This is a genomic window from Lachnospira sp. CLA-JM-H23, from assembly GCF_040096425.1.
GTDB classification, from domain to species: Bacteria; Bacillota; Clostridia; order Lachnospirales; family Lachnospiraceae; genus Lachnospira; species Lachnospira rogosae.
Genome location: NZ_JBBMET010000003.1, coordinates 1 through 57,671, shown reverse-complemented (window position 1 = coordinate 57,671; position 57,671 = coordinate 1). Strand labels below are relative to the sequence as shown.

General features: G+C 35.4%; 59 protein-coding genes, 1 tRNA gene and 5 pseudogenes (1 of these 65 running past the window's edge). 12 read left to right on the top strand and 53 right to left on the bottom strand.

Features of this window, described 5'->3' with window-relative positions; all coding sequences use genetic code 11:
• The 5 genes from ftsX to WMO42_RS04760 all read right to left on the bottom strand — a co-directional run.
• Positions 1-802: the 5' portion of a permease-like cell division protein FtsX gene (gene ftsX, locus WMO42_RS04780; RefSeq protein WP_022501244.1), read on the bottom strand. Its footprint begins 107 nt before the window's first position; the window shows 802 of its 909 coding nt (coding positions 1-802); it begins with the start codon at positions 800-802; its stop codon lies off the left edge, out of view.
• Complete coding sequence (gene ftsE, locus WMO42_RS04775; protein ID WP_022501243.1) at positions 792-1,478, bottom strand: cell division ATP-binding protein FtsE; 687 nt, start codon at positions 1,476-1,478, stop codon at positions 792-794. The genes ftsX and ftsE overlap by 11 nt, the downstream gene beginning before the upstream one ends.
• Positions 1,479-1,496: 18 nt before the next feature.
• A complete protein-coding gene (locus WMO42_RS04770) occupies positions 1,497-2,588 on the bottom strand; it encodes a helix-turn-helix domain-containing protein (protein ID WP_022501242.1) in 1,092 nt (363 codons plus the stop codon).
• Between the two features lie 160 nt (positions 2,589-2,748).
• Positions 2,749-3,864 (bottom strand): sn-glycerol-3-phosphate ABC transporter ATP-binding protein UgpC, encoded by a 1,116-nt coding sequence (gene ugpC, locus WMO42_RS04765; protein WP_022501241.1) that lies wholly within the window; start codon positions 3,862-3,864, stop codon positions 2,749-2,751.
• Between the two features lie 173 nt (positions 3,865-4,037).
• Complete coding sequence (locus tag WMO42_RS04760; RefSeq protein WP_349191667.1) at positions 4,038-4,712, bottom strand: YitT family protein; 675 nt, start codon at positions 4,710-4,712, stop codon at positions 4,038-4,040.
• 181 nt (positions 4,713-4,893) lie between these two features.
• Between WMO42_RS04760 and WMO42_RS04755 the strand changes: the two genes are divergently transcribed.
• On the top strand, positions 4,894-5,070 hold the full coding sequence (locus WMO42_RS04755) for a YjfB family protein (protein ID WP_022501239.1): 177 nt from the start codon (positions 4,894-4,896) through the stop codon (positions 5,068-5,070).
• 140 nt (positions 5,071-5,210) lie between these two features.
• Here the strand turns inward: WMO42_RS04755 and WMO42_RS04750 are convergent, their stop codons facing one another.
• The 7 genes from WMO42_RS04750 to WMO42_RS04720 all read right to left on the bottom strand — a co-directional run bounded on the left by WMO42_RS04750 (position 5,211) and on the right by WMO42_RS04720 (position 9,806).
• On the bottom strand, positions 5,211-6,179 hold the full coding sequence (locus WMO42_RS04750) for a type II CAAX endopeptidase family protein (RefSeq protein WP_055173930.1): 969 nt from the start codon (positions 6,177-6,179) through the stop codon (positions 5,211-5,213).
• On the bottom strand, positions 6,170-6,547 hold the full coding sequence (locus WMO42_RS04745; protein WP_022501237.1) for a RidA family protein: 378 nt from the start codon (positions 6,545-6,547) through the stop codon (positions 6,170-6,172). Before WMO42_RS04745 ends, WMO42_RS04750 begins: the two co-directional genes overlap by 10 nt.
• Positions 6,548-6,696: 149 nt before the next feature.
• Complete coding sequence (locus WMO42_RS04740) at positions 6,697-7,521, bottom strand: S1-like domain-containing RNA-binding protein (RefSeq protein WP_349191666.1); 825 nt, start codon at positions 7,519-7,521, stop codon at positions 6,697-6,699.
• 146 nt (positions 7,522-7,667) lie between these two features.
• Positions 7,668-7,740, bottom strand: a tRNA-Gln gene (locus WMO42_RS04735).
• 132 nt (positions 7,741-7,872) lie between these two features.
• A complete protein-coding gene (locus WMO42_RS04730) occupies positions 7,873-8,295 on the bottom strand; it encodes a hypothetical protein (RefSeq protein WP_055173928.1) in 423 nt (140 codons plus the stop codon).
• A gap of 68 nt (positions 8,296-8,363) precedes the next feature.
• A complete protein-coding gene (locus WMO42_RS04725) occupies positions 8,364-8,861 on the bottom strand; it encodes a hypothetical protein (protein WP_055173927.1) in 498 nt (165 codons plus the stop codon).
• A gap of 48 nt (positions 8,862-8,909) precedes the next feature.
• A complete protein-coding gene (locus WMO42_RS04720; RefSeq protein WP_349191665.1) occupies positions 8,910-9,806 on the bottom strand; it encodes a phosphatidylglycerol lysyltransferase domain-containing protein in 897 nt (298 codons plus the stop codon).
• A gap of 406 nt (positions 9,807-10,212) precedes the next feature.
• Between WMO42_RS04720 and WMO42_RS04715 the strand changes: the two genes are divergently transcribed.
• The gene (locus WMO42_RS04715; protein ID WP_090141072.1) at positions 10,213-10,755 is read left to right on the top strand and encodes a hypothetical protein; all 543 of its coding nucleotides are present in this window, start codon (positions 10,213-10,215) and stop codon (positions 10,753-10,755) included.
• A gap of 75 nt (positions 10,756-10,830) precedes the next feature.
• Complete coding sequence (locus WMO42_RS04710) at positions 10,831-11,169, top strand: P-II family nitrogen regulator (RefSeq protein ID WP_022501231.1); 339 nt, start codon at positions 10,831-10,833, stop codon at positions 11,167-11,169.
• Positions 11,170-11,276: 107 nt separating this feature from the next.
• Here the strand turns inward: WMO42_RS04710 and WMO42_RS04705 are convergent, their stop codons facing one another.
• The 5 genes from WMO42_RS04705 to WMO42_RS04685 form a co-directional block, all read right to left on the bottom strand.
• A complete protein-coding gene (locus WMO42_RS04705) occupies positions 11,277-11,933 on the bottom strand; it encodes a hypothetical protein (protein WP_349191664.1) in 657 nt (218 codons plus the stop codon).
• A 141-nt stretch (positions 11,934-12,074) separates the two neighbouring features.
• Positions 12,075-13,322 (bottom strand): GHKL domain-containing protein, encoded by a 1,248-nt coding sequence (locus WMO42_RS04700; protein WP_349172754.1) that lies wholly within the window; start codon positions 13,320-13,322, stop codon positions 12,075-12,077.
• A 49-nt stretch (positions 13,323-13,371) separates the two neighbouring features.
• Positions 13,372-14,085, bottom strand: coding sequence for a LytTR family DNA-binding domain-containing protein (locus tag WMO42_RS04695; protein WP_349191663.1), 714 nt, complete (start codon positions 14,083-14,085; stop codon positions 13,372-13,374).
• Positions 14,060-14,377, bottom strand: a complete 318-nt coding sequence (locus tag WMO42_RS04690; RefSeq protein ID WP_349191662.1) for an accessory gene regulator B family protein — start codon at positions 14,375-14,377, stop codon at positions 14,060-14,062. Before WMO42_RS04690 ends, WMO42_RS04695 begins: the two co-directional genes overlap by 26 nt.
• A gap of 24 nt (positions 14,378-14,401) precedes the next feature.
• Positions 14,402-15,103: a hypothetical protein gene (locus tag WMO42_RS04685; RefSeq protein ID WP_022501226.1), complete on the bottom strand. Its 702-nt coding sequence runs from the start codon at positions 15,101-15,103 to the stop codon at positions 14,402-14,404.
• 235 nt (positions 15,104-15,338) lie between these two features.
• On the opposite strand from WMO42_RS04685, the gene WMO42_RS04680 reads away from it, so the two are divergent.
• The gene (locus WMO42_RS04680) at positions 15,339-16,088 is read left to right on the top strand and encodes a YesL family protein (RefSeq protein WP_349191660.1); all 750 of its coding nucleotides are present in this window, start codon (positions 15,339-15,341) and stop codon (positions 16,086-16,088) included.
• Here WMO42_RS04680 and WMO42_RS04675 read toward each other — a convergent pair.
• Positions 16,085-16,894, bottom strand: a complete 810-nt coding sequence (locus tag WMO42_RS04675) for a GNAT family N-acetyltransferase (protein ID WP_349191659.1) — start codon at positions 16,892-16,894, stop codon at positions 16,085-16,087. The genes WMO42_RS04680 and WMO42_RS04675 overlap by 4 nt on opposite strands.
• Positions 16,895-17,201: 307 nt before the next feature.
• On the opposite strand from WMO42_RS04675, the gene WMO42_RS04670 reads away from it, so the two are divergent.
• Positions 17,202-17,726 (top strand): peptidylprolyl isomerase, encoded by a 525-nt coding sequence (locus tag WMO42_RS04670; RefSeq protein ID WP_022501223.1) that lies wholly within the window; start codon positions 17,202-17,204, stop codon positions 17,724-17,726.
• 152 nt (positions 17,727-17,878) lie between these two features.
• Here the strand turns inward: WMO42_RS04670 and WMO42_RS04665 are convergent, their stop codons facing one another.
• The 3 genes from WMO42_RS04665 to WMO42_RS04655 form a co-directional block, all read right to left on the bottom strand.
• Positions 17,879-18,676: a TPM domain-containing protein gene (locus tag WMO42_RS04665; protein ID WP_116444137.1), complete on the bottom strand. Its 798-nt coding sequence runs from the start codon at positions 18,674-18,676 to the stop codon at positions 17,879-17,881.
• Positions 18,673-19,758 carry a hypothetical protein gene (locus tag WMO42_RS04660; protein ID WP_349191657.1) on the bottom strand — a complete coding sequence of 362 codons (1,086 nt, stop codon included), beginning with the start codon at positions 19,756-19,758 and terminating at the stop codon, positions 18,673-18,675. The genes WMO42_RS04665 and WMO42_RS04660 overlap by 4 nt, the downstream gene beginning before the upstream one ends.
• 395 nt (positions 19,759-20,153) lie before the next feature.
• Positions 20,154-20,456, bottom strand: a complete 303-nt coding sequence (locus WMO42_RS04655; protein WP_022501220.1) for a hypothetical protein — start codon at positions 20,454-20,456, stop codon at positions 20,154-20,156.
• A gap of 213 nt (positions 20,457-20,669) precedes the next feature.
• Here WMO42_RS04655 and fba point away from each other — a divergent pair, with 213 nt between their 5' ends.
• The 3 genes from fba (at position 20,670) to WMO42_RS04640 (ending at position 24,929) form a co-directional block, all read left to right on the top strand.
• A complete protein-coding gene (gene fba, locus WMO42_RS04650; protein WP_022501219.1) occupies positions 20,670-21,533 on the top strand; it encodes a class II fructose-1,6-bisphosphate aldolase in 864 nt (287 codons plus the stop codon).
• A 36-nt stretch (positions 21,534-21,569) separates the two neighbouring features.
• On the top strand, positions 21,570-22,577 hold the full coding sequence (gene srtB, locus WMO42_RS04645) for a class B sortase (protein WP_022501218.1): 1,008 nt from the start codon (positions 21,570-21,572) through the stop codon (positions 22,575-22,577).
• Positions 22,578-22,817: 240 nt separating this feature from the next.
• Entirely contained in the window at positions 22,818-24,929 is a 2,112-nt protein-coding gene (locus WMO42_RS04640; protein WP_022501217.1) for a glutamine synthetase III, read from the top strand.
• Between the two features lie 271 nt (positions 24,930-25,200).
• On the opposite strand, the gene WMO42_RS04635 is transcribed toward WMO42_RS04640, so the two are convergent.
• The 9 genes and pseudogenes from WMO42_RS04635 to WMO42_RS04595 all read right to left on the bottom strand — a co-directional run bounded on the left by WMO42_RS04635 (position 25,201) and on the right by WMO42_RS04595 (position 32,388).
• Positions 25,201-25,794 (bottom strand): hypothetical protein, encoded by a 594-nt coding sequence (locus WMO42_RS04635; protein ID WP_022501216.1) that lies wholly within the window; start codon positions 25,792-25,794, stop codon positions 25,201-25,203.
• Between the two features lie 116 nt (positions 25,795-25,910).
• Positions 25,911-26,777 carry an SDR family oxidoreductase gene (locus WMO42_RS04630; protein WP_349153359.1) on the bottom strand — a complete coding sequence of 289 codons (867 nt, stop codon included), beginning with the start codon at positions 26,775-26,777 and terminating at the stop codon, positions 25,911-25,913.
• A 110-nt stretch (positions 26,778-26,887) separates the two neighbouring features.
• On the bottom strand, positions 26,888-27,436 hold the full coding sequence (locus WMO42_RS04625; RefSeq protein WP_070101522.1) for a SprT family zinc-dependent metalloprotease: 549 nt from the start codon (positions 27,434-27,436) through the stop codon (positions 26,888-26,890).
• Between the two features lie 63 nt (positions 27,437-27,499).
• Positions 27,500-27,979: an S-ribosylhomocysteine lyase gene (locus WMO42_RS04620; RefSeq protein ID WP_022501213.1), complete on the bottom strand. Its 480-nt coding sequence runs from the start codon at positions 27,977-27,979 to the stop codon at positions 27,500-27,502.
• A gap of 35 nt (positions 27,980-28,014) precedes the next feature.
• Entirely contained in the window at positions 28,015-28,956 is a 942-nt protein-coding gene (locus WMO42_RS04615) for an NYN domain-containing protein (RefSeq protein WP_022501212.1), read from the bottom strand.
• Between the two features lie 79 nt (positions 28,957-29,035).
• A complete protein-coding gene (locus WMO42_RS04610) occupies positions 29,036-29,221 on the bottom strand; it encodes a DUF6472 family protein (RefSeq protein WP_022501211.1) in 186 nt (61 codons plus the stop codon).
• Positions 29,202-30,017, bottom strand: a pseudogene (gene larE / locus WMO42_RS04605) (ATP-dependent sacrificial sulfur transferase LarE); the annotation flags it as partial. The gene WMO42_RS04610 and the pseudogene larE, both read right to left, overlap by 20 nt.
• Before the next feature lie 225 nt (positions 30,018-30,242).
• A pseudogene (locus WMO42_RS04600) lies at positions 30,243-31,415 on the bottom strand (ATP-binding protein); the annotation flags it as partial.
• A 286-nt stretch (positions 31,416-31,701) separates the two neighbouring features.
• A complete protein-coding gene (locus tag WMO42_RS04595; protein ID WP_055173904.1) occupies positions 31,702-32,388 on the bottom strand; it encodes a helix-turn-helix transcriptional regulator in 687 nt (228 codons plus the stop codon).
• A gap of 311 nt (positions 32,389-32,699) precedes the next feature.
• Between WMO42_RS04595 and WMO42_RS04590 the strand changes: the two genes are divergently transcribed.
• Positions 32,700-33,485, top strand: a complete 786-nt coding sequence (locus WMO42_RS04590; RefSeq protein ID WP_055173902.1) for a PocR ligand-binding domain-containing protein — start codon at positions 32,700-32,702, stop codon at positions 33,483-33,485.
• Positions 33,486-33,613: 128 nt separating this feature from the next.
• Here WMO42_RS04590 and bioB read toward each other — a convergent pair whose 3' ends face one another.
• The 7 genes from bioB to WMO42_RS04555 form a co-directional block, all read right to left on the bottom strand.
• Positions 33,614-34,621 (bottom strand): biotin synthase BioB, encoded by a 1,008-nt coding sequence (bioB, locus tag WMO42_RS04585; RefSeq protein WP_055174297.1) that lies wholly within the window; start codon positions 34,619-34,621, stop codon positions 33,614-33,616.
• Between the two features lie 321 nt (positions 34,622-34,942).
• Positions 34,943-35,383, bottom strand: coding sequence for a CBS domain-containing protein (locus tag WMO42_RS04580; RefSeq protein WP_055173901.1), 441 nt, complete (start codon positions 35,381-35,383; stop codon positions 34,943-34,945).
• Between the two features lie 58 nt (positions 35,384-35,441).
• Complete coding sequence (locus WMO42_RS04575) at positions 35,442-35,573, bottom strand: hypothetical protein (RefSeq protein ID WP_349153459.1); 132 nt, start codon at positions 35,571-35,573, stop codon at positions 35,442-35,444.
• A 294-nt stretch (positions 35,574-35,867) separates the two neighbouring features.
• Positions 35,868-37,169 (bottom strand): TRAP transporter large permease, encoded by a 1,302-nt coding sequence (locus WMO42_RS04570; RefSeq protein WP_090141105.1) that lies wholly within the window; start codon positions 37,167-37,169, stop codon positions 35,868-35,870.
• 9 nt (positions 37,170-37,178) lie between these two features.
• On the bottom strand, positions 37,179-37,667 hold the full coding sequence (locus WMO42_RS04565; protein ID WP_055173897.1) for a TRAP transporter small permease: 489 nt from the start codon (positions 37,665-37,667) through the stop codon (positions 37,179-37,181).
• Between the two features lie 2 nt (positions 37,668-37,669).
• Positions 37,670-38,701, bottom strand: coding sequence for a TRAP transporter substrate-binding protein (locus tag WMO42_RS04560; RefSeq protein ID WP_090141135.1), 1,032 nt, complete (start codon positions 38,699-38,701; stop codon positions 37,670-37,672).
• A 136-nt stretch (positions 38,702-38,837) separates the two neighbouring features.
• Positions 38,838-41,351, bottom strand: coding sequence for a TIM-barrel domain-containing protein (locus tag WMO42_RS04555; RefSeq protein ID WP_349191656.1), 2,514 nt, complete (start codon positions 41,349-41,351; stop codon positions 38,838-38,840).
• A gap of 263 nt (positions 41,352-41,614) precedes the next feature.
• On the opposite strand from WMO42_RS04555, the gene WMO42_RS04550 reads away from it, so the two are divergent.
• Positions 41,615-42,430: an AraC family transcriptional regulator gene (locus tag WMO42_RS04550; protein WP_318295661.1), complete on the top strand. Its 816-nt coding sequence runs from the start codon at positions 41,615-41,617 to the stop codon at positions 42,428-42,430.
• A gap of 342 nt (positions 42,431-42,772) precedes the next feature.
• Here WMO42_RS04550 and WMO42_RS04545 read toward each other — a convergent pair whose 3' ends face one another.
• From WMO42_RS04545 to WMO42_RS04500, 10 genes and pseudogenes are all read right to left on the bottom strand, one after another.
• Positions 42,773-43,408, bottom strand: coding sequence for a hypothetical protein (locus WMO42_RS04545; protein WP_349191655.1), 636 nt, complete (start codon positions 43,406-43,408; stop codon positions 42,773-42,775).
• Positions 43,333-46,155 carry an alpha-amylase family glycosyl hydrolase gene (locus tag WMO42_RS04540; RefSeq protein ID WP_349191654.1) on the bottom strand — a complete coding sequence of 941 codons (2,823 nt, stop codon included), beginning with the start codon at positions 46,153-46,155 and terminating at the stop codon, positions 43,333-43,335. Before WMO42_RS04540 ends, WMO42_RS04545 begins: the two co-directional genes overlap by 76 nt.
• 406 nt (positions 46,156-46,561) lie before the next feature.
• Positions 46,562-47,968 (bottom strand): MATE family efflux transporter, encoded by a 1,407-nt coding sequence (locus tag WMO42_RS04535; RefSeq protein ID WP_349191653.1) that lies wholly within the window; start codon positions 47,966-47,968, stop codon positions 46,562-46,564.
• 193 nt (positions 47,969-48,161) lie between these two features.
• Positions 48,162-48,398, bottom strand: a pseudogene (locus WMO42_RS04530) (cytidylate kinase family protein); the annotation flags it as partial.
• On the bottom strand, positions 48,340-48,708 hold the full coding sequence (locus WMO42_RS04525) for a winged helix-turn-helix domain-containing protein (protein ID WP_349191652.1): 369 nt from the start codon (positions 48,706-48,708) through the stop codon (positions 48,340-48,342). The pseudogene WMO42_RS04530 and the gene WMO42_RS04525, both read right to left, overlap by 59 nt.
• Before the next feature lie 133 nt (positions 48,709-48,841).
• Positions 48,842-49,564, bottom strand: coding sequence for a M15 family metallopeptidase (locus WMO42_RS04520; protein WP_349191651.1), 723 nt, complete (start codon positions 49,562-49,564; stop codon positions 48,842-48,844).
• Positions 49,565-50,782, bottom strand: coding sequence for an ABC transporter permease (locus tag WMO42_RS04515; protein WP_349191787.1), 1,218 nt, complete (start codon positions 50,780-50,782; stop codon positions 49,565-49,567). It lies immediately after the preceding gene.
• A complete protein-coding gene (locus tag WMO42_RS04510; protein WP_349191650.1) occupies positions 50,763-51,650 on the bottom strand; it encodes an ABC transporter ATP-binding protein in 888 nt (295 codons plus the stop codon). Before WMO42_RS04510 ends, WMO42_RS04515 begins: the two co-directional genes overlap by 20 nt.
• Entirely contained in the window at positions 51,634-52,368 is a 735-nt protein-coding gene (locus WMO42_RS04505; RefSeq protein ID WP_178544386.1) for a hypothetical protein, read from the bottom strand. The genes WMO42_RS04510 and WMO42_RS04505 overlap by 17 nt, the downstream gene beginning before the upstream one ends.
• Positions 52,346-52,897, bottom strand: coding sequence for a sigma-70 family RNA polymerase sigma factor (locus WMO42_RS04500; RefSeq protein WP_178544387.1), 552 nt, complete (start codon positions 52,895-52,897; stop codon positions 52,346-52,348). The genes WMO42_RS04505 and WMO42_RS04500 overlap by 23 nt, the downstream gene beginning before the upstream one ends.
• 458 nt (positions 52,898-53,355) lie before the next feature.
• Between WMO42_RS04500 and mobC the strand changes: the two are divergent.
• Positions 53,356-53,702: pseudogene (gene mobC, locus WMO42_RS04495) on the top strand (plasmid mobilization relaxosome protein MobC).
• A pseudogene (locus WMO42_RS04490) lies at positions 53,651-54,273 on the top strand (relaxase/mobilization nuclease domain-containing protein); the annotation flags it as partial. The pseudogenes mobC and WMO42_RS04490, both read left to right, overlap by 52 nt.
• A 1-nt stretch (position 54,274) precedes the next feature.
• On the opposite strand, the gene WMO42_RS04485 reads toward WMO42_RS04490, so the two are convergent.
• From WMO42_RS04485 to WMO42_RS04460, 6 genes are all read right to left on the bottom strand, one after another.
• Entirely contained in the window at positions 54,275-54,472 is a 198-nt protein-coding gene (locus WMO42_RS04485) for a hypothetical protein (protein WP_349191794.1), read from the bottom strand.
• Between the two features lie 89 nt (positions 54,473-54,561).
• On the bottom strand, positions 54,562-54,858 hold the full coding sequence (locus WMO42_RS04480) for a hypothetical protein (protein WP_308800768.1): 297 nt from the start codon (positions 54,856-54,858) through the stop codon (positions 54,562-54,564).
• Between the two features lie 116 nt (positions 54,859-54,974).
• On the bottom strand, positions 54,975-55,883 hold the full coding sequence (locus tag WMO42_RS04475) for a radical SAM mobile pair protein B (RefSeq protein WP_055173883.1): 909 nt from the start codon (positions 55,881-55,883) through the stop codon (positions 54,975-54,977).
• Positions 55,871-56,560 carry a radical SAM mobile pair protein A gene (locus tag WMO42_RS04470; RefSeq protein ID WP_349191649.1) on the bottom strand — a complete coding sequence of 230 codons (690 nt, stop codon included), beginning with the start codon at positions 56,558-56,560 and terminating at the stop codon, positions 55,871-55,873. The genes WMO42_RS04475 and WMO42_RS04470 overlap by 13 nt, the downstream gene beginning before the upstream one ends.
• A complete protein-coding gene (locus WMO42_RS04465) occupies positions 56,557-56,994 on the bottom strand; it encodes a radical SAM mobile pair system MarR family transcriptional regulator (protein ID WP_349191648.1) in 438 nt (145 codons plus the stop codon). Before WMO42_RS04465 ends, WMO42_RS04470 begins: the two co-directional genes overlap by 4 nt.
• A 150-nt stretch (positions 56,995-57,144) precedes the next feature.
• Complete coding sequence (locus WMO42_RS04460) at positions 57,145-57,645, bottom strand: helix-turn-helix transcriptional regulator (protein ID WP_349191647.1); 501 nt, start codon at positions 57,643-57,645, stop codon at positions 57,145-57,147.
• Positions 57,646-57,671 lie beyond the last annotated feature (26 nt).

The following is a 57,671-nucleotide window of genomic DNA, read 5'->3' as shown; positions in this document are numbered from 1 at the left end:
GCATAAATGCAAGAATATTCTGAAGTATCGAGAACTTATTCATAACAAAATTAATAATATTCTCATATACAAATCTAAGAATAACTATTGGAATAATTGAACCAACAAGTCCAATTACAATACCTTCTACGAAGAATGGTGCATTAACAAATGCATCTGTAGCACCTATATACTTCATAATAGAAATCTCTTCTTTACGGACAGTAATACCTATTACAATTGTGTTAGTAATAAGGAATATAGATACTGCAAGAAGAATAACTATAATTGCTATTGTTATGTAACTAACAAGTCTTGCGGCACTAGCAAGTCCACTTGCTGTTGCCTCTGAACGGTTAACCTGTCTTATGCCATCAAGATTTTCAAGGTATGTTACAAGTGTAGCCTGACTTGAAGCTTCATTAAGATATATCTCATATGATGAAGAATTAGCAAGAGGATTATCATCCTTGAAACCTTCTGCAAGTTCTGGGTAATCTTTAAAATACTCAGCCTTGTAATTCTCCCACGCTTCATCAGCTGATGTATAATGAATTCTTGACACTTCATTACGCTGGCTTATCGTATCGCCAAGCTTCTTAATATCTGCGTCTGTAAGTCCTTCATCGAAAAATACTGTTACGCATACTTCATTCTCAGCCTTATGAATCATATACTGAAAATTGGATACAAGTGCATAGAATACACCAAAAAGGAATATACACGCTGTAATTGTTGCTATAGACGCAAGAGAGAACAATCTATTACGATAGATGTTCTTTAATCCGTCTTTAATATGATAAAATAACGATCTAATCTTCATAGAAATAACCACCTTTTTCCAAATCACTGATAATCTTGCCTTCGCTCATAGTAATAGTTCTCTTCTTCATCTGCTGAACTATCTCCATATTATGAGTAACAACAAGTACTGTTGTTCCCTGCTTGTTAACCTGATCTAATATCTTCATAATCTCATTAGAATTAGCTGGGTCAAGGTTACCTGTAGGCTCATCGCACAATAATATAGCTGGCTTATTAACCAGTGCTCTGGCTATGGCAACTCTCTGCTGTTCACCACCTGATAACTCATTAGGAAATGACTTATACTTATCAAGAAGTCCTACCATTGAAAGCATAGCAAGAACCCTGCTCTTAATCTTCTTATTAGGAGCTTCGACAACTTTCTGTGCAAATGCAATATTATCGTATATATTACGATCTGGTAAAAGTCTGAAATCCTGAAATACAACACCGATATCTCTTCTAAGATATGGTAACTTCTTTCTTGTAAGTTTATTAAGGTACTTTTTATTAACGTATATCTTACCCGATGTTGGGTCAAGTTCCTTAAGAAGAAGCTTTATAAGAGTTGACTTACCTGAACCACTCTTACCTACTATAAACACGAATTCTCCTTTCTGAACGTGAAGATTAATTCCGTTCAAAGCAGGAACTCCAGATGTATACGTTTTGGTAACATCTTCCATTATAATCATTATTAATATTCCTCCAAATTAGTATGTATCTTTACTTTCCATATATTTCATATATTTAACTACCATAAGTGCAATCTTAAATGTTATGGCATCATCAAACACTCTCAAATCAAGGCCTGTAGTCTTCTGAAGCTTATCTAGTCTGTATACAAGAGTATTTCTGTGGATATATAACTGTCTTGATGTCTCTGATACATTAAGGCTGTTATCAAAGAACTTGTTAATTGTTGATAATGTCTCCTCATCTAAATCATCAGGTGACTTTCCGTCAAATATCTCTCTTATGAACATCTGACAAAGTGGAAGTGGAAGCTGATATATTAAACGTCCAATACCAAGTCTGTTATATGCAACAACATTCTTGTCACTATAGAATATCTTGCCTACATCAAGAGCCATATTAGCTTCCTTGTAAGAACGTGATACTTCTCTTATATCATTAACAATAGTACCATAAGCAATATGAGCAGAACTCATAGCCTCTGTATTTAACATATCTATAATAACTTCTGCTGTCTTATCAAGGTCTTCGTAAGTTTCATTACTCTTAACCTCTCTGACAAGTATTATACTCTTCTCGTCAACTGCTGTGATAAAATCCCTTGTTCTTGAAGCAAATAAAGTTCTTATTGTCTCTAATGCATTAATATCTTTCTCGTGCTTAGTCTCAATAATATATACAACTCTCTTTACATCCGTATCAATATGAAGCTTCTCAGCTCTTGTATACATATCAACCCTTAGAAGATTATCAAGAAGAAGATTCTTTATAAAGTTATCCTTATCAAATCTTTCCTTATAAGCAACTAAAAGATTCTGTATCTGAAATGCTGCAAGCTTTCCTAACATAAATACATCATCAGTTGTTCCCTTAGCCAATATTATATACTCAAGATTGCCATCTTCAACAACCTTAAAGAACTGATATCCATTAACCACCTGACTATCTGCTGGTGAATCTATAAATACAAGTGCATCTGCTGTACATTCAGCAACATTATCAAATGTCTTAGCTACAACCTTGCCCTCTGCATCAATAACACATAAATCAACTCGTGATATTTCTTTTAACCCATCAACGGTTGTCTGTAAAATCTGATTTGAAATCATATTATACTCCATTCCTTCGCATCTTTTTGACATTTACTATATCATTGTAAAGCAAAATGACAAAAAAAAAAAGAGGAAATGTATAGAAATTATACACTTCCTCTAAATTTTATAAAATAATTATATTTGAATAATACAAATATCTAATTATGTATAGTAATTAGTGAGTAATTACCATTTCTGTTTCCTTATCAAATACATGAAGTCTTGCAACATCCATAGCGAATTCAACTTCATCACCTGGACGAGCTGTTGTTCTAGGATTAACCTTAGCTGTACATGTAACATCACCGATTTCATAGTGAAGGTTAACTTCAGCACCAAGTAATTCATATACTCTGATTGTTGACTTAAACTTAGTATCCTGATGAGCAGCGATAAATTCTGGATCATCTTTAACGTCTTCTGGACGGATACCAACTACAACTGTCTTTCCAACATAACCTTCATCGATAAGCTTCTTGCTCTTTTCAGCTGGAAGTTTGATAACAACTTCTTCGCTCATCTTAAGAACTGCCTGTGAACCTTCCTGAGCTACTGTAGCGTCGATAAGATTCATCTGAGGTGAACCAATGAAACCAGCAACGAAAATGTTGTTAGGTGTATTGTAAAGGTTCTGAGGTGTATCTACCTGCTGTATAATACCATCCTTAAGAACTACGATTCTTGTACCAAGTGTCATAGCCTCTGTCTGGTCATGTGTAACGTAGATGATTGTTGTCTGTAATCTCTTATGAAGCTTAGAAATCTCAACACGCATCTGAACTCTTAACTTAGCATCAAGATTTGAAAGAGGCTCATCCATAAGGAATACCTTAGGACTACGAACGATAGCACGTCCCATAGCAACTCTCTGTCTCTGACCACCTGAAAGAGCCTTTGGCTTACGATCAAGTAAGTGCTCGATATCAAGAATCTTAGCAGCTTCATGAACTGACTTATCTATTTCATCCTTAGGTACCTTTCTTAACTTAAGACCAAATGCCATATTGTCATATACTGACATATGTGGATATAACGCATAATTCTGGAATACCATAGCGATATCTCTATCCTTAGGCTCTACATCATTAACGAGCTTGTCTCCGATCCATAATTCACCAGAACTGATTTCTTCAAGACCAGCGATCATACGAAGAGTTGTAGACTTACCACAACCAGATGGTCCTACGAAGATAATAAATTCCTGATCTGCGATTTCAAGGTTGAAATCTTTAACAGCTACAAAGCCGTTAGGATATACTTTACAAACATTTTTAAGTGATAAACTTGCCATTGAAAACTTTCCTCCTAAAATATAAAAAGCGTATGCACGCTTTCTGATACTGCTTATTCTACACTAAATGCCTGTCCTTGGCTATATGGTAATTAGCCAAATATCGCAGTTGCTTTTTTATCACTTTTACCATAATTATTAAATTGATGTGTATTTTGCACAAATTTACACAATTAATCTTCACTAACATCACCAAAACTCTTGACTTTCATATGCCATCTTATAATAAATTCAGCTATAAAAGTTGTTATAACAATCGCCAGAATTGCATACATCGTAACCCTTATTCCAAATGTAAATGCTCCTGCTATTATTATAAGAGCATCAATTATATTCATAATTACAACCACACTTAAATATCTGCTTCTTTCAACAATTAGACCCGCCAGCAGATCCGTTCCCCCCGTCGTAATCTCAGTCCTTAATACCATTCCAATACCAACACCTGCCATTATGCCTCCAATTATGGCAGTCTTTAAATAACTTACATCTACTCTTGTATCTGCTGGAAGTACTGCCATAAAAAATGTAAGCAGTGCATCAGCAGCAAGCGTATCTTTAATATAATCTATGCCTTTTTTGCAGTATGCCCATATGAATAAAGGAATATCAAGAATAATATTAGTGAACCATATCGGTATGCCAGATTGCGGAAGCCACCCCGACTTCCAGCTTTCCTTTGCAATTAATGACAATCTTCTTATTATGATACTTATTCCTGATATTCCGCCTGTAACCATTCCAGCAGAATCATATATGCTTTTATATGCAATTGCCATAAGAAATGTTCCTGTAATTATATATATCCATTTTAAATTAATATTTTTAACATTCTCTTTTATTATCATTATCCATATTTCCTGGTCTATGTCTTATTATCTTTATTATCCAGCCTCCCTGCTTATTGTCCTGTTACTATTTTTTGCAGTATCTTTATATATATTCAGCTATTTACCCTTGCATTATGGCTGTTATGTGCTTATAATTATATTAATCTATTAATTATTCCAAAGAAGAGAGGATTTATATATGGACATAGCTGGATTATCTACTAACTTAAGTACAATCAATGTAGTGAATGATGTTCAGGTTGCTGTGCTCAGACAATCTCTTGACACTCTTGAGACATCAGGAGACAGTCTTACTAAGATGATGGAAGCATCTGTTAATCCTGAATTAGGACAGAATATTGATATTCGTATATAACAGAATATTTCTTACTCCTTTTATCTGATACATTAAACCAATAATACGCCGTCAATTATCTTTATTGATAACTGACGGCGTATTATTCTGCATACGAATTATGCTCATTATTAATTATCTTAACTCATTTAATTTCCCAATTAAAATATTTCACTTACAATCATATATATAACAACTGCAATAACTGTAACGATTGCTGGAACTGTCATAATCTTCTGCTGAGGAACTGACTGTTCTGACGCAGCATTTTCTTGCACTCTGAAAGATTTCACATCATTAACGATATATTCCCATCTTCCATTATGCTGTGCCATTTTCTTAATGCACAGATACACAAGCGACATAAATCCAATCGATACTCCAAGAAGCATAGCAAGTGTCAGTAACATAGAAATTGACGAACTCTGTACTACTGTTTCACCAGCCGCTTCCTGCATTGTATCATAAGTACCTGTAATCTTAAGAAGCTGTATAATCGTAATTGAATAAGTATTAATCGCAAAATGTGCAAGCACTGATGACCATATAGAACCTGTAGCCTCTACCAAAAACGCAAATACAACACCAATGACAAATGCATAACAGAACTGGTTAATATTAAGGTGGAATAGTCCAAACACAAGGCCACTCATAAGAGCTCCCTTTAATACTCCGCATTTTCTATACGTTCCATAAAACAAGCCTCTGAATATGAATTCTTCAACAAGTGCTGGTATAACTGCCATAAGTATAATCTGTACCACAAATGGATATGTTAGCAACGTCTGTGATGCCGCTTCAAGATAATTCTTTGAAAAAAGCATTGAAACGTTGTTAATAAACAGCACCATAGGTATCATCATATAACCCGCAAGTATAGAAACAATTACATCTTTAAATGCAATTATATGATATTGCATATCACGCTTTATGCTTATTCCCATAACAGCAATATATATAAGCCCTATTACAATAATGACTGCCTCGCTGATAACGTAAGACACCCAGCCTGGTATATGAATACCCAGCTGATTAATTGCCACAACCATCAGCAATGATACTAATGATGAAAGAAATACATACGAAACAATCAATACCGGCATAAAACAATTAATCTTTTTTACTTCCATGCGATAGCTTCCACTTCAAGTAATACATCTTTAGGAAGTCTTGCAACTTCTACACAAGAACGAGCTGGAAATGGTTCTTTGAAGTACTTCTTATAAATTTCATTAATCTTTCCAAAATCATTCATTTCTTTAATAAATACTGTTGTCTTTACAATATTCTCAACCTTTGAACCTGACTCTTCTACAAGATTGCAAAGATTTTTAAAAGCCTGTTCTGCCTGAGCCTCTACTCCGCCCTCAGCAATTTCTCCTGTTGCTGGAATAACCGGAATAACACCTGATGTATACACCATTCCATTAATCTCAATAGCCTGTGAGTATGGTCCAATTGCACTTGGAGCTTTGTCTGTACTAATAACTTTCTGCATATTATCCTCCTTCTAATGCCTTCGCATATATAAAAGTTGATGTGTAACTGTGCATATCTAATCTGAAATCACACATATATCATTCACATCAGGTTAAATTGTATAACAATAGTTATCTTTATTCAAGAAATATTGTTTTAGAACTATTATTATTTTAAAACTATTGAATTCTCTGTAATAACAACCTTTTCCTGCTTTAAAAGTCTTCCTACTGCTCTCTTAAAAGCATTCTTGCTCATATTAAAATACTTCTTTATAACCTCCGGGTCTGCCTTATCTGTAAATCCAAGGCTTCCACCAAGCTCAACTATCTTATTATAGATAAGTGTTGAATCTTCGTCCATCTGTATATAAGCTTTCTGATGTATACTTATTGTTATTTTATTATCTTCCCTTACCTTTATAACTCTTCCGTGAACTACGTCTCCGATTTTGATATTATCTGACATTTCATTTCTTGTTATAAATCCGTAGTATTTATCATCAACAGCCACATATATTCCGTGATCTGGCTTAATTCCGATAACAGTTCCTGATACAGCACTATCCTTTACATACTTATCTGTAGTCTTAAGATATCTGCTTACCTTCATTGTTGCGGCAAGTCTGTTGCTTCTGTCTATATATAAAGCTACAAGGTATTCATCGCCTGTATTAACGTGTGTTGTCTGTTCCCTGTAAGGAAGCAGTAAATTCTTCTCAAGTCCCCAGTCAAGAAATGCACCTATACTGCTTACCTCTGACACTTTAAGTCTTGCAAGTCCGCCTAACTCAATCTTAGGTGTGTTAGTTGTAGCTATAAGCCTGTCGCTTGAATCCCTGTATACAAATACCGTAAGTGCATCTCCTATCTCTATATCTTCAGGCACCTGCTTCTTTGGAAGAAGCACCTTATCATCTTCTGTCCCAAGATATACACCGAAATCAGTCTTCTTTATTATATTAAGACATTGTGTTTTACCCAATTGTATCATAACTGCCTCCTTTAATTATTATAACCCCCGATGAATACTTTTCTGGCAGCCGCAGTGCAAACCTGCCCGAAAGTATATTCAATAAAAAATTCTATAGGAATTTCCTGTTAAACAAAAAACCCTCGCAATAAATGCGAGGGTACAAGCTGGGCTTGAGGGATTCGAACCCCCGAAATGCTGGAATCAGAATCCAGTGCCTTACCACTTGGCGAAAGCCCATTGTCGTGACAACAAAATGAATTATATACTATCATTTTACAAAATGCAAGTGTTTTTTTGAATTTTTTTAAAAATTTTGATTTTTTTATCTGTGATAAAATTAAGTGCTTTAAAAAGCGTGCAATACCGCCTTTAACGCCTTACAATCCGTACCGTTCCATCTGTGTCAGTTCCAAGATTTGGAGAATCTACAAAGAACTTATATTGTTCAAGAACTTCATCTTTCTTCATATCTGTAAGTGCTTTACTAACATTAATATCTTCATAATCCCTAGTCGCACCCTCAAGATTGAATTCATTCCCTTTCTTGAAGTCAAATGTAAAATTCTTAGGATCAGAATGTCTTGGTGTTTTATCAGCTTCCTTAACCTGTTCGTCATCTGCATATACATCATCTACAGACTTATCACTGGCAGCTTCTGCATTATCAAGCTTTGAATTAATGCCGGATGACGAAACATTAGTGTCTGTATCCTGATTATCTTTTATAACAGTTATGTCATTATTATAATTAACACTTTTAATACTATAACTTCCTGCTCCTATAACAGTCATAACCAGACCCCTTTCCTAATCATTTTTTACTACATACGATTGATATATCGGGCAAGCTTTATACTTTGTTAACCCATGATTATAGGAAATCCCTCTTTATATTCTTTAATAATAAATGGATTTTCCTTTGCATAATTATATATAACCTCACCTAAGCCGTTATTCACAAGCTCTTTTAACTCCTCTGACGGCTCTCTTCCTATCGAAGGACAAGTTGGTGTAAGTGCTATTACAAGCCTGTCGCCTTTTCTCATTATTCTAAGAGGCCATATCTTACAATCAAATGGTTTGTCCTCTTGTGAAAGAATACATCCCTTATGTTCATCAAGGTAATCACAAGCTGCTTCTTCCTCACTATCCTGTGTACAATATTTGTGTAAAAACTTCATCTGCCCATACTCTCCCTGCATCTGAAAATCTGATTTGACACCATATTCATTATCCTTTGATAATTTTTCACACTCATTTTTAGGAAATAAAGGTGTTTCCCAAAGACTGCACCTTCTAAACGAACAGCAAAAACGGCATTTTGCACAAGTTTCTTTTGATAATACCTTTGACAGCATATTGTATATTACTCCTTATTCTTACGCATATATTATTCTACACGCATTTTATTTCACTCTCACACCATATTTTTTAAGCATAAACTTAGGATGATATGACTCCTTCGCCTTTCTTAAACCTGGTATGTTAATATCTTCTTCCCTGTTAATAAATTTAACATCTTTAAGCGTTGAAGCATACATCTGGTTAATCGCGGCAAATCCACCATTAACAGCATATTCCCCGACTGCCTTCTCAAAATGTATATCGACCGCAGCATCATTAATATATGATGCTATTGTCATAGCCACAGGAACATTATTCGCATAAATAATTCCACCAGAAAGCGACAATTCTTCAAAATTATCAACTGCTTCCCTTATTGCCTCATATTCCTTCATTGCAGAAGTGTCGTCCTGCTGTAAGCGGTCATAATACCACTCATCTTCTATAAGCATAACATCATCAAGATTACCATTTCCTATTTCACAGAACATATAATCCTCATATGTCCTTTTAAATTTTGAAACGTGGTTCTTCTTCTTATGATATGTTCTTCCACTAAGCAGTGAAAGTTCTGGCTGTCCATATATATAATCGTAATCGCCTGCATCTGATGAACTCTCTGTCCTGCCTGCAAATGTATTCTCTAATATTTCTTTCTGTTCCTCTGTCACAAAACAGAACTCCAATGGTCTGTTCATTTCCTTAGCGTCCTGCTCTATTGCATAAAGCGCGGATAACACATCTTTTCTTCCCAATGGAAAGGTATACCCTTTTCTATTGCCAAGCCCCTCATAATATCTTATGAGTAAATCCTTATAATATGTCACCTTTATATTATATTTGCTTCTTAACAGGTATATATTGGCAAATGCCGCGTCACTCCCTATATATTGTGACTCTTTTACGCACTTTTCTATCCATTCTTTATCACTAAGCTTTGGAGTATTCCAATCTAACATACACATCTCCATTTCTAAAGCACATAGGGCTTATGATAATTATCTGACATTCTAGCACACACATTTATAATAAACAACTATTCCCCATATAAATTATGTGTTAAACCTCTGTAAAATCCCCCTAAAATTAACTTTTCTTTTTTATTTGACATATAGCTTATTGTATATCATACTATACTTATAGTATATAAGATAGTATATTTCCTGCTATATTACATACCATTAGATAGTACAGTTTAGTGTCATATCAACAACCAATTTTTGATAATAACGGAAAGCTTACTTTATCAAGCTTTCCATTATCTGTTATTTAATACAATTTTTATTGAAATAATCTACCTAAAATATTATATTGTATTGAAAGACTATATCGAAAGGAGATGTCTTTTCCTTAAAGACACAGAATATGAACAAAAAAAATATTATTTTAATTCTTGTAGGAATATTAATTATTTCTATGCGTTTCAACGTAACATTTGGTCATATTAATATTGATGTAACTAATGACTGCGTTGGTTTTCTCTTAATTATAATTGGCGTACTTCCAATGATTAACCGTAACTCCAGATTCAAAAAATCCGGCATTGTTGCTATTGTCGGCTTTATTGCTTCTGTCATCGCACAGGTCATCAACTTTATTGACTGGCAGGAAGCTGCTGGCTCAATGCTTACTATTTCACTTGGAATAACTGTAATATTTGCAATCTATTTTACTTATTATTTTACAGAAGCACTTATTATGGAATCTAATATTCAGGAGAAATCTGCTGTAACACGTAATTATCAAATGACCTGGCTTATTTTATCGGCTGCTGTATTTGCACATTTTATGATATTTGGTTCAACAATTTCTTTATATTCAATACTTGTTGAAGCTCTCGTTGGAATATGTGCTTTATACTACTGCTTCACAGTTTACAGCTCAAGCAAACAGCTTTATGAAGATTAATTTTATGAATATTAATAATGCATTTTTAACAAATTCACTATGCACTAGAAGCGTGCGCAGAAATGAGGCTTAATTATGAAAAAACTCGAAATAATTATACGTCCAGAAAGACTTGACGATTTAAAGGTAATTCTTAACAATAACAACGCTCACGGGCTTATGATTACTAATATAATGGGTTACGGAAGCCAGAAAGGACATAAGCAGGTATACAACGGCGTTGACTTCGGCGGCAACCTGCTGCCTAAAGTAAAGGTTGAATCTATTGTATCTGATGAAACCTACGAACAAATCATTGACCAGATTATCGAAGAAATCAACACTGGTGTATATGGCGATGGCAAAATCTTCGTCTATGAAGTAACTGATGCCATTCGTATTCGTACTGGCGAACGTGGAGAAGATGCTCTTTAGGACTGTCCTGACTATAATAAATAAGAGCTGAAAGCATACCTCCAGCTCTTATTTATTATAGAAGTTTGAATTTACAAACTTTTTTCATAATCTCGAAAGTTCACTATTCACTTTCCTTCTTTATCTTCTCCTACTATACCTTCCGTTACTTTATCCATAAAATCATCCAGCATAGTATCCATCTTATCTTTAATATAGTCATAATTGATTGCATCTGATAATTTAGGACTCTCCAGCTTTTTAACTTCTTTTGCCACAGCTTCCTGACAACACTTACTATCATACCTCCATCCAGCTTGTATTCTACCATTTTCATAATCAAGCTCACCAGTAGTATATGGCAAATCTGAACCACCGTGGGTTCGTGCCTCATCATAATGTTCAATTATTTGTTGCAAATCCAACTTGGCTTCTAAATAATAAGACGGGTCTTCTTGTATTTTCTTAATTACCCCCACATCTATAAATACATTCTTTTTACTTGGATTTCCAAAATCTTTTCCTATTCGTGTATCAACATTATTAAAAAACAGATTTCCTTCATCACTTCTATCTTCCAATATGTAATTAGCTTCTGGAAATTCTGAACATAACATTTCATATATTGTCATTATGTCATTGTTTCCTGCTGTTGAATTTATCTCTACACTATCTGTTTTCTGCTGGTAGATTTTATCAAATTCCAGCTCACTATTAGCTTTACTGCTATTAACTCCACTGTAACTAGTCAATGCACTAAAACTGCCTATTCCGCCTACTGCCATTGAACTTCCTCCTACATTTTTCTAAGTTTTTTAACTGACTTTGTCATTTTATCTTGTTCTCAAGCTGGATTATAACACTTTATATGCCTTTATTTAGGGCAACGATGTTTTTGGTAGATAATTCGACATAATTTGCACATATTAGCTACATAAATGTATTAAAATGCTGCTTTTAAACTCATTATTAATGCAGTCTATTTTATAAGTTCCATTATATTTCTTTACAATTTTATCAATATTACTTATGCCATATCCGTGATTACTTCCCTTGGTGCTGATAATTTTATTATTTTTATAGGTTACTGAATTTTCTAAGCACGAATTACTAACATATATGTATAATATTCCCATCTTATATTCAATTCGTATATTTATGCTTGGTGCTTGCGTTAAAATCGTGCTTTGGACTGAATTATCCAGAAGATTTCCCAATATAATATTCAAATCATATGAACTTATATCCAGCTTATCCGGCACAACAATCTTTGTTTCATATTGGATTTTATTTTCTTTGAATTTACATATATAATAATTAATTATTCCGTCCATTATCTGATTTCCAGAATTGATATATGATGTATTATCGTACACATCATTTTCCAAAGAATTAAGATATTTTTTCACCTCTGCATAATTATTATCCGTCACAAGATATGTAAGTTCCCTTATGTGATGCTTCATATCGTGTTTAATTGCTCTTATATTTCGTTCATTCTGTATATTGTTCTGCATTCTCAGCTCATGCACATCCATTTGCTTCTTTAATGCTTCCATTTCCTGCTGTAATGAATACTGTTCTATCATAGAAAGGTAGAAGAAATACAAAATGACATTTATCAATAAAATTATAAAACTAATCTCTATTACCGTTATATATGCTATCCCCTTATCAATTGATAAAATATATTCAGAAGCAATACTCATAGCTGAAATTATAAGCAGAAAATACCATTTTCCTGCGAATTCATCCTGTATTCTGCCATTATATATTTTCTTTATAATCAATATGACTACATAAAATATCAACAAAGACATAATCATACCTATAACTTCGTTATTTCTGTTTTCTACCGTAACTCCCAATATAAAAGAACATATTATATCTATTGCACAGCATATTCCAAAGTTCATACACGATAATAAGAATTTCTTTTTTAGAGAACCGCTATATACATTGGCAATAGCAAATATTGTCACAAATGTTATTATCATATTTAATATTACGTTATTAAACGTAATATAAACCAGCACTGTTGCAACAAACATAAATCCACTAACCAGATATTTGCGCAGACTATTATTCTTATCAAAAAACACTTGAAAATACTGTACAATAAGTATTGTCCTTACTAACTCCACAAAAACTGATATTATATAATTGTATGTCATAATTTATCCCTCTAACTCACTAAAATATATTCACGCTTTATTCTATTAATCAGCTATTATATTCTAATATTTTCTCATTAAAATAATTGCGGTATGCCCTGCTTATCCCCAGCTCTTTTCCATCATCCATAACCACATAACTGACGTGACATTCCCTCATATGCTTTAAATTTATAATATAAGATTTGCCAATTTCCACAAAATTTAATGGCAGCTTTTTTATTTCATTTTTTAATTGTCCCACATATTGTATTGACTGATTATCCACAAGATTGATAATTATATGCCGTCCCCTGCTCTCAAAATACTTAATATCCATCATCATAACCATATTGGTTTTTCCATACACACAATACTTAAAATGCTTGTTATCCTGCTTATAATATCCACACATTTCATCTATTAAGTTCTCAATTTCATTCTTATCAAATGGCTTTACCACAAAATCATATGGATGTATCTTGAATAATTCCATAGCATATTCTGTCATTGACGATATGTATACAATATTCATTGACATATTTTTCATATAATTCCTTATATATTTACCAAGTTCAATGCCATTGCTGTCCTGAAGCTCTATATCAAGAAACAAAATGTCAATCTTCACCCCATTAGATATATCCTTTTTCAACGCTTCACCTGAGTTCCACACATATATTTCAGCTTCATCATCTTTACATTCAAAAATTTCATTAATGTAATTCTCCAATTCTGAACACGTCAACTGTTCATCGTCACATATCCCTATCCTGTATATCATATTTCTCCCCTCTTTCCTGTATCCTATTGCTTATATTCCCTAATATAAGCAATCCCGCTACTATAGCAATACACAAAACTACAATTAATCCGTAGTCCATTTTTGATAATACAATAAAAATAGCATATAAAAATAACTCTATTATTAAAATAACTCTTATTTTCTTCTTTAAATAGTTCTTTTCTTCTTGGTTCATTTTATTATTAATATTATCGACAGGTGCCAGCCTTAATATAATTAATAATCCCATAATTAATAGAATAATGGAAGGCTCATATATCAAGCCTTCCATATATCATTTCATAATATTACATTTTTATTTTCTTTCCATATCAAATACATATCTGATAAAATCAGCTGCATTTTCCGGATTTCTTGCTGACTGAACAATTCCGTAGCAAGGTCTTTCCATTGTGAGGTCTGTATCCTGTATTCTTGGTGCATCAGATAAATCTACTGCTACTGCACGGGTTTCACCATCTCTTTGCGTATGGTATATTATATAATCCGATAATTGCTCCATTTCTTCATCTGTAAAAAGTTCTGTTAAATCATAGAAGAAGCAGCTCGTATCAAAGCAGAAGTGGTCTATATTTTCATATTCTGACATATACCCATCAAGGTTATTAGTCTGCGACAAAACATATATCTTCTCATTGCTTATCTGTGGGTCCTGGTCGAAAAGCTTTTCTTCAAGCGTATAGCTGTAATCTATATGTATACGCTGTTTCTTGCCGTCTATTCCAAGATAATTAGTAAAACCTGTTGTCAATAAATCATCATCTGTATCGTATCCTGTAATCTTGCCGTCACATACCGCAATATCACATACTCCTTCATAATTATTTCTTCTGTAAGCATTTATAAATGACAATACCACAAGAACAACAGCTATAACCGCCGCAATTGGAATTCTGTAATATTCCCATATATATTGCAGCTTGCCTGTAAACGTAAGTGTTAAGAACTTCTTACGCTGTTCTTTCACCTCATCTTTAATAGAATTACCTTCTGCCATATAGCCTCCTAATACATTACATTTCATTAAACAGCCAGAAACACTGTGGCTTTGCTTTTTATTAATTACTCTTTAATTAATCAACATTTGTTAGTTTATCATACCTTAACGCTTAAAAAAACAGCTTTTATAAACATTTAAGAAATATGCATTAAAAATTCTTTGCTTTTTGTTACATATATAAGTATAATCTGATTTAGTCACTTTCATTATAAATGGAGAATGGAGATATATTATGCGTGGTTTTGGATTAGATGGTAAATTTTTCAGGGGACTCACGAAAGCTGGTGATTTCCTTATACTTGGATTAATAACAGTTATATTCTGTATCCCTGTTATCACAATAGGTGCTTCACTTACAGCTGCATTTTATGCTGGAATGAAGCTTGTTAAAGATGAAGAAAATTATGTGTTTAAAGATTTCTGGAAGTCTTTTAAGACTAATTTTGTCCAGGGATTATTGGTTGAACTTATTATGGGAGTTATCGGACTTCTTTTATTCTTTGATATAAGGGCCTGTGCCTACTGGGCATTCTCATCTGGTTCAATGGCTGGTACTATTTTTATGTACGCTATCGCAGGCTGTGCTCTTGTATTGGCTGGTGTTCTCTTATATTCATTTGCAGTTCTTTCAAGATATGATGATAAAGCAATTACAATTGTTAAGAATTCACTTATATTATGCGTTCATCACCTGCCACAGACATTTATTATGATGATTGCAACATACGGACTTATCCTCTTTTCTTTAAAGTATTTTACTGCATTTATAGTAACTATACCGCTTATTATTTATGTTGACTCATTTATATTCACAAGAATATTTAAGTCATTAGAGAACACTAATGATGAGCGGGCCAGAGAAGCTGAAAAAGAAAAAGCTGAAAAAATAGAAACGGCTAAACAACATAAAGCCATTGATGACAATGTTGACAACACTGCTGTTACTTTAAATGATAATCAGTCAGATGATAGTAACAACTAATTAAAATCACATATATAAATATTCATACCGTCAATGTCCTGTGCATACACTTTAAAGCCAAGCTTGTGTATAAGCGATATTGACGGTTTATTATTCTTATCTATGCAGGAATATAATTTATCTATGCCTAATTCTTCCTTAGCATATTCCATAATTGCACTGCATACTTCGTATGCTATCCCCATATTCTGATAAGGCTTTCCTGTAAGATAACCTATTTCCTGAACATTTTCCCCATCAATGCTTCTATTCTCAATTCCCATACGTCCAACAAGCCTGCCTGTATCTTTAGAATATACCAGCCACATTCCGTACTCAAAGAATCTATACATATTATTAATGTAATTTCTTACAAATTCTTTTTCCTTCTCTAATTCATACAAAGGTTCTATAAACTCACAATCTGCAAGTGTGTCATACAATTCGTACAATTCATCAAGGTCATCAAGACTTTCTTCCCTCACAATAAACCTCTCTGTTTCAAGAATAAATGCTGGAAGCCCCTTCTTTCTTGCATACACCTTCTGACAGTAATAATAATCTATCTCCTCTGGTTCATATATCACATAAGGTGCAGTTCCCACATAATCACACCCAACTCCAATATCTTCCCTTATAATAACTTCCATACCAGCCACATCTCTATTCCCCACACAACATGTACTTATAACTATATCCGTATCCCTGTCATACCCCTCAGAATTATCAAAAATAACCTCAGCCTTTCCTTCCATATTCTCTATAATAGTCCGTTTTTCCTCATCACCTATAATCCTGTCACAATCAAATATATACACTCTTTCCATAACTCACGTATAATCCTCCCAATTGACTTTTACAATAATCCCCATTACAATACATAATATTATCACAGATAATTACAAAACGACCACTATCACTAACCAGCTGTGAAATAAAAATACATTACAAGCTGTGTACTTTTGAAACCGTCGGCACTTAGCGGCTGTCCTTTAGCCGCTTAGTACCGCTACGGTTTCAAGTAGCGCAAGCGTGCCCAGCGGTAATATATTTTTATCTCACAACGTCCGTTAGTCATATTTGCTTTCGTCTTGTAATTATCCCACACATTACACATTATTTTGGAGGTTAATTATGTCTAATCAGAACCCTATTGTAACATTTACAATGGAAAATGGCGACGTTATGAAAGCAGAACTTTATCCAGACGTTGCACCTAATACAGTAAACAATTTTATAAGTCTTGTTAAGAAAGGTTTCTATGACGGACTTATTTTCCACAGAGTTATCGCTGGATTTATGATTCAGGGCGGCGACCCAGAAGGCTCAGGCATGGGTGGTCCTGGATACTCAATCAAGGGTGAATTCAACTACAATGGTGTTGAAAATAATCTTAAGCACTCAAGAGGTGTCCTTTCTATGGCACGTGCACAGCACCCGGATTCAGCAGGTTCCCAGTTCTTTATTATGCACGCTGATGCACCTCACCTTGACGGTCAGTATGCCGCTTTTGGTAAACTTGTTGAAGGTGAAGATGTATTAGACAGCATTGCTTCAATTGATACTGACTGGAGTGACAGACCTAGAACTCCTCAGGTTATGAAGACTGTTACTGTTGATACTTTTGGTGTAGATTACGCTGAACCAGAAACACTCTAATAGTATAATAAAAGCCCGGTATGCTTAATCACAATCATAAATATGATTGCTTTAATCATACCGGGCTTATTTTAAAATCCGACCTATATAAAAAATTTACATAACCTTATTTTATCCTATAGGTCTTATACAATTTTTAAATATATATCTTCTTAGAAGTGTCCGCCTGAACTTCCAGAGTTACCACCGCCAGAGCTTCCACCACTTGAACTGCTCTTTTCAATATGTCTTTTAGTAATTGTTGTATTGATAAATACATCTCTTCTGTCATTCATCTTATATCCGTGGTTCTTAGTATACTCTGTACTGTTCACTGTCATCTTTGACCTGGCACTGCTCATCATTGCCAATACTGCAATAACTGCTACCACAAGTGAGATTAAAATCTTAACTGGCATATAATATGTAAGTCTTGATAACATATTTACATTAAGCTTTCTCTCAATTCCGTTTATGTATTTCTTACAGCCTGCATAATAATCGCCTTCAGCAAGCTTATCCTCCGCACTTTCCCTGATTGAATCCAGACTTGACTGTGAAATGCTGCTCCTTGCTCTTCCTGATGTTACAATTCTGTCTGCTCTTGAAGTCATATCTATTCCATATACAACAGCCTCGCAGTCAGTTCCTGTTTCCTCATAACCATACTGTTCTTCAAGTATTGAACGAAGATAATTATCCATAGGACTATAATCTAAATTCTTGTTCATAGTTATGATAACAATATCAAGCTGACAGTTCTTAGATGCCTTCCTGCACATATCTGTAAGCTTCTGTTCTTCCTCACTTGTCAGAATTCCAGCATCATCTATTACATAGGTCTTATTATCTGTACCCGCATACGCACTCTGTGTTCCTGTTAATACAAACATCATAACCATAACAGCTAATACTGCCATTACAGCCACTTTTAACCAGTTAAAATGTCTTTTTAAATCTACACACATCATATAAACAACAGCCCTCCTATCATTGTAATAATAAGTGTAAGCACAAAAATTCCAATACCATATGTAACGGCTTTTCCTGCACTTATAGGTCTGTCTGCCACTATTTTACCAGTCTGTCCATTAAGATAAAAATGGAATTCCTTATTATTGTATCTGAAATTGAGCATCCACACTGGCAAAAGTGCATATTCGCTGCCCCTGCCATTCATACTTATGCTGTTATTCCTTACTATGACACTTGAATAACCAGTAATTGAATCCCTTGCAATCTGTGTAATGTATGAATCTGCTCTCTTCTTGGCACGGCTCTGTATTTCATCAGCTGTATAATTATATTTTTCTGAAAGATAACCAGATAAGTATGGCATTGCAAAATCTGTAATCTCGCTGTAATTATAAGGCTCTAACATATCCATCTGTTCATCTGGCATTTTCTCTGAAGCATCTGCCGGAATTCTCTGAAATTCTGCTGATACATCTCTATACACATCAAAATGGTCTGTATATGTATATTCTGTATCGCCACGTCTTGTCGTTCTTACCTTATTAGCATTGGCACTCATCATAGTTCTTGCTGAATAATCATACAGCCAGAATGGGACATACACACCACTAATCTTCTCAATTGTACTTTTTCTTGATAATTCCTTTGGTGTAAGCATTCCTTTTTTCAGCCATTTCTTATATATATCTACCGCCTGATCTTTGTTAATCTTAAATGGAATTATTGACTTTGGCCTGAAGCTTCCTTTAAGTCTGTCCTCAACCAATGTGGGATTACCACAATATGAACAAAATGTAGCTGATGTATATTCATCTGCAACAAGTTCTGCTCCACAGCTCTGACAATGATATATCTTCATATTATTATTATCTGCATCATTATCCTGTTCACTGTTATTAAATCCGTAATCACTATTATCTGATGTACTTCCACTTACTTCTTCCATTAAAGAAGCATATTCATCTTCATATGTCTTAACATCTATACTTGTACCACACCTCTTACATTCAAGCTTCTGCAATTCACTTGAGAATTCCATTGCCGCTCCACAATTAGGACACTTGTATATAATTGGCATATCTTACCTCCATTAATTTATGTAATATTATATATGTTCATAATTTGTTCATATTACATTCAATAAGTTTTAACATTATGAACATTCTTTCTTCACTTTTAATCAATATACTTTTAAATATAGAAAATATATCAGACAAGCTGATATATACTAATAAAGCTTATTGACTTTTATAGTTCTTCATAAATATGAGTTGTTAATCATAATGTACAACTCTCCTCCCTCTTTCGATGCCACCCTTAACGGGGTGGCATTTTACGTATTGTGATTATTGATATCATCACTAACTAATACGAAAGAGTTCATTCTCATAAATATCAAGGAATAAGAACCTTATCTTTATATACTTAATCTTCTAACTTAATCTTTTGCATTGATCTCTTATTATTAGTCTTCTATATTACAAAGAATGAAACAATAAGAACAATTATTCCTGCAGCTATCATAATGATTCCAGTTTTCTTGTTCTTCTCATTAGTGGCTTTATCAACCTTAACGCTGTCCCTTAAATCATAGAACAGGTTAAAATTCTTCTTGGCTGTTATGTACTTTGAAAAACCCATAAACGCTACAACAGCACCTACTACAAACATCATAAAACCTATAAATGGAAGATATGAATCTCCCCTGTTACCCTCAATATTATAAAAATCCACATCTGCGGCTATAATATTGGCTAAATAAATAAATTTCCCCATAAATTTCTTTCTCCTTTCGGGTTCTGTATTCCTTTTTTAGATTATACTTCTTTTTAGTATCAATAACAACTTAAATATATTGATTTTATTTTTCAAATTCGCACTATTTGACACTATTTTCTTTGCATTTTATTAGCTTTAATGTATAATGGATAATAAGAGTGGGCATTAAGCAAAGCTATGTCCATATTACATAGTAGGAGGTTAATATTTATGTTAGTTTCAGCAAAAGAAATGTTAGAAAAAGCCAGAGATGGCAAATATGCTGTTGGGCAGTTCAATATCAATAATCTTGAGTGGACTAAAGCGATTCTTCTTACAGCTCAGGAGATGAACTCACCAGTTATCCTCGGTGTATCGTGTGGTGCTGGTAAATATATGACAGGATTTAAGACCGTAGCAAGTATGGTAAGTTCAATGATAGATGATCTTAAGATTACTGTTCCTGTTGCACTTCACCTTGACCATGGAACATATGAAGCTTGTTATGACTGCATTGATGCAGGATTTTCATCAATTATGTTTGATGGTTCCCACTATCCAATTGAAGAGAATATTGAAAAGACTAAAGAACTTGTTAAAATCTGCAAAGAGAAGGGTCTTTCACTTGAAGCAGAAGTTGGTTCAATCGGTGGTGAAGAAGACGGCGTTATCGGTATGGGGGAGTGTGCTGACCCTAATGAATGTAAATCAATTGCTGACCTCGGTGTAACAATGCTTGCTGCTGGTATCGGTAATATCCACGGTAAATATCCTGCTAACTGGCCAGGTCTTAGCTTTGAAACACTTGCCGCTGTTAAAGAAAAGGTTGGCAATATGCCATTAGTATTACATGGTGGTACAGGTATTCCTGAAGATATGATTAAGAAAGCGATCTCTTTAGGTGTTGCTAAGATTAATGTTAATACAGAATGCCAGCTTGCATTTGCTGCTGCAACAAGAAAATATATTGAAGAAGGCAAAGACCTTGAGGGAAAGGGATTTGACCCAAGAAAGCTCCTTGCTCCTGGTAGTGAAGCTATTAAAGAGACTGTTCGCGAAAAGATTAACTTATTCGGTTCAGCTGGAAAGGCATAATTAGCATTACACACAACACACAAGGACTATAATACTATGAATACAACTAACAATAATGATGATTTATTGAATGATGATCCAGAACAATCATCTCGTAGAAATATAACTAAATCAGATGATATGCCCGATTATGAATTAGAAGATCCTGATGATATTCTGAATGATGATGTTGATGATTTTATAGATGAGGATATGGATTATTCAGACAGTAATTCTCCATATGATGAGAATGATGCTGATGCAGTATTTGACAGACAGGAGAAAGATAAAAAGCGTTCTAATATAATAAGACGTATTATTCTTTTAATATCAGTTGCTGTCTTTATATTTGCCGCATACAATCTTATCAACATATTCCTTGCATATCACAAGGCTGATGTAATATATAATGACATTGAACAGAATGTTCTTGATGAAGATTCCCACACTAATGTAATTATCGGTGATGAGGAAGAGGAAGTTGAAGTTCCATTTAAGTATAACCATCAGGCACTTCTTAATATTAATTCTGATGGACTTGGATATATATACATTCCATCTATTGGATGCAGGCTTCCAATGGTTCAGGGTAATGATAATGATTATTACCTTACACATACATTTGACAAGCAATCCAGTGCTAATGGCTGTCTGTTTGAAGATTCCCGCATTAATAGCGGACTTTCTTCAAACCATGTGATTATATACGGACACAATATGCGAAATGGTGCGATGTTTGGCAAGCTTAAAAGTTATGAGAATTCATCGTTCTATAATGGTTCTGGCAACAATGTATTCTATATATACACTGGTAATGTCATTAAACAATATAAAATCTTTAGCTGCTACATAAGTGAAGCTGTAAGTGATACATATACCTTTAACTTCCCTTCTCTTGCTTCTATGCAAAGTTATGCAGCAGATATGAAAGCCAAATCTTTGTATGATACAGGGGTTGATATTTCATCAGCAAGTCAGGTAGTTACTCTTTCTACTTGTACTGATAACGGTGAGAAACGCTTTATCGTACACGGAATGTATATTGGAGAAGCCTCATTAGAGTAGAATTTACTTGAAATTGACTTAGATAATTAATAATTTTAATTTTTTTTATATTTTTTAAAAAAGAACTTGCATTATTATTAATTTTGAGTTATTTTAATTAAAGACGACAGGTAGTTGTCGCTAATCAAATAAGGTAGAACAAAGGCGTTCATATTATACATCTTAATAATGTATATGTGTACGCCTTTTTTAGTTTTACTAATAGAATAATAATCTATGAAAAGGAAGGATGAAAAAGTTATGAGCGAAAAATTCAATGTAGCTGACATCTTCGGCGAGAACGTGTTCAACGACACAGTTATGAAAGAACGTTTACCAAAAAACGTATACAAAAATCTTAAGTTAGCAATAGCAGGTGTACAGGAATTAAATATTACCGATGCTGATGTTATAGCTAATGCAATGAAGAATTGGGCTATCGAAAAAGGCGCAACTCATTACACACATTGGTTCCAGCCTTTGACAGGAACTACTGCTGAAAAGCATGATTCATTTATTTCAGCACCTAATGAAAACGGAAAGGTTCTTATGGAATTCTCTGGTAAAGAATTAATAAAGGGCGAGCCAGATGCTTCATCATTCCCTTCAGGTGGTCTTCGTGCTACATTCGAGGCAAGAGGATATACAGCATGGGATTGCACATCACCAGCCTTCGTTCGTGAAGGTGCACAGGGTGCAACACTTTGTATCCCTACTGCTTTCTGTTCTTATACAGGAGAAGCTCTTGATCAGAAGACACCTCTTCTTCGTTCAATGGATGCTGTTAACGAGCAGGCTTTAAGAATATTAAAATTATTTGGTAACACAACATCTAAGAAGGTTACTCCTTCTGTTGGTGCTGAACAGGAATACTTTATAGTAGATAGAGAAAAATATCTTCAGAGAAAGGATCTTATCTTCTCTGGACGTACATTATTCGGTGCTATGCCACCAAAGGGACAGGAACTTGATGATCACTACTTCGGTTCTATCCGTGAAAGAATTGCTGCATTTATGAAGGATATCAACGAAGAATTATGGAAGCTCGGCGTATCTGCCAAGACTCAGCATAATGAAGTTGCTCCAGCACAGCATGAATTAGCTCCTATATATGCACAGTGCAATATTGCTACTGATAACAACCAGCTTATGATGGAGGTTATGAAGAAAGTTGCTTACAGACATGGTCTTGTATGCCTTCTCCATGAGAAGCCATTTGCCGGAGTTAATGGTTCTGGTAAGCACAATAACTGGTCAATCACAACTGATGATGGTATCAACCTTCTCGAACCTGGCAAGACACCTCACGAAAATATCCAGTTCTTACTTGTACTCGGTGCTGTTATGAAGGCTGTTGATAAACACGCTGATCTTTTAAGAGAATCTGCTTCTGACGTTGGTAATGACCACAGACTTGGAGCTAATGAGGCACCTCCAGCTATTATCTCTATGTTCCTTGGTGAGCAGCTTGAGGATGTTGTTATGCAGCTTATTGATAAGGGTGATGCAACAAGCTCTATCCAGAAGGGTAAGTTAAAGACAGGTGCTTCTACACTTCCTGACCTTAACAAGGATGCTACTGATAGAAACAGAACTTCACCATTTGCATTTACTGGTAATAAGTTTGAATTCCGTATGGTAGGTTCATCAGATTCAATTGCTCCTGCTAACGTAGTTCTTAACACAATCGTTGCAGAAAGCTTTAAGGAAATCGCTGACCAGCTTGATGGAGTAGAAAACTTCGATATGGCTGTTCATGATCTTATCAAGAAGCTCTTTACTGACCATCATAGAATCGTATTTAATGGTAATGGTTACTCAGATGCATGGGTAGAAGAAGCTGAAAGAAGAGGTCTTCCAAATATTAAATCTATGGTTGATGCTATTCCTGCCCTTACTACTCCTAAGGCCGTTAAGCTTTTTGAAAGCTTTGGTGTATTTACAGAGGCTGAATTAAAGTCAAGAGCTGAGATTAAGTATGAAGCTTATGCAAAGGCTATAAACATTGAAGCTAAGACAATGATTGATATGGCTGGAAAGCAGATTATTCCTTCAGTTATTTCTTACACAACAGAGCTTGCTAACTCAGTTCTTACTGTTAAGGAAGCTGGTGCTGATGCTTCTGTTCAGGCTGATTTACTTGCAGAAGTTTCTGGTTACTTAAAGGATATGAAGGCTGCTTATACTAAGCTTATTGATGTTACAGCTAAGGCTGCTGATGTTACTGACATTACAGAACAGGCTAAGTACTTCAGAGATGAAGTTAAGACAACTATGGACGAATTAAGAGCTCCTGCTGATAAGCTTGAAATGATCGTTGATAAGGAATTCTGGCCATTCCCAAGCTATGGTGATCTTTTATTTGAAGTTTAATTAATCTTAATTTAATTAATATCAACTGCATATTTAATACTTAATAAGCAAGTACTTATTTTAATATATATGTTTAATTTATAACATATTTAATTATTAATAAGTACTTGCTTTATAATATGTATTTATCTTAATAATAAAGGATTATAGACTTATAAGACAAAAATGGAGTGTCACAGGAAACAATTCATACAATACGCAGATAACTGATATACTGTTAATACCTGCATAAAGTATCGATTATGTTTCATATGACACTCCATTTTATTAATTATTCACTATCTGATACTGCTTCACCTGTATCCGTACTGTCTCCGTCCGATGATGGGATATCTGGCAGCTCTCCCTGTGCTTCTGTATTATCAGCTACACCCTCAGGGTCATACTCTCCCCCCTCTTTATCCCAGAGTGAATCGTATTCCTTCTGCTTTTTCTTCATTGATGCCATAATCATCTGTGCCTGCTTGGCTCTTGCATACATTTTATCGTCATATTCCATAACCTTCTTTTCATCGGTATATGGAACTTTATCACCGGCACACATTCTTGCAATTGTCGTCATTATCTTGCCGATTGTTGCACCAAGTCCTGTCTCAGGGTCAGCAAGTGCTTTGTCGTTTTCTGTATTTGCTGCTGCACACCACTGCTCCCTAAGCGAGTTAAGAACATTCTCATACTTGTCAAAATCATCAGTTGCTTCCTTATATGAAAGCTCAAGCTCTGCTGCCTTTTGTATCCATTCTTCATCATTGGTACGCTCAGCCTTTTCCTTTGTTTTTTTATATTGCTTATATATGCTGGTCTTCTTGTCCTGTAATTCATTGCGATATGCCTGATAATTTGGTATTGCCTCTCCTAATTTCATACCATTATCCTCCTCATATAATACTTTTGTACCATTTAACTTTTATTATATTTAGAATATCGGCATTTTATATCAACATATATACCTTTATATCTGATAATTATTAAAATTATTTATTAAACGCCACTGTACGCACTATAGCCGCCGTCTACTGGCAACACAATACCATTTACAAATCCAGCCGCATCATCACTTGCAAGGAATAATGCCGCTCCGATAAGTTCCTCTGGATTACCAAATCTTCCCATTGGAGTTCCTGCAACTATCTTTCTTGCTCTGTCAGTGTATGTACCATCTTCATTAAATAATAATGCGTGATTTTGTTCAGCCGCATAAAATCCCGGTGCAATTGCATTACATCTTATTCCGCTTTCTCCAAAATGGACTGCCAGCCACTGTGTAAGGTTAAGTATTGCACTCTTGGCATTGCCGTAAGCCATTACCTTTGTAAGTGGTAAAATTGATGTAACAGATGCTATATTAATAATGCTTCCGCTTCTCTTTTCAACCATATCCTTAGTAAATACCTGTATCGGAAGAAGTGTTCCCATATAATTAAGATCCATAACATCTCTTATATTATCCTCATCAAGATTCCAGAAAGAGTAATCATTTTCTCCTTTTTCTTTCTTTAACATCTCTATTGATGTAATAGCACCCGGCTGATTGCCGCCAGCTCCATTGATAAGAATATCACAGCTTCCAAGCTCACTCTTAATTATTTCATAAGATTTATTAAGTTCTTCCTTATCAATTACGTTACAGCTATACCCCTTAACAACAATGTCTTTGCTGTATTCTGTCTTAGCATTGTTAATAAGCTCATCTGTGACATTATTAAGCTTATCCTTATTACGTCCGATTATTGCAACCTTCGCACCGCTTACAGCAAGTCCATACGCCATTGCTGAACATAGTGTTCCACTTCCCCCTGTTACAATTGCAGTCTTGCCTGTCAAATCTACTTTAAATGGAATTTTCATAGTTTTATTACCTCCTACTAATAATCAGATTATTATAATTTAAGGGATATGCTCAAAAATACGTTTATGCTGCATAATAAGACATTTTAATTAATGCCCCGCCCAAATTATTATATTGAAAGTGTGTAGTCTTTCAACCTCCTGCGGCATAACTTATATTCTGGGCAGTACTTTTCAACTTCACACCAGAATGATTGCGAATGATTCATATATTTTCTATGCGAAAGCTCATGCACCACTACATAATCCAACAATTCTTCAGGCATATAATACAAATTGTAATTAAAATTAACATTTCCCTTGGAACTACAGCTTCCCCAGCGTGTCTTCTGATTACGTATTGTAACCCTTCCAACAGTCACATTCATAATCTTACTGTAATATTCTACTTTTCTTATAAATGTGCCCCTTATTACGGCACGTTCCTTAGGTGTTAACATATCAAAAGCCTTTGCATTGGTAGGAATTTTTTCTTCTTTTCTTTCCTTCATCAACTGCTGTTTACTCTCAATCCAAGACATATGCTTATCAATAAATATATCAAGCTCTTTCTTCGTCATCCTGTTAGGTGCTCTTAATATAACACTTCCATCTGTATGGACTTCTATTGAAACTGTTCTGCGTCTTGATTTTATAATCTGTATATCCATATTTTCCATCAAAACAGGTTCCCTTCAATCATTTTCTTCTGTTTTTGCTGTAATAAGAAGCTCCCATCTATTTTACTGTGGATAATGAAGTCTTTCTGGTACTGGGTTATCAAGAACTTCTTCCTTATACTTCTTCATATATATCTTTGCAAGTGTAAGGTTATTATCAAGGTAATTACCGCAGTCCCTTGGTGAATATCCTGGTATCTCACCCTCATAATCCAGTACGAAATCAGCGGCTTCCCTTAACACATCAATTATATCCTCTGACTCAAGGTCACCTGCAAATATTACATAAAATCCTGTACGGCAGCCCATTGGTCCAAAATATATAGTCTTGTCTGCCCATACCTTATGGTTCCTTAAAAATGTTGCTACAAGGTGTTCTATTGTATGAATACCTGCTGTATCCATAGGTGCTTCTACATTAGGTCTTGTAAATCTTAAATCAAATGTTGTAAGAACTACATCTCCCTGATAATCTTTTCTTGATACATATGCTCCTGTAAGTAAATCCAAGTGATTAACTGTAAAACTTGCTATCTTATTCATAATATTCCTTTCCTGTCTTTATGACTAACTTTAGTTTATTTTATTGAAACCATTCTACGGTTTTCATCTGTTGCTGTTATTTTTAAACATTTTATGCCTGCAATAAATTTGCTGAGTGTAGAATAACCATACTCCTTAACCTTAAAATTAGGATAATTCATATGGATTTTCTGTCCTAATGCTCCAAGTTCCACTGCATTTTCTGAACTCTTTACATAATTCACTGCATACTCCATAACCTGCTCTTTCATATTCTTGTCTTCCTTAAGTCTGACAAGAACCGTGTTATTGAACTTCTTTAATTCAAGACTTTCCATTTCCTCAAGAAATGTAGACAATGAACTGTAACCGTAATTTCTTACATCGAAATCAGAATATTTCTTCTGTAAACGGCTTCCAAGCTCACCAAGCCCTGTCTGCCTGCCTTTATTGTCGTTCTCCTGAATAATCTCAATAATTGCATTTTCTATCTTAGACTGCTTAATAATATTGCTTCTTTCTGTCTTCTTAACCGGCTTACTATCTGGCTCATCTTCGTGTGCCTGTTCACGAAGAAGCTCAAGGTCTGTAAATACCGAACAAGCGGCCCTGAATGAACGTGGTGTCTTGCTCTCACCCATACCGATAACGTCCATTCCCGACTCTCTAAGCCTGCTTGCAAGCCTTGTAAAATCGCCATCAGAAGATACGATACAGAAGCCGTCAACATTATTCGTATAAAGAATATCCATAGCATCAATTATAAGCGTTGAGTCTGTTGCATTCTTGCCTACTGTATTACAAAACTGCTGTATAGGTGTTATGGAGTTCTCCATAAGCTCTTTCTTCCATTTGCTTGCCTGTGTACTTGTCCAGTCGCCATATATTCTTTTATAAGTTATTACGCCATACTTTGTCATTTCATCAAGAATGTCCGAAATATATTTTGATGAAATATTATCTGAGTCGATAAGTACAGCGTATCTCTTATCATCCATTCACTCACTTCCTTCCAGGCATATCTTTATAATAAATATATCGAAATATCTGCCACTATTAATTATATTTTATATAAAACTACATCTGATGTCTTACAATCTTGTATTCATCATTGCTCTGATAATATGGACATTCTTTATACTCAGATGTAAGAAGCCTTGCATAATCATCCTCGTCCATATCTACATCACACACGAACTGCTCCGTTTCTTCATCATATACCATATTATTGCAATAATCACAATTATAATGAGCTACCGCCATTGTTACCTCTTTCCTGTCTGTTCAATACTTCATTCATACTTCCAAGCCTGTAACCATCCAAATCAAGGGATACATACTTAAATCCAAGTGCGTGAAGCTTCTCTGATACTTTATCCTTTATTCCGTTTTCAATAAACTTCTGTATATCTGCTGGTCTTAATTCAATTCTTGCAATTCCATCCTGTAATCTTACCCTGAACTGCTCAAATCCCAGACTTCTTATATAACATTCTGCACTGTAAATCATATCAAGCTTGTCTTTATTAATAACCTCACCATACGCAAATCTTGAAGCAAGGCACGCACACGATGGTTTATTCCACGTCTTTAAGCCTAACATACAAGATAATTCCCTGATTTCAGCCTTGGTAAGACCTGCCTCTTTTAAAGGACTTCTTACTCCTAGTTCCTTTATGGCTCTAATACCAGGTCTGTAATCACCGTCATCATCAACATTTGTTCCCTCTGCAATTACACTAATGCCTCTCTCACCTACAAGATTCTGCACATTAGTAAATATCGCTTTCTTACAAATGTAACATCTGTCTGGTGGATTATTCTCAAAGCCCGGAATCGATAATACATCTGCATTATATATAAGATGTTCTATATTCTCAGCCTTGCAGAAATCATCAGCTTCTTTAAGTTCATCATCTGTAACAAGAATTGAACTTATCGTAACTGCAACAGCATTTTCTCCTAATACATCTTTTGCAGCTTTGGTTAAAAATGTCGAGTCAACCCCGCCAGAAAATGCGATTGCTATTTTACCACAATCCTTAATAATTGACTTTAACTTTTCATATTTGGCTAAAGTGTTCTCACTTATATCATCTTTATTGATGTCCGATTTGTTCAATGGCATTATTTGAGTACTACCTGTTTTACCTAATTCAATTGTTTCATCAGTGTGATATTCACTTAACTGTCCGCTTGAGTTTATGTCTAATTTATTCAATTCTTTAGATATATTCTCTGAATTATCAACCTCTGCGTTACCAGCATACTTATCATCTGTTATATCATATTCATCTAAAAAGCTGTGTCGCTGCCCCTTCTTCTTGTAAGCAATTACCGTATCAATATTAACATTTTCTACACTTCTGAATATGTTCTTTTCTATATACGGACTTACCTTGGTCAGATCTTTTATAAGCTGCTTAATCTCTGCCCTCTTAGAACCTTTTCCTGTACCACCACAGGAAGCACATCCCTCTGTAAATCGACAGGCACACTGTATAAACTCAAGATTATTATATTCTTTCCAGTGAATAATATCAGCTTCTCTTATAAGATACATAGGTCTTATAAGCTCCATTCCCTCAAAATTCGTACTATGAAGCTTAGGCATCATTGTCTGAACCTGTGCACCATAAAGCATACCCATAAGAATTGTTTCTATCACATCATCATAATGATGTCCAAGAGCAATCTTATTACAACCAAGTTCCTTTGCCTTGCTGTAAAGATATCCTCTCCTCATTCTTGCACACAAATAACAAGGCGACTCTGTAATATCTACTACAGTATCAAATATCTCTGTCTTAAATACTGTAATTGGAATATCTAATATCTTTGCATTGTTAAGTATTACATTGTAGTTAAGGTCGTTATAACCCGGATTCATAACTAAGAATACAAGTTCAAAATTATTCTTTCCGTGACGTTTCAACTCCTGAAAAAGCTTCGCCATAAGCATTGAATCTTTACCGCCTGATATGCAGACAGCTATCTTATCGCCGTCCTGAATAAGATCATATTCATTAAGAGCCTGTGTGAACTTTCTCCATATTGGCTTGCGGAACTTCTTTACTATGCTCCGCTCAATCTCTTTAACATTTTCTTCTGAAGTATTATTGCCGCTTTCTTTATCCTGCTCAAGATATTTATTAAACTTCCATCTTAGATATGCGACAAATCCACCATCAAGGCTGTAAGCTTCATAGCCCATCTCATCAAGTATATCTTCTATTTCTTCACTTTTCTGTCCAGTGTAGCAAAGAATATATATTGGTGTATCCTTTGAATACTTTGCCTCAAATTCTTCCTTATTATCTTCAAGAACTTTTATCATATCTTCCCAGTAATAATGTATGGAAGCTTCTATGGTCTCTTTCTCATACTCCTCTAATGCTCTTACATCAAAAAGGATTTTATCTCTATTGTCATCATAATATTGCTGTACTGTTCTCATATTTTTTCTTTCTACTTACTCTGATTATTATTACACATAAATTTACATTATAACAAATGAAATTGTAACCACCACACATTGATTATCATCTGTTTATTATAAAATAAATGTACAATGCACAATATATTTTATCATACTCTGTAAAGCTGCAACAATATTATTTTGTATGATATTTTATTGTGCCTTTTATATAATAGGAAATTCTATTAGAAGCTCCTTTACATAAAAAATGTACCCGCAAATGCTTAACATTGTTTGTGTCTTGCATTTACAGGTACTCCTTTTTCTATATTATATTCTTTATCGCCTTGACCATTCTTAATATTCTGTCACGCTGGTTATCATCCAACTCCATCCATACGTTCTGCATAACGTAATATCTTCTGTCATACATATTAAGATACATTGATGGTCTGCATTTGTACAAATTATACATCTGAACAAGAGTATCTGCATCAGGATACATAATCTCTTTTTCGTATTTTCTGTACTTCTTTCTTGTCAGTCCCAGCTTTTCAGACATAACCTCCTGTGAATAATGCGTTTCGTGCCTTACATATTCAAGCATTGAAAAATCATCCCACTGCTTCAACATAAAATCAAACATTCTATCATTCTGCGTATCATTGTCTTTATTCTTAGTGTCATTAACACGATAATATTTTATACATTCAGCAACCATACGCATAGTCATATCTTTAAGTTCTTCACTTTCACAATCACTTATAAGCTCGTCCAAATCTTTAGTATCAATATCGTCTCTCTTTCCCGAAACCAGCTCATCAATGTCCATTCCAATTTCCTGCAATTTTTTTAAATTATCATACGAAATCATTATCAGTCCATTTTCTCTTTTAGAATAGTCATTCTGTGATATTCCCAGCTCTTTTCCGATATCTGCCTGATTATAGCCAAGTCTTTTTCTATATACTCTCATTCTATTGCAAAAATCTTCGTAACGGGTATTGTTCATTTACCTTAACCTCTTAGCTATGCTATTACTAAAGATTTTATGATAGTTACGATTGACCCAAATAGGTCTATTTCGGAATATAAGCTTATATTCTGTAAATATTATGGCTAATTGTTTAAAATATATACCCCAGTAATTAAATTTGTTTAATTTCATAATCAAATAAACTTATAATATTCTATATTTTTGACAATAAATCATATGGCAATTTTTTTATTTTTCTTTGAATTTGCGATTAATATATAATGTAAATATACCGACAATATAGTATAATATAAAAAATATAAAAACCTTAATTGGAGGATTTAATTATGAGGATTCAGGATTTTTGTGATATGGTCAAATTTGAAGAGATTATGTCTAACTGGGCAAAGAGTACCGGGCTGGCAACTGTTGCTGTAGGTGCAGACGGCAAGTACATAAGCGAATGTTATAATTTCACTGAATTCTGCATCGATCTTACCAGAGGAAGTACTGAAGGCCGCAAGAGATGTGAGCAGTGTGACCGTGATGGTAATGGCGTTTATCCTTGTCATGCAGGATTAGTTGATTTCGGTATTCCTATTACTCTTGATGATGGAACTGTTCTTGGAAGTATTATCGGCGGACAGGTTCTTCCTGAGAACCCAGACGAAGAAAGGTTCAGGGCAACAGCACGTGAACTTGGAATTAATGAAGATAAGTACATCAAGGCTCTGCAAAAAGTAAACGTGCGTACTAAAGAGGAGATTGACGCTTCTGCCAATCTGCTGGGCGATGTTATCAATATGTTTGTCCGTGCAAGCTACACTGCCCGCCAGAACTCAACTATTCTAAATGAACTTACAACAGGAATTAGTGCCGCCGCAAGCCAGCTTGCTACAGCCAATGACAAGGTCAAATTAATAGACGGATTCAGCAAACGACAGAATATACTTGCACTTAATGCTTCCATTGAAGCTGCAAGAGCCGGTGATGCTGGAAAAGGCTTTGCTGTAGTTGCTGAAGAAGTACAGAAGCTTGCCAAAGGTATGGGCGAAGCCAGCAGTGCAATTACGAAAGCACTCAACACAGCCACTAAGACAATTACTGCACTTGATAGAACTAACAAACAGTAATAATTAATGGGCAAAATAATATGCCCTATTTCAATGATGTATTTAATTAAAAAGATTAAACAGCCGTCAACCATTTAATTTCAAAGGCTGGCGGCTGTTCTATCAACATATCTTGTCCTATAAGTCTATTAACAGTCTTTACTCTCTATCTCACCCGTAAATCCTGCATTTTCTATCATCTTAATAGTATCATCTATTCCCTGTCCATCTGCTGTTAAATAACCAGAAGCAAATATTGAATCTACAACTTTAAATAATGTTGGCTCAATTCCCTTAAAGTATACTTCACGTCCAGCCGCACATCTTATGTCTGACTTAGGAACTAATAATCTTGCAAGGCATAACACCTTAAGACAATACTGTGGTGTAAGTCCTGATATATCTCTGTCTGCAAGCCTTGTTCCCTTTATTGGAAGAAGAAAATTAATTGGCACTGACTCTGGATTGATTTCCTTTACGTCCATAAGCATATCTACAACATCTTCCCTGCTCTCGCCCATCCCGATAATACCGCCACAGCACATCTCAAAACCTATTCTTTTTAACATTCTTATATTATTAATTCTCTGGTCATATGTATGTGTTGTGCATATATTGGGATAAAATCTACGGCTGCTGTTAAGGTTATGGTTAATTCTGTTAAGTCCTGCTTCCTTAAGCATTAAAGCCTGCTTTTCTGTAAGAAATCCAATAGAACAGCATATCTGGGTATCATTCTTCTTCATCTTTCTTATACGTCCGGCTAAATCTTCTATCTCAGCATCTGTAAAGCTTATACCGCTAAGTCCAATACAATGTCTCGCAAGATGTTTATTATCTACAAGGTCATTATCTCCATACAACTTCTCGTCTGATACTCTTTTATATTTCTCTATCTGAGCCTGGGACTCACACGACTGGGCACAGTAAGCACAATTCTGTGAACAGTTACCACTTCTGACATTAGTAAGAAGCTGTATGCTTACTTTCTTTCCTTTATATTTAAGTCTTAACGCATACGCTGTTTCAATAAGCTTGTCAAGACATACATCATCACAATTAAGAATTGCAAGTGCCTCATCTTTGGTTAATTCGTGTGTTTCGTCCCAATTATCTAATAATTTCCCAACATTAATATTTTCTGTAACATTCTGCATAACGCCCATACTTTACTCCGTTCCTGCACACTAATTGAATTAATACTAACTCTGGTAAAATGAATAATTCTATCAATAAGCAGCCTTATCCTTTAACCCCCGTGCATACGCATAAGTATAGTTACTCAGCTTGTTAATGTCAACCCAATTATAGTTAATGTTGACATTTCCTTGTTGCAATTACACACTATAAGATTATAATTACACACTATTAAAATTAATATTTTAATAATACTACTATTAAAAATCATCACATTCTAATATAGAATATTATATACCACCATAAATATCATTACTTAATTAATCTACTCAGCCTAACATCTAAGAAATCTTCTGAAACACTTGCTCTTTCTTCTTGGTAGACAAATATGTAATTACATCTTTTCTTGTTATAATTCCTATAAATACACCTCTGTCGTCTACAACTGGAACAAAATTCTGATTAGATATTCTTTCAATCAATGCTTCCATCGATGTATCCACATTAACACTTGGATAATTACGTCTGAAATAAAGCTCGTTAACTCTCTGCTTTTCTAATTCCTTTATATCAACTTCCATCGCGTTATTCTGTTTAATTCTGCATATATGCCAAAGGAAATCACCTTCCGTGATTGTCCCAACATAATGCTCATTCTCATCAAGAACAGGAATTGCAGAATAGCCATAATAATTCATCTTCTGTAATCCCTGTCTTATTGTGTCATCATTGTAAATATATGCTACCTTGCACTTTGGTTGTAAAAAAAACGATATATTCATACTTCTCTCCATTCTTACCCACTAAAAGTTGTTGTATAGTTATTAACACATCTTGTTATTATATTGTAGCATATAAGAATAGTTTCACATATGTATTTTGTACATTTTTCATATATTTTTCATTATTTGGTATATCTATTCTTCCCTGCAGCTTATGCTGTACATTCCAGTCTGTTTTCCCATATCTCATTATATATAACATTCTGTTAATTCCTTTTCTTACATTCGTTATTTATTTCTATTGTGTTGTCAGCCGTCTGTATGCCCATTTAAAATTGTCTTTTCCTGCACCCTGTAACAGACAAAGCTTCAACAAAAATCTAAAAATCCAAAAATATAAAAATATAAAACTTATTATAACACAAAATAAATAATAAAACAGAATTCTAAGATAGCTAACAAAACATCCGACCAGGTCCTATCAAGCGACCTGGCCGGATGTCTGTTTTATATAATATTAGGAAAAAAGTCTTGTTATTTTATACTAAATCAATCCCATAAGCTTTGGTACTCCAAGTGACAGCTCTGGAATAAATGTAATAAGCATAAGTAATATAATTAAACCAATAAAATAAGGTATAAGCTTAGGTGTTACTTTCTCGATTGATACATTTTCAATACCACAGCCTACGAATAATACAGAACCAACAGGTGGTGTAATATTACCAAGACACATATTGAATATAAGCATTACACCAAACTGGATATCTGTCATTCCAAAGCTCTGTGCGATAGGAAGGAAGATAGGTGTAAATATAAGTATAGCTGGTGTAATATCCATAAACATACCAACAACCAGAAGTATAATATTCATTAATAAGAATATTACAACCTTATTAGTTGAAATACTTAATAATCCGTTACTTATGGCTGCTGGTATTCCAGAATAAGCCATAACGAATGACATAGCTGATGATGCTGATATAAGGAAAAGAATTACTCCTGACACCTTAGCTGATTTCTTAAGTATTTCTACAAATGTCTTAAAATTCATGCTCTTGTATATGATAGAAAGTATGAGGCAATACAGAACTGCAATACCAGCACCTTCTGTTGCTGTAAATATACCTGATACAATACCACCAATAACAATTATTATAAGAAGTAATGATGGGATAGCATCAACAAATATCTTTAAAATACTTACTGACTTATCTCTTCCAACAGCCTTTATGCCTAACTTCTTTGCACCAATGAAGGCGACTATCATACATACAACACCCATCAATATTCCAGGTACATAGCCTGCCATAAACAATGTCGATATAGATACACCACCTGCAACTGTTGAATATACAATGAATGCCGATGTAGGTGGAATAAGAAGTCCTGTTGGTGCTGAGGCTATGTTAGCTGCTGCCGCATAAGCAGGATCATACTTCTGCTCTTTTTCAATAGGACTCATACATCCTCCTATTGCAGAAGCTGCTGCTACTGATGAACCAGATAATGCACCAAAGAGCATATTTGCAAGAATATTAGCCTGTGCAAGGTTTCCTGGAATCTTTCCTACGAATATCTGTGCAAAGTTAATAAGTCTCTTGGCTATACCACCATTATTCATAATATTACCTGCAAGGATGAATAATGGAACTGCTAAAAGCGAAAAGCTTTCAACACCCGAATTCATTTTCTGCATGGTTATGAATGTTATCTGATCCCATGACAGCGTTGACATGGCAGTTACAATTGACGAAGCAATAATACTTACTGAAATAGGAACCCCTAAAAACAGAAGTACACCGAATACAACAAATAATATTACTGTAGTTACTGCAATACTCATATTTACCTCCTATTCTACCTTAACACCGGTTAAGTCTTCATATATATTAATAATCTGTGCAACTACTATAAAGATACCTGAAACAGGGGATACCGCATATACAAGTGTTCTTGGAATACCAAGAAGTGCTGAATACTCTGCCCTTGCTGACATTGCCAGCTTAAATCCACCAATTACAAACACGAACACTGCAAGTAAAAGAATAATTACATCTATAACCAGTAATAATATTTTTCGTTTATTACCTGTGAGCTTATCTTTAATAATAGTGAGTGACATATGGTCTCTTGTAAAGAAAGCATATGCAGCACCTATAAAGGCTGTCCACATAAGTGAGTATTTAACAAGTTCTTCTGTAAATGCTGCTGGTTTGCCAAGCACATATCTTGTAAACACCTGCCATAATACTAACGAAGTCATAAACACAAGCAGAACAACACTTGCTGCTGATAATATCTTATTCATAACATTTTTAACTTTAACAAGTATATTAATCATAGTTACTCTCCTTTCCTTATCTCATCTATTCTGTCAAGTAAAGCTGCAACACCTGTATACTTATTTCTATACTCGGTAACAAGACCTGCTGTTGCACTTCTGAATGCTTCCTTATCTACATCATAAATAAATTCAACACCCATATCCTTTGCCTGTGCTACTGCCTCATCTATTGCCTTGTCCCACATAACCTTATGAGACTGTGTAGCATCCTTTGCACACTGCAGTATAATCTTCTGATCATCCGGCTCTATATTATTCCATACCTTTGAGCTCATAACCATAACATCAGGTATCATGGCATGCTCATCAACCGAATACACCTTACATATCTCACCATGCTTACCTGTTGTAAGCGCTGTTTCATTGTTCTCTGTTCCATCTATAATACCTGTTGAAAGTGATGTATATATGTCACCATAGGACATTGCTACCGGTGTTCCACCAAGTGCTGTAAGCATATCCGTCTGTGACTTCATATCCTGGACACGTATCTTTATTCCTTTAAGATCCTCTGGCTTACGTATAGGCTTATCTTTTGTGTAGAATGAACGGGAGCCTGATGTAAAGTATGTTAAGGTTACGAATCCATCATCTTCTGATGACAGGAAGAAATCCTGCATTTTATCAGAATCCATTATTTTATAAAACTCATCAATATTACTAAATATATAAGGAAGACCAAATGTATTATAAGCATCATTATATGTTGCAAGACCTGGTGCTGATACTTTTGTCATAGCAATAACACCTGCCTGAAGCTGCTCAAGATTCTCTGTCTCTGAACCAAGCTGTCCATTAGGGAATATCTTGATTATTATTCTTCCGTTAGTCTTCTGCTTAACCTCTTCTGCGAACTGCAGCATAGCTATATGTACTGTATGACTTTCTGACAAACCATGTGCCAGCGTTAATACCATAGGATTTTCTGCGGTAGCTTCCTTACTGTTTGATGCGCTATTTGTTCCACAGCCTGTCAGCCCAAATGAACATATAAGTGTAACTGTAAGCAAAACAGCAATATATTTTTTCATTTTTTTCAACATATTATACCTCATTTCTGTGCACTCATTTTTTATATGTCAGCTACTGGTCTTATGCACAATAACCTGAAGCTGTGAATTACACTATTTCTCCTGTTTCGTAACAGCCTGCTTTTGCCTGATGCTATTACATTCCAATCATATCAAAGACTTCAAATGATATAAGCACCTGATGGTTTTTCTTTGGATTAGGATACTTTACCTGCACTGATTTCTTAGTCTGGCTGTAATACCATCCAATGTCACTTTCCTCGTATTTTCTTCTATGAAGGAAATGTGGCACTTCCTTTCCATCAAGCTGTACATAGAATGGTGCTTTCTCCCTATGTATCACATCAAGTTCCATTGTTTCTACTGTGTTCTCATAACTGCCTTCATATTCAAAATCGATATATGTCTTCGCACCAGCTTTAACTCTAATATCAGTTTTTAAGTAGCTGCCATTCTTATAATCATTAGTTTTTCCATCATCATCATATATAGTAAATGAAGAATCTATATCAGGTGCCATTATTATATGAAGTGAATCAACCTTATCATTCATAAGATTGTTAAGTTCATTAGCAGCCATCGGAATAATAGCTCCACTCTTTATAAACATTGGAATTGAACTTATATCCACCGGTACATTTATAGTCTTGCCGCCTTCATATTCGTTTCTGGTATAATAATCATAAAAACGTATATTTTTATCTCCTGTATCAGGTAAATATACCTCTCTTATCTCTGCACCCTTTTCTACAACATTTGCTACAAGTAATGAATCGCCCCACATAAAATCCACGCCTTCATTATATGTATTACTATCGTTCTGGAATACCATAAACATTGGCTGCATAATAGGAAGTCCTGTCTTATGTGCTCTGTATTCAAGCGAATAAAGATAAGGAGACATAGAATATCTGAGTTTAATTGCAGTTCTTATATAATCCTTCATACCACTATACATCCATGGCTCTGTAACTGTATTATCAGTATTTACTGAATGTATTGAAAATCTTGGCATGAACACACCATTCTGCACCCATCTTACAAAAAGCTCAGGCTCTGGTGACTCTCCATAGAATCCACCTACATCACAACCGTGATTTGCAACGCCAGAAAGTCCCATACCAAGTATAGTTGCTATGTTATACTTTAATGCATCCCAGCATGTAAGATTGTCACCTGCCCACACCTGTGCATATCTTTGTATACCTGCGTGTCCCGAACGGCATACTGAAAATGGTCTTATATTCTCATTATATTCCGTTACTGCCTCATTAGAGAGCTGGCACATGATATTACTCATTACCGGCTTTAGCTCACCAATAGTACTTCCTTTACCTTCAAAATACACTCTTGCATCCTTATCAACCATAGAATCATATTCACAGTTATCATTCCATACTGATTCACAGCCATACTTTATAAGTCCCTCTTTCAGGTATTCTTTCCAGTATTCTCTTGTCTGCTCTTTGGTGAAATCTACAAATATTCCAGTTCCACCCCACCATGTACCTTTACCGGGTTCATCCTTTATGCTGTCATATACAAACATATCCTTTTTCTTCATATCCTCCAGATACGGATGAACCAGGAGCATTCCAGGTTTGACATTAGGTGAAACAACTATGCCCTTTTCCTTCATTTTTGCAAACCATTCTTCTGGATTCTTGAATCTTTTATGATTCCAGGTAAAGCTGCATCTTTTAATTCCCTGCTCTGTCTCTACTGCACAATATCCTGATGAAAGCTGGAAACCATCTACAGGAATTCCTTCTTCTCTGGTAGTATCTATAAATTCAAGTATCGCATCATCACAATCCTTAGGAAGCTCTGGATAATACATTGAAGAACCAAGATATCCAAGTGCTGCCTTTGGAAGAAGTATTGACTTGCCTGTAAGATCTGTATATCTGCTTATTACTTCTCCTATTGAAGGTCCTGCTATAAGAAAGAGATCTATATCTCCGGCATCTGATCTGAAGCTTGAGTAACGATGCCAGTAATTTCTCTTTTCACGTCCCATATTAAAGTCACATTCTGCTGTTGTATGATAGAAATATCCAACTGCCTTATGGGTTGAGCCTGAAAGCTTTATATAAAATGGGATATGCTTATACAATGAATCTGTTTCCTTAGGATTGTAGCCCATTGCATCACCAGGAGCCATATTCATATACTTTTCAGCCTTATTAATATCTCCCCCTTTCTCGCCAAAGCCATAAAAGTAATCATCTGACTCTATCTGGCTTGTATGTATCCGCCTTTTATTTGAATCCTCTCTATATGCAAGATCTGTAATATCTGCGTGTAATAATGTTCCATCTTTATCATATACACATATACGGAATGGATTCTTTTCAATTTCTATACGAAGCTTACTTCCGCAAATAACTGCCTTGTCAGTTCCATCCACAAGCTCTGAGTATGCCACTTCAACTCTTTTTCTATAGCCCTTTAAAAACTCATCTGTTCTTGAGTCCCATGCTGTCATAGCAAGACTATATGAAGCTTCATCCCAGTCTCCATCAAAGCCGGCTCTTATTCTGATTATTTCATCTGTGAGAAACCATATTCTTATTTCTACTGAATCTGTAATAACAGAATAATAGTTAGTGTTATAGGTTACATTTCCTGCCTTATAACATATTCTCATATTATTTTTTATCTCCTTTCAGTAATCTGATAATCTCTTGTTTATGTTTTGTTTATAATTAATTTATACAACTATTCAATAATTAAAACTATACAGATATTGACAGGATAAATTGGTTTTTTTACATTTCTTGCACTTTCAAATTTTTCGTTGTATACTACTTATAATATATTAAATATAACTATACAGTTGTGAAATATATAAATATTGCTTCGCACAAACTTGAGATGCGCAAAGAAGCAGCACAAGAATGGAGGATTATTATGATAGATGTAGCACAGAACCTTATGTCACTTGGTGAATCCATAGCTGCAGCACATACTGCCAGCGTCAACGATAATATGACACGTTCGCACTATCACGATTATTATGAATTGTATTTTTTAGATAATGGTGAAAGATATCACTATATAGACGATAAATTGTATAAAACCGAGGCTGGTGATTGTATTATATTCCCACCTCAGACTATGCATCGTTCCTACAGTGAACAAGGATGCACATTTTCAAGGATTGTACTTTATTTCAGACCGGACATAATTTCATCAGATGCCCTGAGGCAGAAGCTTGCAGACTCATACTGTGTATACAAGTCTGATACTGAATCATTAAAAAAGTTAAGAAGGCTTATGTACTATTTTCTTGAAGCCCAGAACTCTGCCTCAGCATACAAGCAGGAACAGATGGAAGCACTTGTGAATCTTATAATTATTACAGTTCTTGGAATGAAAGAGAGCACCATTGGTATTGAAAGACATAACAGAACAACGCATATTATTAACTATATCAACAACAACTATGAACACGACATATCACTTGATGTTCTTGCAGATATGTTTCATATAAGTACTTACTATCTTTGTCGTGAATTTAAGAAAAATACTAACCGTACTGTTGTTGACTATATAAAACGCACACGCATAATGAACGCAGAACGTTTATTCAAGGAAACTGATAAAAATGTCACCGAGGTTGCAACGCTGACCGGATTTTCCAACCTCACACACTTCAACCGCGTTTTTAAAGAAATAGCCGGAGTAAATCCTTCGCAGTATAAGAAGTTACATACAAAGAATTAATTACTCCTGATTAAAAAGCCTGTCATATGACTGTTCGAAATCATCTAGTAATTTATTTATTTTTTCCCGGTCATATAAACCTTGTACCTTCCAAAACATAAGTATGCTGTTGAATTCCTCTTCCCTTTTATCTATAAATCCAATACACATTGGATACATTAGTTTTATATTTACAATTATTGCACTTCAATTCATCCACCCTTTGCTTCCTCCTCGTAAATAAATATTCCATCAAAAAGCCTGTAAAACATTATAACACAAAATTTTTGTCTTATACAAAAAGCTGGAACTCAGATTCTATAAATGAATCAGAATTCCAGCAATTTATTATTTTACTCCATTTTAAATTTTATCTGTAAACTTATTTTTCTTACCAAATACTATTACTCCTGCTCCTCCTATTACAAACATAAGAAGCCATGCTAATGTACGTTTGTCATCTCCCGTACCAGGAGTCTGTTCTTTTACTGCTTCTTCCTTAGCTTCTTTATCCGTATCGATCGCAGGTGTTATATCGGCTGGTGATGTTGTATCAGCCGGTGGTGTTATATCTTCCGGTGGTGTTACATCTGCCGGTGGTGTTATATCTGCCGGTGGTGTTGTATCTTTAAGCTTTGCAATAACAGTCTGTGATTTTTCAATTTCAACAAGCCCATCCTGCCTGATGTAATATCTGTCACAAGCATTACAATACCAGTATTCAATATTTCCTTCATCTGTCATAGTAGCTTCCTTTGCCGCTACTAAATGCAAGTCTTCATGTATACTCATATTGTAAGTGCCATATTCTTCACCACATATTGTACACAACGCTTTTTTCACACAAGTTGCATTTCCTCCTGTATGTTCACACTGATAATTACAAACTTTGCACACACCATTTTCCCAATCATGTGCTTCACTTACTGATACTTCCTTATCGCAGCAGTCATATTTTTTCTGATGTGTTTCTGATGTGTTTCTGCTGTCTGTTCCCATACTTCATTGCCGTTATGATTTGCAGGGTTTAATGTGCCGTATTCTGCATTACATTCTGTGCAGACGGCTCTCTTTTTACATGTTGCCTCTCCTCCCGCACAGTTTTCTGTTTCTACTTTTGTACATCCTACAGTTATACATTTGCGGGTATGCGTACCATTACCGTTTGACTTCCTCTCATCATATATATGTTCTGCCTCTGCTGCTGTAACAACCTCACCACATTCACATATTACAGGCGTTGTACAATCGCCATCATCTGTACCGCTATGTTTTGTTTTTTTTGTTGTTACCGTACAGCCGTCATTCTCGCACACCTTCCAATGACTAGTATCGTCTTTTGTCCAGTTGGCACTAAACCTATGACTTGTCTGTGCCGGAAATGTTTGCTGGCAGACAGAGCAGGTCGATTCCTTCGTGCAGTCACTGTTATTTATTGTGTGGTCTGCATTTACTGTAATAGACAGATAAATGCTATATCCTTCACTATCTGTCAATGCTATTGTCTGTGTGCCATCTGCCGCAGACACAGTATAAGCACCATCCGCATCAGGTGTAAGTATTTTATTTCCTGCCATTACCTGTGTATAATCAGAAGAATTTACTTTAAACTTTGCGTTCTTACAGTACACTCCATTATTTTTAATTCCGTATACTACTGTATCTGGATCTATCGCTTCATAATAATATGTAACTGTCTGTGTATCTGATGTATACACACCCCTTTTATTGCCTATTTGACTTAAAAAAGCATATCCTGATGGAATCTTAATATTATCAGGCACCACATAATTCGTTCCATGTGTACCCTGAAGTGTAATCGATTCACGTAACTTCTGCCCACTATCTTTTATAACATAATTAACAATTACTTTTCCTTTGTCTGAGGTTACAGCCACAGCCTCAAAGCTTTCCCTGTCTACAAGAATCATTGTAGTATATGCAGGAACATTTACAACTGAGCCAGACACTTCACCAAGCGATGTAACTCCTGCACTTTCGCCGTTAGCAATAACAACCCAGTCTGCGGCAGCTCTTGTCTGAACCGGAATTGTGATTTCTTTTGCCACATCTGAATCATTATTTAATACTGCCATAGTGTCCCATTCATCAGCTTTGGTACCTGTAAGCACATAAGCTTCCGAATCTGTTATTTCCTGACTATCCGCAAGCGGTGAAAATGCTTTTCGTATCTGCATAAGTCCTCTGTAATATGAGACTACATCTGCGTAATCTGCCGAATCCTTCCATTCAAGGCAACTGCTGCCTGTTTCTTTAACGCTGTTACACATTTCCTCTCCGCCATCCATAAACAATGTTCCCGGCGTGGCATATTTCATTGCTGCTTTCTGCTTATAGATTTTTACGGCTTTTTCATTTCTATCGCCATAAGTACCACCTGTTGTACCAATAATTTCATCATAAACTGAAGTCTTATTCTGCCTTTCTTCTTTGGTATAATTATCTCCCCAGATAACCAGATTTTCATCTTCCTCTGCCAATGATTTCTTTATATCATCCAGCCATTTATTTACTTGAGATGTACCTCTGTATTTCATATTTACACAGTCAATCAAATCCAGCGAAAATCCATCCACATGATATTCCTCTGCCCAATATTTCATGGAATTAACCATATAAATACGGTACATCTTGCGCTCTGTGGCAAACTCATTGTCATATCCTGTATTTGTTGTATATCTGCCTCCGGAATTATTTATTCTGTAAAAAAAGCCCGGAACTGACTTTTCAAGAGAATTTTCCTCTGAAGCATGCGTATAAGGCATCTCCATCACAACAGAAAATCCTGCACTATGGAGTGCCTGAATCATCTCTTTACATTCTTTTATTACAGTCTTGCAGTCCGACGGATTGGAAGCATAACTTGTCTCAGGTGCATTATAATTTAAAATCTCATATTCACTGTCAGCCTCATAATCCGCAAACGGTGCAAGCTGTACTGTCGTAACACCGAGCTCCTTCAAATAATCGATACCTGATACAAGCTCTCCCGCACTATTTACTTTTGCACCCTTTTGCGTAAATGCACTATACTTTCCACCAGCCGTCATACCCGATTCAGCATCTGATGAAAAATCCTTGACACTTATCCTGTAAACAGTATTGGCTTTTGTTGAATCAACATATACGTGCCTGTCGTTATCCCAACCTTCAGGTGATATTGTAGAAGTGTCTGTAATATATGAATACTTTCCATCTTCACTGACAGCAACCGAATATGGATCCTGAATATTATATGTTTGTGTTTGATTGCTGTCCTTATTATAAGCAGCTGTTGTGGTAATCGTATAATCATAATATAAGTCACCCCAATCACCTAAAAGCGTTATAGTCCATATACCATTCCATTCTTTACTGCTAGACACCTTCTCTAATGTATAAGATCCTATCTTACAGGCATTACTAGCATTACCTGCACCTGCTTCATAAATATTAACTTTTACACCTGTTGCCGCAGGGGCCCATATATTAAATTCTGTTGCATCCTTTGTATATGTCACTCCAAGCTGACTACCCTTACGCGTATCCCCCCAGTTATCAACATATGTTCCATCATAGGCATATTCTTCATCCATAACTGCTGCCGCCTGGCTATATGAGCTCTCAGCAATCGTAGGTATCATTTTGCTGTTATCTGCTGAAAAACCAGTCACAGCACTGCTTGAAAATACCATTCCGATAGATAATACTACCGCAGCAAGCTTTTTTAAGTTTGAATACCTCATAAACTCTTCCTCCTTTTATCGCACTTCTTGTATTTTTGACAACATTTTTACAATATTTTTAACATTATAAAACACTATAATAATTGATTCGTAAAACAATTTGTAAAACGATTCGTAAAACGATTATAAAAATACGTTGTATCTTACTTACATGATATTATACAATAAAAGGCATTTAAAAAAATGCCATCTGCGTGAAATGACATTTTTTCGACACGAACGATATAGAATTATAACTTTCTTTTGATTAGATACATTAGACAAAGATTCAAGACAAAACATACTAAGCTCCTTACAACAGGTAAATTCACCAGCGGTAAGGAGGTTGGACGTGCCTCCCTTTATAAAAATTATCAAACAAAAGAAGACGTTCTGCGTCAGTGGGCAGAATGTCTTAATAACGAACTTAATGATATCCGAAGAAATGATGATCCTTCCTTATCGGTTCTTTATGGTATATGACATAAAACGCAATCACACAGATAAAAACTGATAACAATGAACCGGCTGCTGTTGCAAGTCCCATCGGAAACAATGTTGTCTTAAATAGCCTTGATGTCAGATAAACTCCCGGAATACGAACCAGTACAATTGCCAGAATGTTATGTAAGAATGACAATCCGGATTTTCCACAAGCACAGAAATAACCGCTGAAGCTAAAATGAATACCTGCAAAAATGCAGTCAAAAATATAACCTCGCAAATACTGACTGCCAAGCCTTATCACATCTGCTCCATCTGATGTATTTCCATCGGTAAATAAAGCTACGATTGATCCGGCGGTAAATTGAATTGTAATAGTTGCCAATATTCCGAATCCAGCTGCAATCAACACAGCATACCTCAGTGTTGCAATTGCTCTTTCTGGTTTATTTGCTCCGATATTCTGTGCCCCAAGAGCTGAAACAGTTGATAACATAGAAGACGGAACCAGAAACAGAAAGCTTATAATTTTCTCTACAATGCCAACGGCAGCTGCATCGTTTAATCCTCTCTGGTTTGCAATAATCGTTATCACAATAAAAGCAACCTGAATCAGGCCATCCTGCACAGCAATTGGAATACCGATATATAATATTTTCCCCATTACCTCACGATAAGGTTTGAAATCTTTCTTACTTAGCACAACACTTTTTCTTTTTATAATAACAATCACTGATACAAGCACACTGATAGCCTGTGAAATAGTCGTTCCAAGTGCAGCACCCGCAGGACCAAGTTTAAGTGCTCCCATAAAAAGATAATCCAATACAATATTTGCAATACATGCCACGACTATAAAATACATCGGACTTTTACTGTCTCCCATACCTCTGAAAATGGCGCTGATGATGTTATACGCCGTGATAAATGGAATACCAATAAAACAGATTGTCAGATATGTGACCGTACCATTTACAGCCTCCGCAGGGGTAGACATTACTGATACAATAGGGTGTACCAGCATAAGCAGCAATGCCATTCCAACGATAGCAACTCCCATAAATAAAACTATGGTATTACCAACTGCCTTAGATGCCTGTTTTTTATTATCAGCTCCAATTGCCTGTGCAATACTTACTGTTGTTCCCATCGCAAGACCTACAATCATAACAGTAATCATATGCATGATCTGCGAACCGACAGATACCGCAGTTGTGCTTGCTACACCATCATATTGCCCAATAATAAACAAATCTGCCATTCCATAGAGTGTCTGCAAAAAATAGGAAAGCAGATATGGAAGGGAAAACAAAATTACATTTTTGAATACACTTCCAGTTGTAAGATTTTTTTCCATAGCATTTTCCTCTTTCTTATCTGATATGAGCATATCATAAACTCTATATCGGTTGTAGAGTCAATAAACATTTGCAAATTTTATAATTTAATTCTGTATGCAAAGTAGATTGCGATAGTTGTACGCATTATTTCCACAACAATGCTGATTTTCTATATTTTTCTAGCATTACCTATTGTCCTCCTGGTTTTACAGATATATCACATCATATAATTATCACTTCTGGTTATTTACTGCATTCCATAATTATCTTCTCACACCTGGCATATCCAAGCTGTGAACTGTTCAGGCACAACGTATAATTACTGGCTTTCCCCCATTTCTGCTCCGTGTAAAAGTTATAATTTGTCATACGTCTTTTATCTGTGTCTGCCATCATTTTGACAGCTTCCTTCTCTTCAACATTATATAAGCCCATGATGCGCTGTGTTTTTTCCGGCATATCCCCATATCTGTATATAGACGGGATTTTTGGGATCATCCTCAATCTTTTCTCTAATATTTCTAATATGGCTCATAACAATGTTGTAATCACCGACATAGGGTTCTTTCCACACAATGTCATATATCTGTTCCTTACTAAATACTCTGCCTGGATTTCTTGCTAATAAATGCAGAATTTGAAATTCTACACATGTAGCCTTAACTTCTTTATTTTCTCGATATATCATTCGTTTTGAAACATCTATTTCCATTCCTTCAAAAACTAATTTTGTGCAAAAATTATCTTTTAACATCTGCATTTTATTTTCAAAACCATCCAAAACTGACATAACTGCATTTAATAGTTCGTCCTCATTTTCCTCAAGGGAAAGTAATAATAATTTAGCTATAATCTTCCCTCCTTAGTTTGTTATTCATAAACTTCCGCCTAAAACATTATTCATCGGAGCAATTACAAGTAATTTAATGTCCTGAATCGGTATATCCAAGCGTATCTATATATTCTTCTAAGCAAATTCCTTGAGAATATATTTTCGATGCAGCTTCTTTCCCGACATATCTGTAATGCCAAGGTTCATTTATAACACCTGTTATATCTGTCTTATTTGAGGGATAACGCTTTATAAACCCATATGTATGAGCATTTTCCGCAAGCCAATTATAAACATCATCACTTGAACTTTTTGTAGTATCTGCATTTATATCGACTGCAATGCCAAGCTGATGTTCACTTGTTCCAGGAATCGCCACCCATTGCTCTGCAAGTTTTTTTGCTTCTGACTTTGATTTTCCCTCATTTTCATATGCTTCTATTTTTTCGTCCATTAGTTGTTGCTGTTCTTCCTGTGTCCTATATCCCTCTCTGACAAATAAACCATACCCTTGCGCCCTTGCGTCATTAAACATTTCCTGCAATTCTGGATAAATTCTGGAATCTACTTTTTTCCCATTTGATAATTCTGTAAGTTCTACTTGATAATCATCAGGAATATAACTATCGCGATTTACAAGAATCAGATTCCAACCATTATCTTCACTGGCGACATGATGTGTTATATTATCAAGAGAGAGTAATGTAAAATCTGAATTAAGTACCTTGCCTGCCATCATACATAAGATGATTAAAAATAACAGGCTAAATAATATTTTTACTTTATGGCTTTTTCGTCTTGTATATCGCTTCATTTATTTTATCTCCGTTTTTTTGTAAACCTTATACAGTACAGGTAGAAGAATCAAACATATCACGGCATATACAGGAACAATAACCGTTGCAATTGTTGTTACTTTACCTCCCAATGTTACAAGTCCAGCTTCTTTAATATCCAAATAAATTTCTAATAACTGGTCAGGGAAGAAAGAGCATAATCCCGGTAAAGTAATAATTCTGCTTAAAAACGGAAATGCACATAACACAATAAACGGTACAATAATCGCGGTTGGAGTAGAGCGTGTAAGCGCTGATACCAACATTGCAAGTGTAGAAGCAAATATCGTTCCTATATATCCACCCAAAACAATAAAAAGATATGCCTGTAAAAAAGTAATATTATAAACACTTCTCCACAAATCTAATTGGATAGGGCAATTTGCACCGTCTACACCTAATACGAAAAGTACAATAAACGTATATAGAAGTACAAAAATCACATAAAATCCCGTAGTAATACAAAAACCTGCTCCTACCTTTGCGGAAATTCCTCTACTTCTTCCAAATCTGGTAGAGAAGAAAATAGAATCTGCTTTTGCCTGAAATTCGTCAGAAAATATTCCAGATACAAAAAATCCTATCACTAAAGCCAAAATCAGTATAAAGGTTGATATATTTTGCAGTAACGCAGCCCAACCGTCCATATATTCATAGTAAAAGGGTGTTTCTAAATCTTCATACTTCTGAATCATAAAATCTTTTTCTTCTTGTGTAAATGTTTCCTCTCCAGAATCAAACCATTCTTTTAAAGCAGAAATTCTTCTTTCATAGATAGCTCCAACTTCATCATCAGAAACATTATCAGCCGCATAATAATTATAATCCCTGTATTCACTGAATGCCTGACCGATTACATCAATAATGCTTACAATTCCCTGCTTTTTTGCGTATGCCTTATTTTGTTCCGTAATATCGTCAGACAATGCTTCTTTAGAATTGTTAATTGTCCTGTTTTCTTCAAGAGCCTTACTTAAAGTATCTTCCGCCAGGTAACCTTTCCATTCATTTTTCGCTTCTCTTAAATCTCTTGCAGCCGAAATTCCAACAAAATGATTTCCTTTTTCATCAACATATTCCACCTTGTTAATCGTTAAAACACTGGTTATCACAAGTATTACAAATAATACAATAACAGCCATTCTATTTTTTGATTTAGAAAACACTTTTTTTATTTCATAACGCAGCATTTTCATCACCTGCTTTCTCTCCAAAATAATATAAAAATACATCTTCCAATGACGCTTCTACACGCATTGCATTCTCAACCGGTTTTTCGTGAGAAATGATTCGCAGCATAACCTGATTCGTTTCTGATTTCATATTAGAAATTTTATATTTTTCCATAAAATTCGGAACCATATTTTTAGGTACAAGACATTCCCATACTGTCTCCGACATAGAATTTATCAATTCGTCAATGCTTCCTTTGTGCAGAATTTTTCCGTCTTTCATCAACCAGATTTCATTTGCAATATACTCGATGTCTGAAACGATATGTGTAGATAATAACACCAGTCTGTCTTCTGAAAGTTCACTGATCAAATTGCGAAATCTGATTCTTTCATTTGGATCAAGTCCTGCTGTTGGTTCATCAAGTATTAAAATCTTAGGATTATTCAACATAGCCTGTGCAATTCCGGCTCTACGCTTCATACCTCCGGATAATTTTTTCATTTTTTTATGAGCTGCTTTTGAAAGACCAACCTTAGCGATCAATTCTTTCACTCGCTTTTTTGCAACAATAGGACGTATTCCTTTTAGTGCTGCAATATAAAGTAAATAATCCTCTACCGTAAATTCAGGATAAAAGCCAAAATCCTGCGGTAAATACCCCAATAACTTGCGATATTCACTGTCCATACTGAAAATATCTTTTCCATTACAGCATATCGTTCCGCTTGTTGGCTTTAAAAGGGTACACAACATTCTCATTAAAGTTGTTTTTCCTGCTCCATTTACACCTAAAAGACCATATACACCATTCGTCATAGTGAGATTTATATGATTAACTGCTGTAAAATCTCCAAACTCTTTCGTTAAACCATCAAGTTCTAATTTCATAAAATGACACCTCCAAATATTGATTACAATTCTTTAAAATACGGTATATAGCAAAACCAAGAAAAATCATTGCTAAACCAAACAGCATTAACCATATAGGAACTGTAACCATAACATATATGTTTTCATTTAAAACAATGAAAAGCCATAATGCACTCCATATAACACACAGAACAATCGCAACCGTTTCACTAAAAGAGCGCTTGCTGCACAAAATTCCGAAACAGATACAGGCAGTTACGCAAAGCGGAAAAAGAAATTGAACAACTAATTCTGATAATTCATAATGCAGACCTGCTGACGCGGCTCCTAAAAACAAAGTGATGAAAAAAATATCTGTAACACCAAATAACAGCATACGTGCTGCATATACTTGTTTTAGTGAATAATAAGAGACTGCTTCTATCTCCATACATTCGCATGACCTGTTTTTCCACAGTTCCGGAATAATAAGGATTACAAATAGTGCCGCAACTACGCCCATACTTCTTTTTATATACATTTCATCATGGATAGAATTTAAAGCAATCCATAATGCCACTAAAATTATAAATTGAAGAACCCACCATCTTTTTTGTATGACACGAAGCTGTATCCACAAAAAATCATGATAAGAAAGCATTCGTTCCTGTTCTGCCATAAAAAAAGCATTTTTTGATTTACAGATTGTTTCCTGTATTTTTTCTTCGCTTGCTTCAATCTTTTCTTTCTGATTCATGTAATTCCTCCTTTCCGAGAAGTTCTTTCAACTGTTTCCTTGCTTTTTGCAAACGATACTTTACCAGTGGAAGCCCGATTTGCAATTTACCCGAAATTTCTGTCAGTTTTAGCTCTTGAAAATAATAAAGCGTAAGCACTTCTCTTGATTCGTCTGGAAGTTGTCCTAAAACCTGTTCTATCAAAACTCTATTCAAAATCTGTTCCGTTTGATTTTCTTCTGCCTGATTTCCTTCCAGAGACTCATTTTCTTCCAACAGTATTTCTTTTGTTTTTTTCAAATAATCTTTGCAAAGATTACCTGCTATCGTATATAAGTAATTCAATGTTTTTCCTTTATAATGATAGTCGGGCAATCTTGTAAAAAAACGTATAAATGTTTCCTGCGTTAAATCTTCCGCATACGTTTTATCGAAACAATGATGATGACAGTAGCTTAAAATTTCTTGATAATACTTGTGGACAAATAAATCAAAAGCATTATCATCACCTTGCTTCATTTTCCTGATTAGTAGAAAATCATTATACACAAAATCCCCCTTTCTCATTTTTAGAAGTTCAAAATATTTATCACATTCTATAATGTATAACGATTGAGAACCATAAAAAGATAGTCAAAACCAAGTTTTTTATTTTCGAATTATGTGAACAATCTCAAACATATTTCATTATTATAACTATCTGAGCCAATAGCCTCAACTATAATAGCAAGCACAGCCTGTGTCATGACACATGCGAAATTCCCCACACTTTCCTATCGCCTATGTAGTTGAATTTCCATAGGGAAGTATCCCTAACCCTCTCTCGATTTTTCTTCGGTTATTCTTCATTTTACCGTCGAAATGCATTGACCTTTCCTGCCGTTTTTGCTACAACTTGCTATGGGTAATTACACCCCAAATTAAATAAAACATGAAACAGACTGTTGTAAAAATCGAATATTTTACAGCAGTTTTTTTGTACCCAAATTTAGAAAGGACGTGACTCAATGGCAAACAGAAACCGCACCAATCCGGTGCAATTTTATTTTATCTCAGTAATGATGAGCAATACATTCTCAATACCAAGTTCAAAGCATCCGGCATGAAAAGCATGTCAGCTTTCTTACGCAAACTGGTTTTATATGGATATGTGTATGATGTCGATTACAGTTATCTGCGAAATTATAATACAGAGCTTGGACGAATCAGCTCAAGTCTGAATCAGATTGCAAAGCGGGTAAACAGTACCGGAAACAGCTATCAAGACGATATGAATGAAGTAAAGGAATTGATGAATGAAGTATGGCATACACAAAAATCCATGCTATCAAAGCAACCGTTGATAAAGCAATAGATTACATCTGCAGTCCCGACAAAACAGATGAGCAAATCTATGTTTCATCTTATGCGTGTGCGCCAGAAACAGCAGCGATTGACTTTAAGTACACCCTTGACCATTGCAGGGAGAACAGTCCTAACAAAGCCTATCATCTGATACAGGCTTTTGCTCCGGGAGAAGTTAGTTATGAGGAAGCTCACCGCATTGGAAAAAAACTTGCTGACAAGGTTTTAGAATGGAAATATTCGTATGTTCTCACCACACACATTGATAAAGGACATATTCATAATCACATCATATTTTGTGCTGCTGATAACATCGAGCATAACAAATATCACGACTGCAAACAGTCGTATTACCACATCCGGAAACTAAGTGATGAACTATGCAAAGCTCATAACCTTTCCATCATCATTCCGGGTGGTGAACGTGATAAAAATACAAAGAATGGCAGTCTGATCAGAATGGCTCTACTTGGAAAACCCAGCTTAGAAGGGACATCAATTTTTGCATCAAGTCAGCTTCCATATACGAAGATTTTTTACTTTTAATGAAAGTCAAAGGATATGAAATTAAAAGGGAATCTTTTAACGCTCATTACACAGCTCTATGGAAGCACACGCTGTTGCGTCCGGTCTTTGTGCATAGATCAAAAGCTGTTCCCGGAACGGATACTTATATAATCTCGCCGCTGTGATAAGGTATTTCATCCATTCCTCACGATTTTTGACAACCTCGGCTGCTGTCTCTTTTTCCAGAGCCGATATAAAATCATATTTTCTCACGTACGCAGTTCTCCTTCCTGTCATAGATACGACAAAAAGGCAGCCACATACACTACATGACTAGCTTTCCTTTACTTCACGTTACATTCCTATTCCGTTATGCCAAAGCTGAAAGTCTTACTCTCAGCCGCTTTCTTAGGCATAAACCTTACCTTAACTTCCACAACCCTCCCCTCTAATGCCTGAAACATAGCGTCTACCTGTTCCTGTGTGTATTCATAGAAACTGCGATTCGCAAGATTTTCCAGTCTGCCAATGGCATCCACCGCCTTATTCATGCGGTACTCGCCAATACGGATAAACTTCTCCGCCTTTGTCTCATTTTCTTTTGCAGCTGGCTCTCCCTGCGTTTTCTCTGTTGTCATTGTTACATTTGTTTCTTCCATGTGATTTTCCTCAATTTTTGATAAAAAAAGAGAGCGTACAGGTTTTCCCATACGCTCTGACGCTGTGTTGATATTAAGTTTTGTGTGGTATTAGTGTTTCTCCGACAAACTTGAAGTTAGCGATTTCTTTTTCCGGTATTCTCTGTCCCACGGATTTCCTCATGATAGAAATAATCTACGATCACCGGATGTCCCTGCGGGACTCTGCCATAAGGCATTTCATTATCCACAAAGGCACAATCATACTTCTTAGCCATTTTCTCAGCTTTTACTTCAAGTGCTTCAAAGTAGCTGCGGTTATGCTTGTTATAGATCTCGTCGTAAAGTGGTACAAGATCAGGATATTTTCCGGCGATATAATCCATAATTGTCTTTTTGAAACCGCCTCGAAGATTGAGATTTTCGAGCCAGAACAGATCGCACTGATTCTTTACCCGCTCAAAGATTGCTTCAAAATCCGTGATACCGGGGAATACCGGGGATACGAAACAGACTGTACGGATACCTGCCTCATATACCTGCTTCATAGCAGCGATACGGTGCTCAATGCTCGAAGCAGAATCCATATCGTTCTTGAAATTTTCATCTAGTGTGTTGATCGACCATGAAACGGTTACACGTCCAAGCTTCTTCAACAGATCAATATCCCGTACCACAAGATCCGACTTTGTGCAGATCAGAATATCTGCGTCACTGCCGATCAGCTGCTCCAGAAGTTTTCTGGTATTCCCGAATTGCTCCTCCTGTGGATTGTAGCCATCTGTCACAGAACCGATGACCACCCGCTGTCCGGCATATTTCTTCGGATTTTTAATTTCCGGCCAATGCTTCACATCAAGGAAAGTGCCCCATTCCTCCTTGTGCCCGGTAAAGCGCTTCATAAAAGAAGCATAGCAATACTTGCAGGCATGTGTACAGCCCACATAGGGATTGACCGAGTAACCGCCTACCGGCAGACTAGACTTAGTCATGATATTCTTTGTTTCCACCTCACGAATGAGGATTCCATTTATTACTTCTTCCATGATTTCTGTACCTCTAACACTTTATTAAATTCTTCCGGCATTTCCTGAATCATATTTTCATCCCCTATGATAGGGACAAGGTCTTCCTTCATAAACACCGGAATGCCGAGCTTATGTGCCTGGTCCGTCAGAGACCATGCCCATTCCGTTTCCGTATGAATCTTCCTACTCTGAGCTCCGGTCATGGTGCCGACAACGATCCAATTGATTCCAGAAAGGTCAACTGTGCCGGGATCATCGAATAACGGCTCAAAGGTAACATGGTAATGTTTTGCTCTGACGTTTTTCCGAAGGGCGTCGATACGCCATCGTTCTACTTTCCTCGTCACCGTAACGCCAAACCATGCGTTTTCCAGATCGGTATCAAAATCCAGCAAATCAGGTCGCTTGGTAAGGAACAGGAACTGATGATGTGGATTTTCACGGATTTTTTCAAATACCTCGTCTCTCCATTCTGACTTCCAGCCGGAAAGATCTCTCATGCCGGTAAGAAGAAAGTTCTGCGGACGTTTCTTTTCCATCATCTTGAGCTTACCCGGAAAGAATTCAGGGTCAGCAAAGTCATCAATCATATGCCAGCGTTTCACATTATTGCGGGCATAGCAATATGCACATCCCACTGTACATCCGATGACGATATTCATGTTTTGAATCTGATCTTTGATACAAATACTCATAATTTCTGCCACTCCTCAAGATTCTTTCTGATACGGTCGAGGTATTCCTCAAACTGGGTAATTTCTTCCTCCGAAAAACCCTTGTAGTAAATACTGCCCATTTTATCAGATACAGAATCGTATTCGTCCTTTAAGGCATATGCTTTTTCAGTCAGAAACAGGAGTGTTTTCCTTTTGTCCGTTTCAGACTGAACACGTCTTATCAGCCCTTGATTTTCCATTCTTTCCAGCATCGTAGTAAGAGAAGTTATCGCTAATCCACATTTAATCGAGAGTGACCTGATTGAGATTCCATCTTCCTGCCACAGTACATAAAGAATACGCCCCTGGGCTCCGTTAAACGCATCAATATTCTTTTCGCTGAGAATCTTCTCAAAGATTCGATCTCCAAGTTGTTTTATTTTGGTAACAAGAAATCCGCCATTCATTTTCATACAAAAACTCCTATATAGTAGTTTATTAAAAACATACTATATAGGAGCTTTATTGTCAACAGTTTATATGTCTTAATAGGTAAATTCCGTTTTTTTCAATTCTCCAAACCGGAATTTTACGGTCTATCAGACTTTTTATTTACAGTTATACTATCGTTTCATTTTTCGTCTTGCCTTAATCTTTCCTAAAAGTCCAGAAAGATACATTGCAAGGACTATTAACATACCACAATCTAACCCAAGACCTGCACTTGCTACTCTTTCATAGACACTTCCAGGTGTATCTAGTCCTGTAAATTCAATAATCACAAACGCAATCATTCCTATTATTGCAATAACCGTAAGTACAAATAACTTTCCTTTAATTTTTTGATTAATTGTCTCTGTATAATCAGATAATTTCAATACTGTTTCTTTTATTTCTTCATTCATATTCTCGCTTTTCCTTTCTCCGTCAATGATTTCAGGTATACTAACATCATAAAGTTCAGCCAATTCAGCCAACAAACTAATATCAGGCATATTAGAACCTGTTTCCCATCTAGAAACCGTTCGGCTTGAAACTTTTATCTTTTCAGCAAGCTGTTCCTGTGTAATATTCTTTTCTTTCCTAAGTTCTTTTAAGAAACGTCCAATCTTTTTCTGATCCATACTGTTTCCTCCTTTCATTGACAGAG

Coding starts and splice junctions, on each gene's coding strand:
- WMO42_RS04460 (WP_349191647.1), bottom strand. CDS start 57,645: ATGGATCAGAAAAAGATTGGACGTTTCTTAAAAGAACTTAGGAAAGAA.
- WMO42_RS04570 (WP_090141105.1), bottom strand. CDS start 37,169: ATGAGTATTGCAGTAACTACAGTAATATTATTTGTTGTATTCGGTGTA.
- WMO42_RS04680 (WP_349191660.1), top strand. CDS start 15,339: ATGCGTGGTTTTGGATTAGATGGTAAATTTTTCAGGGGACTCACGAAA.
- WMO42_RS04505 (WP_178544386.1), bottom strand. CDS start 52,368: ATGAATCAGAAAGAAAAGATTGAAGCAAGCGAAGAAAAAATACAGGAA.
- WMO42_RS04655 (WP_022501220.1), bottom strand. CDS start 20,456: ATGGGGAAATTTATTTATTTAGCCAATATTATAGCCGCAGATGTGGAT.
- WMO42_RS04475 (WP_055173883.1), bottom strand. CDS start 55,883: ATGGAAGAAGTAATAAATGGAATCCTCATTCGTGAGGTGGAAACAAAG.
- WMO42_RS04750 (WP_055173930.1), bottom strand. CDS start 6,179: ATGGAAGTAAAAAAGATTAATTGTTTTATGCCGGTATTGATTGTTTCG.
- WMO42_RS04540 (WP_349191654.1), bottom strand. CDS start 46,155: ATGAGGTATTCAAACTTAAAAAAGCTTGCTGCGGTAGTATTATCTATC.
- WMO42_RS04525 (WP_349191652.1), bottom strand. CDS start 48,708: ATGTCAGTTTTGGATGGTTTTGAAAATAAAATGCAGATGTTAAAAGAT.
- WMO42_RS04565 (WP_055173897.1), bottom strand. CDS start 37,667: ATGATTAATATACTTGTTAAAGTTAAAAATGTTATGAATAAGATATTA.
- WMO42_RS04730 (WP_055173928.1), bottom strand. CDS start 8,295: ATGACTGTTATAGGAGCAGGAAGTTATAGTATTAAAAGTGTTAATTAT.
- WMO42_RS04755 (WP_022501239.1), top strand. CDS start 4,894: ATGGACATAGCTGGATTATCTACTAACTTAAGTACAATCAATGTAGTG.
- WMO42_RS04535 (WP_349191653.1), bottom strand. CDS start 47,968: ATGCTCATATCAGATAAGAAAGAGGAAAATGCTATGGAAAAAAATCTT.
- fba (WP_022501219.1), top strand. CDS start 20,670: ATGTTAGTTTCAGCAAAAGAAATGTTAGAAAAAGCCAGAGATGGCAAA.
- WMO42_RS04685 (WP_022501226.1), bottom strand. CDS start 15,103: ATGGCAGAAGGTAATTCTATTAAAGATGAGGTGAAAGAACAGCGTAAG.
- WMO42_RS04740 (WP_349191666.1), bottom strand. CDS start 7,521: ATGATACAATTGGGTAAAACACAATGTCTTAATATAATAAAGAAGACT.
- WMO42_RS04710 (WP_022501231.1), top strand. CDS start 10,831: ATGAAAAAACTCGAAATAATTATACGTCCAGAAAGACTTGACGATTTA.
- WMO42_RS04660 (WP_349191657.1), bottom strand. CDS start 19,758: ATGCCAATTATATACAAGTGTCCTAATTGTGGAGCGGCAATGGAATTC.
- WMO42_RS04480 (WP_308800768.1), bottom strand. CDS start 54,858: ATGGAAGAAACAAATGTAACAATGACAACAGAGAAAACGCAGGGAGAG.
- WMO42_RS04545 (WP_349191655.1), bottom strand. CDS start 43,408: ATGGGAACAGACAGCAGAAACACATCAGAAACACATCAGAAAAAATAT.
- WMO42_RS04465 (WP_349191648.1), bottom strand. CDS start 56,994: ATGAAAATGAATGGCGGATTTCTTGTTACCAAAATAAAACAACTTGGA.
- WMO42_RS04715 (WP_090141072.1), top strand. CDS start 10,213: ATGAACAAAAAAAATATTATTTTAATTCTTGTAGGAATATTAATTATT.
- WMO42_RS04515 (WP_349191787.1), bottom strand. CDS start 50,782: ATGAAAATGCTGCGTTATGAAATAAAAAAAGTGTTTTCTAAATCAAAA.
- WMO42_RS04720 (WP_349191665.1), bottom strand. CDS start 9,806: ATGTTAGATTGGAATACTCCAAAGCTTAGTGATAAAGAATGGATAGAA.
- WMO42_RS04610 (WP_022501211.1), bottom strand. CDS start 29,221: ATGGCGGTAGCTCATTATAATTGTGATTATTGCAATAATATGGTATAT.
- WMO42_RS04625 (WP_070101522.1), bottom strand. CDS start 27,436: ATGGAAAATATGGATATACAGATTATAAAATCAAGACGCAGAACAGTT.
- WMO42_RS04760 (WP_349191667.1), bottom strand. CDS start 4,712: ATGATAATAAAAGAGAATGTTAAAAATATTAATTTAAAATGGATATAT.
- srtB (WP_022501218.1), top strand. CDS start 21,570: ATGAATACAACTAACAATAATGATGATTTATTGAATGATGATCCAGAA.
- WMO42_RS04560 (WP_090141135.1), bottom strand. CDS start 38,701: ATGAAAAAATATATTGCTGTTTTGCTTACAGTTACACTTATATGTTCA.
- WMO42_RS04770 (WP_022501242.1), bottom strand. CDS start 2,588: ATGATTTCAAATCAGATTTTACAGACAACCGTTGATGGGTTAAAAGAA.
- WMO42_RS04630 (WP_349153359.1), bottom strand. CDS start 26,777: ATGAAAATTCCATTTAAAGTAGATTTGACAGGCAAGACTGCAATTGTA.
- WMO42_RS04470 (WP_349191649.1), bottom strand. CDS start 56,560: ATGAGTATTTGTATCAAAGATCAGATTCAAAACATGAATATCGTCATC.
- WMO42_RS04695 (WP_349191663.1), bottom strand. CDS start 14,085: ATGATATACAGGATAGGGATATGTGACGATGAACAGTTGACGTGTTCA.
- WMO42_RS04555 (WP_349191656.1), bottom strand. CDS start 41,351: ATGAGAATATGTTATAAGGCAGGAAATGTAACCTATAACACTAACTAT.
- WMO42_RS04580 (WP_055173901.1), bottom strand. CDS start 35,383: ATGAATATATCGTTTTTTTTACAACCAAAGTGCAAGGTAGCATATATT.
- WMO42_RS04705 (WP_349191664.1), bottom strand. CDS start 11,933: ATGGCAGTAGGCGGAATAGGCAGTTTTAGTGCATTGACTAGTTACAGT.
- WMO42_RS04575 (WP_349153459.1), bottom strand. CDS start 35,573: ATGAGATATGGGAAAACAGACTGGAATGTACAGCATAAGCTGCAGGGA.
- WMO42_RS04615 (WP_022501212.1), bottom strand. CDS start 28,956: ATGGATGATAAGAGATACGCTGTACTTATCGACTCAGATAATATTTCA.
- WMO42_RS04675 (WP_349191659.1), bottom strand. CDS start 16,894: ATGGAAAGAGTGTATATATTTGATTGTGACAGGATTATAGGTGATGAG.
- WMO42_RS04550 (WP_318295661.1), top strand. CDS start 41,615: ATGATAGATGTAGCACAGAACCTTATGTCACTTGGTGAATCCATAGCT.
- WMO42_RS04620 (WP_022501213.1), bottom strand. CDS start 27,979: ATGAATAAGATAGCAAGTTTTACAGTTAATCACTTGGATTTACTTACA.
- WMO42_RS04595 (WP_055173904.1), bottom strand. CDS start 32,388: ATGAACAATACCCGTTACGAAGATTTTTGCAATAGAATGAGAGTATAT.
- WMO42_RS04665 (WP_116444137.1), bottom strand. CDS start 18,676: ATGATGTGTGTAGATTTAAAAAGACATTTTAACTGGTTAAAAGTGGCT.
- WMO42_RS04670 (WP_022501223.1), top strand. CDS start 17,202: ATGTCTAATCAGAACCCTATTGTAACATTTACAATGGAAAATGGCGAC.
- ugpC (WP_022501241.1), bottom strand. CDS start 3,864: ATGGCAAGTTTATCACTTAAAAATGTTTGTAAAGTATATCCTAACGGC.
- ftsE (WP_022501243.1), bottom strand. CDS start 1,478: ATGATTATAATGGAAGATGTTACCAAAACGTATACATCTGGAGTTCCT.
- WMO42_RS04725 (WP_055173927.1), bottom strand. CDS start 8,861: ATGCTGTCAAAGGTATTATCAAAAGAAACTTGTGCAAAATGCCGTTTT.
- bioB (WP_055174297.1), bottom strand. CDS start 34,621: ATGCAGAATGTTACAGAAAATATTAATGTTGGGAAATTATTAGATAAT.
- WMO42_RS04700 (WP_349172754.1), bottom strand. CDS start 13,322: ATGACATACAATTATATAATATCAGTTTTTGTGGAGTTAGTAAGGACA.
- WMO42_RS04640 (WP_022501217.1), top strand. CDS start 22,818: ATGAGCGAAAAATTCAATGTAGCTGACATCTTCGGCGAGAACGTGTTC.
- WMO42_RS04745 (WP_022501237.1), bottom strand. CDS start 6,547: ATGCAGAAAGTTATTAGTACAGACAAAGCTCCAAGTGCAATTGGACCA.
- WMO42_RS04590 (WP_055173902.1), top strand. CDS start 32,700: ATGAGGATTCAGGATTTTTGTGATATGGTCAAATTTGAAGAGATTATG.
- WMO42_RS04635 (WP_022501216.1), bottom strand. CDS start 25,794: ATGAAATTAGGAGAGGCAATACCAAATTATCAGGCATATCGCAATGAA.
- WMO42_RS04510 (WP_349191650.1), bottom strand. CDS start 51,650: ATGAAATTAGAACTTGATGGTTTAACGAAAGAGTTTGGAGATTTTACA.
- WMO42_RS04520 (WP_349191651.1), bottom strand. CDS start 49,564: ATGAAGCGATATACAAGACGAAAAAGCCATAAAGTAAAAATATTATTT.
- WMO42_RS04690 (WP_349191662.1), bottom strand. CDS start 14,377: ATGGAAGGCTTGATATATGAGCCTTCCATTATTCTATTAATTATGGGA.